This is a genomic window from Bradyrhizobium sp. USDA 3315, assembly GCF_054056795.1.
In genome coordinates this window covers 2,883,872-2,941,542 of the sequence record NZ_JBSRYP010000001.1, presented here as the reverse complement: position 1 = coordinate 2,941,542, position 57,671 = coordinate 2,883,872, and the positions used below count along the sequence as shown (strand labels likewise).

The window sequence follows — 57,671 nt, the reverse complement described above, 5'->3', positions numbered from 1 at the left end:
GCTCTTGCCGGCGCCGGACGGGCCGACGATCGCGACCTTCTCACCTGATCGCACCGCTAGCGACACGCCGTCGACCGCCAGCGCATTGGGCCGGGTCGGATAGGCGAAGCTGACATTGTCGAAGCCGACATCGCCGCGCGCCGGCTGCGGCAGCGCACGCGGCGAAGCGGGCGCCGCGATCTGCGGCCTGACGCGCAAGATCTCGAACAGCCGCTCGGCGGCGCCGGACGCGGCCGAGACCTCGCCCCAGACCTCGCTGAGCTGGCCGAGGCCGCTCGCGGCGAACGCCGTATAGAGCACGAACTGGCCGAGCCGGCCCGGGCTGATGGTTCCGACCAGCACGTCGTGCGAGCCGACCCAGAGGATCACGACGACGCTGGCGAACACGATGAAGATGACGATCAGCGTCAGCACCGCGCGCGCCTTGGTCGAGCTGCGCGCGGCTTGATAGGCCTGCTCGACCTCGCCGGCAAAGCGCGTCCTGGCGAGCCGTTCGCCGGTATAGGCCTGCACGGTGCGGATCGCATTGACCAGCTCGGAGGCATAGGCGCTGGCATCGGCCAGCGTGTCCTGGGCGGTGCGCGACAGCCGCCGTACCCAGCGGCCGAACGCCACCAGCGGAATCACGATGATCGGGATCGCGAGCAGCACGAAGCCGGACAGCCGCGGGCTGGTGATCACCATCATCGCGGCGGCACCGAAGAACAGCATCAGATTGCGCAGCGCAATCGACACCGACGCGCCGACCGCGGACTTGATCTGCGTGGTGTCGGCGGTGAGCCGCGACACCAATTCGCCTGATCGCGCGGAATCGAAGAACGAGGGCGACAGCGAGATCAGATGCGCGAACACGTCGCGCCGGAGATCGGCGACGATTCGTTCGCCGATCGTCATCACGAGGTAATAGCGCGAGGCGCTGGCGCAGGCGAGCACCGCGACGACCGCGATCATCACGCTGAAATAGCTGTTGATCATCGCGATGCCTTCGGGCGTGAAGCCCATATCGATCATCCGCCGCACCGCGACCGGCACGATCAGCGTGGTGATCGCGGCGATCGTCAGCGAGATCAGCGCGAGGATCGCCCGGCCCTTGTAGCGCGCCACGTAGGGCGCGAGCGCAAGCAACGGCCGCAACCGGGCACGGCTCTTCGCCGGCTCCGTGATCTGGCTCTCGATGAAGGCTTCCTCATCGAGCAACGCGTCGCGCGGAGGCTGCGGGGCGCCGCGCGGGGTCTCAAGCTGTTCGGCTACGCTCATCAATCTAGACCGGTTCTATCGCCCCCCACATAGGCCCGCCGACCCCCGGCTGGCAAATCCGGTAAAGTCCCAATCCGGTGATGGGCTTAGGCCCTTTCTTGGCTTGTTTTGGCGGGCTCCATGGGTTATAGACCCGCGCAAATCCCGTATTCCAGACATCTTGAGACGGGCGCCGGCGCGCCGAAGGAACTGTCATGAAAGCCGATATTCATCCGAATTATCATACGATTAAGGTCGTCATGACCGACGGCACCGAGTACCTGACCCGCTCGACCTGGGGCAAGGAAGGCGACACGCTGAACCTTGACATCGACCCCAAGTCGCACCCGGCCTGGACCGGCGGCACCCAGCAGCTGATGGATCGCGGCGGCCGCGTCTCGCGCTTCCAGAAGAAGTTTTCGGGCTTCCTCAAGAAGGACTAAAGTCCGCTTCGGGATCGCCCCGGCGACCACACGCAAAACGCCCCCGTCTCGGGGGCGTTTTTGTTTTTGGGGCCGCTCCGGACCGGCGGGCCGAACAGGCACTATGGGTCCCGGCCTTCGCCGAGACGACGGCGAGTTTGCGGCACGGCCAGTGAGTCACACATCCGCGCTCTCGCGACATGATCTGTCCGAGCTTTGCTGACGCACGCAGCTTCCCGCCGACCGGAGTCATTTCGTGCGCAAGGCAATCGCCTATTCGTGGCTATGGGCCAACCTTGACCACTTGCGGCACTTTCCAGCTTCCGTCGATGATCGAAGGGGCAGTGTCCTTGGGCCAGTACATTCGCAGCATCAGGACAAAATCGCCCTTGGGCGCCGGCAGCCAGTTCGACTCCTTGTCAGTACCCGGCGACTCGTTCTGGAAGTAGAGGGTCAGCGAGCCGTCCGGATTGAACTTCGGATTGTCGCGCATGCTGACGGTGAACCTGTTCAGCGGATTGGGAACGAACCACCAGCCCTGATCGATCATGTACATGGTGAACGACCAGAAGCCGTTGACGGGTGGTGTCGCATCTTTTGCAAACGTCAATGTGTATTTGTTTGCACCGCTCAGCTTCTGTCCTGTCGAGTCCTTCTCGGTATTCGGATAGACCGCATCACGCTCCTGATTTGCGGGCCAACCGAAGGCCGCCACCACTGCGCGCTTCATGTAATCCGAGGGACCGTAGGTGCCGAGACCCTTCGTGATCGACCAGCCGTCGACGATCCCACCCAGGTTGTCCTTGTTGGCCTCGATTTTTTTCAGAGCGATATTGGGGATGTCTTTCAGCGCTTCCTGTACTGCCGGATCGAGCTTGCCCATCTCGAACGGCTTGCCGGGCACGATGCCGATCTTCGCCATGCTTGCGAGCATCGGTGCATCTGCCGCGGCGGCAGGTGCCGTGGAAGCCATGAGCTTGGCCATCAGATTGAAGTACCCCTGCGTTCCCATGGCGAGAATGACCGTCTGCGGCTTGTCGGTCATGCTGAAGCCCGGATTGGGATTCACCGGGGGCGCGACCGGCGTGTATGGCTTGCCCCACGACGAAAGCGGCGTGATCTTGTATTGCGCCTGCAGCGCGTTGACGGTCTTGTAGTCAGCCTCGGTGCCGTCTGCATAGGTGCGACCGAGAATGACCATGTTGCGCGTCGCCATCGGGAAATGCTTCATATCCGCCGGCACCTCGCCCTTCCAGCCCGGGCCGGTGAAGAGGTAGTTGGCGGCCTTGCCGCCGGCCGTCCGCTTGCTCGGCGAGTGCTCGGAATCCGACATCCACAGATCGGTGATCTCAAAGAGATAGAAGCGATCGCCCATATCCGGATGACTGAATACCTGCGGCTCGGTTAGGTCGAGCCAGGCAACGGAATACAGCGTATCGGCATTGGGCGCGGAAATACCACGATAGTCCGCAGGCGGATAGCGAGGAACGTTGACGAACTGACCGGTGGGACTTGTGAAGCCCTCGACCTTGGGCACGTTGCTCATCTGCACGCGGGTTACTTCCGTCGTAATCAACGAATAACCGTAGACGTAAGCATCGACGGCGATTTGCTGGGCTTGCGTGGGCGATACGGATTGGGCGTTTGCCGGTGCGGTCGCTGTGAGGCACGTCGATATGGCGAGGGTAACGGCGAGAAGAGAACGTCGATTGATCACGTTCATGAATTCCACCTCTTTGCTTTTTGTCCGATGCGATGGTCGGCGCCGGTAATCGGCTCCGCTGAGCAGCCGAAGCAAATTCATCCAACATCGCGCAGATGAAAGCCGATTGATTCAGATCAACGACGTCCGATTTGGGTCTTGGTCGTGTAAAAACGCCAGTCCCGAGGCAGTCGGGACTGGATTGGTGTCATGCCGCGATCGCAGCCATCAGCGGCTTGATCCCGACGATGTTCATGACCCGTGTCAGATTGTAGGCCAGGACGGAGAGCGCCATTTCGGCCGCCACTTTCGGAAGCGTTTTGGTGAGGAAGTGTGTCGCTCCCATGCGGGCCTTCATGGTGCCGAACGGATGCTCGACAGTTTCGCGGCGCTGACGCATGGCGTGCGGGCTTGCATCAAGGCGCTGCTGCACAGCCTCGAGCAGATGCTCATGCTCCCATCGCGTAATCCGCCGTTCTGACCCAGGCGTGCATTGGGTCTTGAGCGAACAGCTTTGACAGGCCGTGGTCCAGTAGCGCCGCAGCACCTTGCTGTCTTCTTCATTCGTATAGCGATATGATAGCCGCTCCCCGGCCGGGCAGCGATAGACGTCCTCCTCTGGCAAATAGGCAAAGTCCTGTTTACCGAAGCGTCCGTCTGCCTTAGCGCCGGACGTTAGCGGTTTGGGCAGAGTTACCGTGATGCCCGCTTCGTGGCACGCAAGGATCTCTGGGCTGTTGAAGTAGCCGCGATCGGCTACAGCTTCGAGCGTCTCAGTCTTCAGAACAGCCTTCGCCCGCTTGGCCATATTGGCAAGTTGTGCCCGATCCGAGCCGCTGTTCGTCACCTCGTGCGTCACAATCAGATGGTGTTCGGTGTCTACGGCGACCTGTACGTTGTAGCCGACAACACCAGAGCCGCGCCCGCTCGTCGCCATCGAGCGGCTGTCGGGGTCGGTCAGGGAGATTTGCTGGTCGGGTGACGCAAGCATCTGCTTCTCGTAGACGGCAAGCTTGCCCATTTCCTCCTTCAGTTTCGTCAGCTTCTCGGTAAGCCTCGTCACCTTCGTGGCCAGGGCCTCGGTCGGCTCCTGGCGGTCGGCCGTGTCAAGTTGGCTCAGATAGCGCGCGACGCTCTCCTCCAACTGAGCACGCCGTCGCTCCATCTTCGCGCGCGTGAAGTTCCTGTCCCGGTTGTTCACGGCCTTGAACTTGCTGCCATCGATGGCGACGCTCGCCGTCGCCAGCAGACCCATCTCTCGGCAGAGTTCGACGAAGCGCGCACATACCCTGCGCAGCGCCAGGCCGTTGTCCTTGCGGAAGTCCGCAATCGTCTTGTGATCGGGAGCGAGCCGACCCAGCAGCCACATCACCTCGACGTTGCGCCCGGCCTCTCGTTCCAGCCGCCGGCTCGACTGTACCCGGTTCAGATAACCGTAAATGTAAAGCTTCAGGAGCACCGAGGGATGGTACGACGGCCGACCGGTGGCCGCCGGCTCCACACCCTCAAAGCCCATCTCAGCCAAACCGAGCGCATCGACAAATACGTCGATCACGCGAACAGGGTTGCTCTCGTCAATGAAGTCATCGAGGCATTCGGGCAACAGCGACCGCTGTCCACGATCCGCCTCTTCAACGAAGCGCCTCATCGATTCCCCCAAAGAATCACAGGAGAATCATAACAGCAGCCCAGCGTTTTCACACAGCCAGGGTCAAAGGCGAATATCGGCAAGTTCGAATTGCTTTGGGCCATGAGCGGAGCTTGATTGGCCTTCCGCGTTCTCCGGAAAACGGAGTAGGCTACGCCTGATGCCGTCCGTGTCCGATTGTTGTGGAGGGACTGGCCATGAAACTTCGCCGCCGAAATTTTCTGCATCCCGCCGCGGCGGCCGGCCAGATTGTGCTCCCGCCGCCGCAGAAGCAGGCTCTCATTTCCGCGCGCAAAATTTCGCGTCGACGGACCGAACCAGGACAGGAGAACCAAACATGGCCGCCTTTCAAGAGGTTTTCCGCCGCTCCGGCATCGACGAGCGCCGCAGCCCGCCGGGCATGGTGGTGCCGTTCGGGGGCTCCAATATCGTGGCGCTGATCGACCCCGGAAGAAAGCTCAAAGTCGATCCTAACCCCCATGCGCTCGGGATCAGGGAGATCGATGGCGCCGACACCCTTAGACGCGTCATGCAAGCCAGAGACACCCTCTCCGAACCCGATGTCGATCCGCAGCTCAGGGCGGCGTCACTTCCCGCCACCTTCAATGGCGATGCACGGTTTTTCGAAATCAGTGGCCGGATCAAGCCGATTGGCTTTCCCGGCCTCGAGGTGGTGGCTCGGTCGGCCGGCCGGAAGATCGAAGCCAAGCTCCATGTCGCCGTGCTGCCAGAAATCAAGATCAAGGTGGCGTTCCGCAATGTCATGGTTCCAGGGAGCGGCGGCGCTCCGGCGTTTCACGCCAAGAAGCCTTGCAACGAGCAAGATGAATTGCTGACGATGAACAATATATGGAGGCCGCAGGCCAACATCCGTTTCGAGCGAGTGCCAAGCGACTGGCTGGTCATCGACGACTCGCAGGCTGCCGTCAAACAGGAGCTCGCCAGTGCCACTGGCATGAAGGATGCGAGCTTGGCGACTTTTCCCGATGTGATCGAGGTCGAAAAATTGAAGAGCTTCTTCGTCAAACACAAAGTTCAGGGCGCCCATCTAACCATTTTCTGCGTCGATAAGCTTTTGTCCAATGGCTCCTTCCCCAATGGCTCATTTGCTCGATCGTTGGACCTTGCCTTCATCTGCTCGCAACGCGGGCCTAACACGTCGGCCCATGAAGCCGGGCATTTTCTCGGCTACTACTCGAAGAGCGCGAGCAAACCTTGGGACAGCCAAGGCCACACGCTGGAGACCGATCCGAAAACCGGAAAAGAAAACAGGGCGGAAGACATCAAGATGCTGATGCGGGGCGGAGGCGCCGGGTGGAAAATTCCGTTCAATCTCGTCAAGGAGTTCCGCGACTTTCCCGGCTAGCATCCGACGATCAGACAGAAGCTGGAAATGAATCCAGGCGTTGAATGTCGCCTTTGGGTCTTGGTCGTGTAAAAACGCCAGTCCCGAGGCAGTCGGGACTGGATTGGTGTCATGCCGCGATCGCAGCCATCAGCGGCTTGATCCCGACGATGTTCATGACCCGTGTCAGATTGTAGGCCAGGACGGAGAGCGCCATTTCGGCCGCCACTTTCGGAAGCGTTTTGGTGAGGAAGTGTGTCGCTCCCATGCGGGCCTTCATGGTGCCGAACGGATGCTCGACAGTTTCGCGGCGCTGACGCATGGCGTGCGGGCTTGCATCAAGGCGCTGCTGCACAGCCTCGAGCAGATGCTCATGCTCCCATCGCGTAATCCGCCGTTCTGACCCAGGCGTGCATTGGGTCTTGAGCGAACAGCTTTGACAGGCCGTGGTCCAGTAGCGCCGCAGCACCTTGCTGTCTTCTTCATTCGTATAGCGATATGATAGCCGCTCCCCGGCCGGGCAGCGATAGACGTCCTCCTCTGGCAAATAGGCAAAGTCCTGTTTACCGAAGCGTCCGTCTGCCTTAGCGCCGGACGTTAGCGGTTTGGGCAGAGTTACCGTGATGCCCGCTTCGTGGCACGCAAGGATCTCTGGGCTGTTGAAGTAGCCGCGATCGGCTACAGCTTCGAGCGTCTCAGTCTTCAGAACAGCCTTCGCCCGCTTGGCCATATTGGCAAGTTGTGCCCGATCCGAGCCGCTGTTCGTCACCTCGTGCGTCACAATCAGATGGTGTTCGGTGTCTACGGCGACCTGTACGTTGTAGCCGACAACACCAGAGCCGCGCCCGCTCGTCGCCATCGAGCGGCTGTCGGGGTCGGTCAGGGAGATTTGCTGGTCGGGTGACGCAAGCATCTGCTTCTCGTAGACGGCAAGCTTGCCCATTTCCTCCTTCAGTTTCGTCAGCTTCTCGGTAAGCCTCGTCACCTTCGTGGCCAGGGCCTCGGTCGGCTCCTGGCGGTCGGCCGTGTCAAGTTGGCTCAGATAGCGCGCGACGCTCTCCTCCAACTGAGCACGCCGTCGCTCCATCTTCGCGCGCGTGAAGTTCCTGTCCCGGTTGTTCACGGCCTTGAACTTGCTGCCATCGATGGCGACGCTCGCCGTCGCCAGCAGACCCATCTCTCGGCAGAGTTCGACGAAGCGCGCACATACCCTGCGCAGCGCCAGGCCGTTGTCCTTGCGGAAGTCCGCAATCGTCTTGTGATCGGGAGCGAGCCGACCCAGCAGCCACATCACCTCGACGTTGCGCCCGGCCTCTCGTTCCAGCCGCCGGCTCGACTGTACCCGGTTCAGATAACCGTAAATGTAAAGCTTCAGGAGCACCGAGGGATGGTACGACGGCCGACCGGTGGCCGCCGGCTCCACACCCTCAAAGCCCATCTCAGCCAAACCGAGCGCATCGACAAATACGTCGATCACGCGAACAGGGTTGCTCTCGTCAATGAAGTCATCGAGGCATTCGGGCAACAGCGACCGCTGTCCACGATCCGCCTCTTCAACGAAGCGCCTCATCGATTCCCCCAAAGAATCACAGGAGAATCATAACAGCAGCCCAGCGTTTTCACACAGCCAGGGTCAAACGGAGACATCATGCCGCGCCGTGTTTGGGCCAGGTGACGTCCGCTTAATGTCTTTTGCCGGCCAACGCGATGAGGAATGCCTTTGATGTCGTCAGCGGGATGGGAGGCACTCCGGCAGTGGGGTGAAGACGTAACTCGCATCGAACCGCTCACTGGCGGAGTCGCGAACGACGTGTGGAGCGTGCGCGTCCAGGGGCACCGCGCGGTCGGTCGTCTCGGTACGAGGAGCGACGCTGATCTCGCTTGGGAGACCGCGCTCCTCCAATACCTCGATCGTGAGGGTCTGACCGTGCCGGTACCGATCCCGACGATAGACGGCCGTTTGTTCGCGGACGGTCTGGTGGTGATGACGTATATGGAGGGCGAACCGCCCGAGACTGAGGCCGACTGGCGTCGCGCAGCCGACACGCTCCGCCGGCTGCATCGGTTGACGGCGCGCTGGCCGCAGCGCCCGGGCTGGCGATCGTCGACCGACCTCCTGCACGCCGAAACCGGGACGAAGATCGACCTCGCCGCGATGCCGCCTGAGGGCGTTGCCCGATGCCGGGCCGCGTGGGCGCGGCCCGTCGGACGTCAGACCTGCGTCGTCCACGGCGACCCCAACCCGCGCAACATCCGCGTGACCGCAGATCGGGTCGCGCTGATCGACTGGGACGAGTCGCATGTCGACGTCCCCGATCTTGACCTGGTGCTGCCCCACAACGCCGCCGGTCTCGACGGCGCCGCGCACGACATCGCCGCGCAAGCGTCGGCTGCGTGGGAGGCCGCCGTCTGCTGGGACGACGCGTACGCAATCAAGCGGCTTGCCGACGTTCGAGCGGTCTAGCGCGGACGCTTCGGTCGCTTGAGTTCGGCGACCTTGAACTTCCCCGCGGCCTGCAGGCTGCTGCAAAGCCACCAGGCCCTGTTTCGGTACTCGCCCAGGAACCATTTGGTCTCGACGCAATCGACATAGGACTTGTAGGTGAGGTTGTCTCGGCACGTCGACGAGAACGGTCCGTGGGTTTGTCCGCCCGTCGACTCGCTGCACCCGACCCAAGGGTCCTTGCCATGCGGGAGGCTCGATTCGCAGCCACCGTTGCAATTGCTGGCGACTTTCTCCAGCGCGGCAATCCTGCCCAGCACTGAATCCGGCGCCGGCGCTCGAGCGGTTGACGATGACGTTTGCGTGGTTCTCGATCTCCGGTGAGGTGCCCCCGTGGTCACCACCTGTGTCGGACGATTTGGCCTTGCCACCGGCTTCGGCGCCTCGACCGTGATGGAGGGAAGCGGCTTGGCTGGGTCTGTTTGCGACGCTGCCGGGCCGCACAGCCAGACAGTTGACAACACGGCGACGGCTGAAGGCGCGACAAGGCTCGACGGCAATCTCATGACATAGCCCTCCCAAATCCGGGACGGAAATGCCGTCCCGACGAGGGCACGGTACCATACAGCCCGAGTTTGGCTACCTAGGGTTGAGGATAAATCTCCCGGTGTCTCACGATCGACATCGACATGGCGGCGAGAGAACGCCGACCGCTCGCACCGTTCCGGCGTCTAGCCCAAAGCTGAGCTCGAACGGCTCTTGCCGATATTCGCCTTTGACCCGGAGCGGTTACTTGAACGACACCGACACGCGGCGGGATCGGATCGATTTTGCAGGCCCACGCCGTTAGGTCAGCGGTTCTGCCCCATGGTCTCTTGTTCAGAAGTTGCTGGCGCCCCCTACTCTCGATCCAGCGGCCATGCTTTGGTCAAAACTGCGTTGAGTGTTTGGCAGGGGTCATCGACTTGGAGAAAATACGATCGCCCTCCTTCGGGTGACATGGAACCGGGTGCCAGGTCGTTCCCTACCGCATTCTTGAGGTGCCCACCGCAAAGGCTTGTGATGGAACGGGCAAGGTTCGATAAGGCCGGGATTTTCGCTTTTGGCGATGCTCGGAGCGCTGTGACCTACTCGGTCGAACTTTTTATCGTCACCGCGATCTACGGGAGCCTTGCGGCCTCCGCACATTTCCTTCCCGCTATCAATCCGACCGCGACGCCGCTGTGGCCGCCAACCGGGGTTGCGCTCGCGCTGATGCTGCTGCGTGGCTACCGGATCTGGCCCGCGATCCTGCTGGGCGCCGTCGCGCCTTACCTGATGACCGACCGATCGCTCCTGGAGCTTGTCGCCGCCGGGATCGGCGCCCTCCTTGCTGCATTGGCCGGGACATGGCTGATCGGACGCTGGTCGAACGGTTGCCAGACGTTTGCCACGCCATCCGATGTCGCAAAGTTTGCAGGCATTTCCTTTGCACCGACCGCGATGATCAGTTCATTCACCGCTTTGGCCGGGTTCATCTTCGTCAACGAACCGAGCTTTCCCGATTCCGTCGCCGCCGGGCTGACCTGGTGGCTGGCCGACGCAGCCGCGACTCTGGTGATTGCGCCGGTCATCGTGCTCTGGGCGATGATGCCCTTACGGATTTCCTCCAGGTGGGATTTGTTGGAATCGATCGCAGTTATCGCTCTCGCTGGTCTCATCGGGATCGTCGCCTACAGCCCGCTCATCGGCAGTGACCTCGTCAGCGACGATCTCAACGTACCGTTGCCGCATCGCAGCCTGCTGGGCTTTCTGGCCTTGCTCCCGTTGATCTGGACCGGTCTGCGCGGCAATCGATGCACCGCGGCTACGGCTGCGCTCATTTTCACCGGAATGGCAGTCTGGGGGTTCGCGTTCGGTAATGATCCGTTTCCGAAAACGGATCCGAACGGAGCATTGTTGTCACTGCTCGTGCTTTCGATCAGCGTATCGGCCCCCCCTCTTGCCCTGGCTGCGGCAATCGCCACGCGTCAGACCACGGAAGCCCATCTGCTTTCCGTGCAGGACCAACTGAACGGTCAACTTGAACGGAACGCTTCGGCGCTCGACAGCATCAGACGGCACTTCCAAACCCTTATCGAAGGCGTCGTCGATTATGCGATCTTTGCGCTTGATAGAGAAGGACACGTTACGAGTTGGAATAGCACCGCTCAAAAGATCATCGGCTACACTTCGGAAGAAATCATCGGCAAGCATTTTGGAATATTTTATCGGCCGGATGAACGCCGCGCGGGTTCGCCGACACACGCGCTGGAGACGGCAATTGAAAGAGGCAAGTACGACGTAGAGGGTTGGCGCATCAGAAAGAACGGTACGCCATTCTTCATCACGGGCTCGGTCTCATCGAGCCATGATGACTCAGGAAATCTGATCGGCTTCATCAGTATTCTGCGGGACGCAACCGAGCGACGCGACGCGGAGGAGAAGCTGGTTCAGGCACGCGAACAGCTCGCGATGTCGCAGAAGATGGAGGCAATCGGCAAGCTGACCGGCGGAATTGCACACGACTTCAACAATCTATTGATGATCATCGGAGGCAGTGCCCAGATCTTCACACGCCTGCTTGATCCAAAACTGCCCAAGGCAATTGAAGCCATACAGACCGCGGCCAAACGTGGCGAAAGCCTCACCCGCCAATTGTTGACATTCTCTCGTCATCAGCATCTCAGCCCGACGGTCGTCGATCTGAATGCGTCCATCAAGAACATGCGGACCATGATCGAGAGCTCGCTGCGCGGGAACATCGTGTACAATGAGAACGTCGGCGAGGGCGTCGCGTCGGTCAAGGTAGACCTCGCCGAGCTGGAACTTGCGATCGTCAACATCGCCGTCAATGCGCGCGATGCAATGCCAAGCGGCGGCACGTTCACCTTATCCGTCCATGCGGTGACCGCGAACCAGGAAACCGGCGGCGATCGCCGCGCAAAGGCTTTCTTTGCGATCGCGCTTGGCGATACCGGCACCGGCATTCCGCCAAACCTGCTGTCCAAGATGTTCGACCCGTTCTTCACGACCAAAGAGGTCGGCAAGGGGACCGGGCTCGGCTTGTCCCAAGTCTATGGTTTCGCGCACCAGGCCGGCGGAACGGTGACGGCGGACAGCAAGGTTGGACAGGGAACAACGATTACAATCTACTTGCCGTCCTGCGCGGACGAGCAGATCACCAGTAAAGAGCTGGCTGCTGCCAGAACAAGAGCAAGGCAGCCGCAGCGGCAGACGGTTCTCGTTGTCGACGACAGCCCCGAAGTGGCGGATGTGACTTCCTCGCTGTTCGAGCATCTGGGTTATGACACGATCTATCGAGATTCGGCCGAAGCGGCGCTGAAATTGCTCGACGCCGGTACAAAGATCGATCTCGTCTTCAGCGATATCGTCATGCCCGGGACCATCGATGGCGTCGGGCTCGCGAGAGAAGTCCGGTCGCGATACCCCGGTTTGCCGATCGCCCTTACAACCGGCTACAGCGATGCCGCAAAAGCAGCTCCGCCAAGTCTAAAAATACTCCGCAAGCCGTTCGATACCGACGCACTGAGAGATTTTATCCACGATCTTGCGCCGCCGCGACCACCGCGATCATCCGGCGCGCCCATGACGTCGAACACGACTGAAGCCTCGCGCAGAAATTGACCGGTCGCGCCATTGCAGAAGCAGCTCGTCGCGCAGCTTGGCGAAGCGTTGATCCGCACCATCGCCGCTGATGGACATGACTGCTGCTAGCGATCCTGGAAGGCCAGCCGCGCGCCGAGCGCGACCAGGATGCTGCCGCCGATCCGATGCATGATGCGCTGCGACCTCTTCGAGCGCTGCAGCCTCGACATCACGGCGCTGGCGAAGCACACGCAGACGATATCGACCGCCGAGAAGGTCAGATTGACCGTTGTGCCGAGCAGAAACAGCTGGGCCCAGACCGGCAGGCTGGCCGACGCATCGACGAATTGCGGCAGGAACGCCAGGAAGAAGATCGCCGTCTTCGGATTGAGCACCTCGACGACGATGCTTTGCGCGAAGGCGCGCTCCACGGAGAGCGGCGCAAGTGTGGGGCGCTTTGCATTGTCGCGGTCGCGGAACAGCGACAGCCCGAGCCAGACCAGATAGGCCGCACCGGCAAGCTTCATCGCCATGAACAACGGCGGCACCGCATGAAACAGCAGCGCGAGGCCGGCCGCCGCGGCGACGACATGGACATAGCCGCCGAGATGCAGCCCGAGCGAGGCCATCAGCCCCGCGCGCCGGCCGCCTGCCAGAGTGCGAGCCGCAGCGTAGAGCATGGCGGGACCCGGGATCAGCGCGAAGGTCGCGGTCGTGATCGCGAAGGCGAGGTACAATTCCATGTGTGGGCGTCAATCTCTGAAGGGGTCGAGCGGGCGCAACTTCCTCCGCCGTCATTGCGAGCGAAGCGAAGCAATCCATCTGCCCGCATATGCCGATAGATGGATTGCTTCGTCGCTATCGCTCCTCGCAATGACGGTCTGGAATTTGTTCAAGGCGTCTCAGCTCGCCGGAATCATTGCCGCGACCTCGCGATCAGTCGGATTGTCGCTGGCCTCAAGCCCCGCGATCACGCCGGCGCGATCCTCGAGCTTGCGGTTCTGGCTCATCTTCTTCTTGGCATCGATCCGCGTGATTGGCATTCGGAAGCCGACGATGCCGCGCAGCTGCGCCGTGATGAAATCATCGGGCGCATCGTTGACCTGCCAGGCCTCCTTGCGCGAACTCTCGTGCAACTGAGTCAGCCGGGTCACGATATCGAGCAAACGATCGGCATCCTCGAAGAACTCGGCCGAGCCATAGGCGTGCACGGCGACGTAATTCCAGGTCGGCACCACCTTGCCGTGCTCGGCCTTGGTCACATACCAGGACGGCGTCACGTAGGCGTCGGGCCCCATGAAGATCGCCATCGCCTCGCCGACCGCAGGCAGCTTCCACTGCGGATTGGGCCGCGCGACGTGACCGTACAGCGTGCCGTAGTCGCCCTCGTTCTCATTGAGGATCAGCGGCAGCGGCGTGCCGATCAGGCCGTCGGCGGTTGCGGTGACCAGCGTCGCAAGCTTTGAGGCCCGCATCGCGGCGTGGATCGGACCGAGCTCATCCATCTTGAAATGCGGCGGCAGGTACATTGCGAACCTCTTGGCAGACACTCTGGCAGGCCTGATCAATTGCTGCTCGCACCATAGCGTTGAAGTGGCCTATGATAAGAGCCACTTTCGATCATCTTGATTGGTCCACTATGCCCCGCCTGCGCGCCACGATCAGCATCCCTTCGCTCCGGGCCGTCGACCGCGCCGCCGGACAGGTCGGGCGCCAGATCGCGCAGGCCCTGCGCGCCGCGATTGCGAGCGGCGAGCTGAAGGCCGGGGATTTTCTGCCGTCGACGCGCGCGCTGTCGGCCTCGCTCGGCGTCGCGCGCGGCACGGTGACGGAGGCCTTCGAGCAGTTGCTGGCCGAGGGCTATCTGGAATCGCAGGTCGGCGCCGGCACCCGCGTCGCGCCGACGCTTGCCGAGCAGGCACGGCCCGTCGTGGTCAATCGCAAGCCGAACAAATCAGTGCCGATCCGGTTGCCGCCGCGCGCGGCGCGGCTTGCCAAAGTGGCGGCGGCCTTCACGCCGATGCCGGAAGTCCCGTTTGCGATCGCGGTCCCCGGCGGCGCGGTCGCCCCCGACGACCATTGGCGCCGCCTCGGCAACCGCGTGCGCGCATCGCGCGCCGCGGCGCCGGCGAGCTATGGCAATCCGCGCGGCCTGATCGAGCTGCGGCAAGCGATCGCCGACTATGTGCGCAAATCCCGCGCGGTGCATTGCGAGCCCGAGCAGGTCGTGATCACGGCCGGCACCCAGCAAGGCCTCTATCTCGCCGGCCGCGTGCTGCTGTCGTCAGGCGATCGCGTCTGGGCCGAGGATCCCGCCTACCCCGGCATGACCGCCGTGCTCGACGATCTCGATCTCTTCACCACGCGCGTTGGCGTCGATGCGCAGGGCATCGACGTCGATGCCGCGATCGCCGCGTGCCCGCACGCACGCGCGGCTTTCGTGACGCCGTCGCATCAATATCCGCTGAGCATGCCGATGAGCATGGCCCGCCGCAATGCGCTGGTGGCGTGGGCGCAGCTGCGCAATGCCTGGATCGTCGAGGACGATTACGACAGCGAGCTGCGCTATGCCGGGCATCCCTTCCCGTCGATGCAGGGCCTCGCGCCATCGCGGGTGATTTATCTCGGCACGCTGAGCAAGGTGCTGTTTCCCTCGCTGCGGCTCGGCTATGTCGTGGCGCCGGCGCCGCTGATCGACGCTTTCGCCGGCGCGCGGGCGCTGCTCGACCGGCATTCGCCGACCGCCGACCAGCATGTGTTGGCAGCCTATATGCGCGAGGGCTTGTTCGAAGCACATATCAGGCGCATCCGCGGCGTCTACGCCGCACGGCGTGCGACGCTGATCACGGCGCTGACGCGTCACATGCCTGGTGACGTCACGCTGCAGCCGAGCGACCAGGGCATGCATCTATTGTTGTGGCTGCCCCACGGCGTCGACGATGTGCAACTGGCAAAATCAGCGCTTGCCGCCGGCATCGTCGTGCGGCCGATTTCGCCGATGTACAAGGCCGCACCACGCACCGGCCTGATGCTCGGCTTCGGCGGATTTGAGCCTGAGGTGTTGGAGGCGGCGGCGATCAGCCTACGACGCGTGATCGATCAGCACACGTCGCCGCGGCGGACCAAGCCACGCCGCGCGGACGCGTCACACTGATTTGCTGTCCGGACTACTGCTCGAACGCCGCCTTGAGGCGGTTGAGCTGCGGCACCAGCGGGTTGCCGATCGTCGAGCGATCCGGCGCCGGCGCGTGGATCGTGGTGTCGAGGCGGCGGACGCGCGCCTGCAGATCCATCGACCGGGCGATCAACTGCTGCAATTGCTCGGGCAACTTGGTCACCATGTCGGCCGGACCGGGATCGGCGGCCGACAGCTTCACCTTGGTCTTTTCGCGATTGGCCTGGGTCAGCGTCATCTCGCCTTCCTTGACCGCGCGATGCAGCAGCAGCCAGGAGGCGAGTTGCATCAGCCGCGTGGTCAGGCGCATGCTTTCGGTGGCATAGGTCAGGCTCACGGACCGTTCGAGCGCCTTGGCCTCGGCACGTCCGTCACCGTCGAGATAGGCGGCGGTCTGCTCGACCAGGTCCATGCCTTCCCGGAACAGCACGCCGAATGCCGCAGAATTGGTCAGCCGTTCACTGAACAGCACAAGCCCGGCTTCGCTCTGGGAACGATCGGCCATGGTTAACGCCCTCACACCACCGTAACGCCCGCTGGCATCTGACGCGCCAGCTTATGATGAACAAATCATTGCGCGGGCGCGCCGAAGAGTCCAGCCGCAACCGGATTTATGGTTTCCAGCCGATAGGACGCACAAAAAAGAGCCGCCGTTTCCGGCGGCTTTGAAGTTGATAACAGGGAGGCGTCAAACAGAGTGGACAGGAGCCACTCGGTGTCCAAACGAGGACAATGCAGTCATAATCGAGAAAGCTTAACCGAACGTAAATGAACGGATTTCTTGACACTTTGTTTGCCATGTCGGCCATTGACCTAGTTTGGGACAGGCCTCTTCTCCTTCCCCCTGAAAGGGGGAAGGTCGGGATGGGGGTCAACCGCAGGCGACGGCGTATGTGAAGAGAGCTGATCCCCACCCGCTTTGCTCTGGCGAGCAAAGCGACCTCCCCTTTTCAAGGGGAGGTGGAGCCGCGTAGCCCGGATGGAGCGCAGCGAAATCCGGGAACGGTCCATCCGCGGATAGCGCGGCTCCCGGATTGCGCTTCGCTTCATCCGGGCTACGACAGAAATGATGGCGCCGCGCTACGACTTGAAGAACGCGTTGGCGGCATCCTTCGACGCGCGCTTCTTTGTCATCGCCTCTTTCAGGCGATCGACTTCGGTCGTGAGCAGCGCGATGCGCTCGGTCAATTCCTCGACCGACAGCAGCGAGAGATCCTGTCCGATCTCGTGGCTGATTTTCTTCCGCGGCCGGTCCTCATCCTCAATCGGCATGTGTCCTCCCCGCGATGCTGGTCTGGCGCCGTGCGTCCAGAGCTGGTAGATGTCCTTGTGCAGGAGAATTTTGCAGTGACTTTCGTGTGCGCGCAACAGCTGACGCGAATGCCCCGGCCCGACCGCAAGGAGTCTGACCGGACGGGATAGTTGCGCGCCTGCGCGCGAGGCATGAGCCGACCCCAAGCCCTTCCGATCATGCGGGAGGGCTTTTTGATTTTCCGCTTTGATTGTTGCGGGGTCGGCATCACCGAACGCGAAAGACCCTAACCCATGACCAAGATTCTCATCACCAGCGCGCTGCCCTACGTCAACGGCGTCAAGCATCTCGGCAACCTCGTCGGCTCGCTGCTGCCCGCCGATGTCCACGCCCGCTTCCGCCGGCAGACCGGCTGCGACGTGCTCTTCATCTGCGCGACCGACGAGCACGGCACGCCGGCCGAGCTCGGCGCCATCGAGGCCGGACAGGATGTCCGGGCGTTCTGCGACGCGCAGCACGCCGTCCAGGCCGACATCTACCGGCGTTTCGGTCTGTCGTTCGATCATTTCGGCCGCACCAGCTCGCCGTACAACCATGCGCTGACGCAGCACTTCTATCGCCGGCTCGATGACGCCGGGCTGATCGAAGCACGCACCTCGCAGCAGGTATTCTCGCCGGCCGACCGGCGCTTCCTGCCCGACCGCTACGTGCTCGGCACCTGTCCGCATTGCGGCGACGCCGGCGCGCGCGGCGACCAATGCGACCATTGCGGCACGCTGCTCGACCCGCCGGACCTCATCGATCCCCGCTCGGCGCTGTCAGGCGACCGCGCGCTCGAGATCCGCGACAGCCGTCATCTGTATCTGCGCCAGTCGCAGCTGGTCGACAGCATCGGCGCATGGATCGACAGCCGCACCGGATGGCCGCCCTTCGTGGTGTCGACCGCGAAAGGCTGGCTCAATGCGGAGCTGCGCGACCGCTGCATCACCCGCGATCTCGCCTGGGGCATCGCGGTGCCGCGCGACGGCTTCGACGGCAAGGTGTTCTATGTCTGGTTCGACGCGCCGATCGGCTACATCGCGTCGACGCAGGAATGGGCCGACGCCGCGCCTGGCCGCGACTGGCGGCAATGGTGGTGGCAGGCCGATGACGTCAGCTACATCCAGTTTCTCGGCAAGGACAACATCCCGTTCCACACCGTGAGCTTTCCGGCGACGCTGATCGGCTCCGGCGAACCGTGGAAGACCGCCGATGTGATCAAGGGATTCCACTGGCTGAATTACGAGGGCGGCAAGTTCTCGACCAGCAGGAAGCGCGGCATCTTCACCGATGCGGCGCTGGCGGAATTGCCGGCCGATCTCTGGCGCTGGTGGCTGATCGCCAACGCGCCCGAAAGCGCCGACACCGATTTCAGCGTTACCCGGTTCGTTGCGGATGTGAACAAGGATCTCGCTGACATCTTCGGCAATCTCGCCAACCGCATCATCAGCTTCGCCCATCGTGCCTTCGACGGCCGCATCCCGGATGGTGGCGCTCCCGGCGATGCCGAGCGACAACTCGCGCTTGAACTGGAGCAGCGCATCGCAGCGCTGCACCGCCATCACACCGCGCTGGAATTTCGCGCGGCGGCGGCCGCGACCCGCGCGATCTGGGACACCGCGAACGCTTATCTGCAACACGCAGCACCCTGGACGGCGATCAAGTCCGATCCGGCACGCGCGGCAGTCATCACCCGCACCGGGCTCAATCTTGTCGCGCTCAGCGCCACGCTGGCGTGGAGCATCGTGCCTCACCTCGCGGCGCGCGTGCTCGGCGCGCTCGGTCAGAGCGATGCCGTACCGCGCTGGCCCACTGGCCCACTCGTCCCGCTGCTCGATCGTGGCGCGGGCACGCCGGTCGCAAGGCTCGGCCCGCTGGTCGAGAAAATCACGCCCGAGAGAGCCAGCCAGCTCACGGCGCGGTTCGGGGCTTAATGGCGTTTCGCTTCGGTGGAAAAGGCGGTATGCCATCCGCCGATCCTCTCCACTGACCAGGGACCAGCCATGCCAAATCTGCCCGCGCAAATGACCGTCGTTGCCATCAGCAAGCCGGGTGGCCCTGAGGTGCTGGTGCCGGAGACCCGCGCGGTGCCGGTGCCAAAGGCCGGCGAGATTTTGGTCAAGGTCGCGGCCGCCGGCGTCAATCGTCCCGACGTCGCGCAGCGCTCCGGCTCCTATCCGCCGCCGCCCGGCGCCAGCGACCTGCCCGGCCTCGAAATCGCGGGCGAAGTGGTCGCGCTCGGCGAAGGCGCAAAGCACAAGATCGGCGACAAGGTGATGTCGCTGGTCGCCGGCGGCGGCTACGCGCAATATTGCATCGCGCAGGACGCGCAGGCGATGACCGTGCCGCCCTCGCTGTCGATGCAGGAAGCCGGCGCGATTCCGGAAACGCTGATGACGGTGTGGCACAATGTGTTCGAGCGCGGCGCGCTGCAGCCCGGGGAGACGCTGCTGATCCACGGCGGCTCGTCGGGCATCGGCACGATGGCGATCCAGCTTGCCAAGGCGTTCGGCGCCAAGGTGATCGTCACCGTCGGCTCGCAGGACAAGGCCGATGCCTGCCTCAAGCTCGGCGCCGATCACGCGGTCAATTACAAGACCGAGGATTTCGTCGAGGCGGTGAAGAAGGCCACCGGCGGCAACGGCGCCAATGTCATCCTCGACATGGTGGGCGGCGATTATATCGACCGGAACTATGACGCCGCCGCGGTCGAGGGCCGCATCGTCCAGATCGCGTTCCTGTCGGGAACACCGAAGGCCACGGCCAATTTCGCCAAGCTGATGGTCAAGCGGCTGCACCACACCGGCTCGACCCTGCGCCCCCGTAGTAATGCGGACAAGGCGGCGATGGTCGCGGCGATCGAGGCGAAGGTGCTGCCCTTGCTGCGCGAAGGCCGCGTCAAACCGCTGATGGACAGCACATTCCCGCTGGAAAAGGCCGCCGACGCGCATCGGCGCATGGAGACCAGCGAACATATTGGCAAAATTGTGTTGGCGGTTTAACCCTCGCGACGGAAGCAGGGGCGGAAACCCTTTGATTCCCTTCGCTTTCGTGTCATTTATCGCGCCACCGCCGGGCCGGTCGCCGGGTCCGGTCAGTTTGTCGATCGCGGAGTACTGACATTGCGTCTGATCAGGTGCCTTGCGCTGCTCGCGCTGGGCCTCATGATGTTTGCCGCCGCGCCTGCCGCGTATGCGATCGACGCGGTCAGCGTGCGCAGCGATGCGCCCGCGATCGATCTGACGGCGGTTCTCGACCATCAGCGCAGTGAAGCCGACCGCATCCAGGTCTCCACCGCCCCCGGAACCGACGGCATCGTGCGCCGCATCGAGGTTCGCGCCCGCGAAGGCGGCCAGAACTGGGTGGTGTTCGCGCTCGCCAACAACACCGACGACCAGCTCGACCGCCTGATCGTTGCGCCGCACTACCGCATCGTGTCGTCCGGCTTGCTGTGGCCCGACCTCGGCCTGTCGCGCATCGCCACCATCACGCCGTCGGTCGGCGATCGTCCGGAGCGGCAGGAGAGCCCGACCGCCGACGTCTTCCGCATCACGCTCGATCCCGGCGCCGTCGTCACCTATGTCGCGGAACTGCGCACGGACAAGCTGCCGCAGCTGTATCTGTGGGAACCCGACGCCTACAAGGACAAGGTCAACTCGTTCACGCTGTACCAGGGCATCGTGATCGGCATCTCGGGCCTGCTCGCGCTCGTGCTCACGATCTTGTTTGTGGTCAAGGGCAGTATCATGTTCCCGGCCGCCGCGGCGCTGGCCTGGGCGGTGCTGGTCTATATCGGCGTCGACTTCGGCTTCTGGGGCAAGGTGCTCGACATGTCGAACAACGCCGAGCGCGTCTGGCGCGCGGCGGGCGAGGCGATCCTCGCGGCGACGCTGCTGGTGTTCCTGTTCGCATATCTCAATCTCAGTCGCTGGCACGTCCGCTACTCGCACATCACGATCGGCTGGCTGGTCTTCCTCGGCTCGCTGGTCGCGCTGGCGCTGTTCGACCCCGCGGTCGCCTCCGGCATCGCGCGCATGTCGCTGGTGATGATCGCCTTCGCCGGCTTCGCGCTGATCGTCTATCTCTCGACCCACGGCTTCGACCGCGCGGTGCTGTTGATACCGACCTGGTTCCTGCTGGTGGTCTGGGTGGTCGCGGCCGGCATGACGGTCGCAGGCTCCGTCACCAACGACATCGTCGGCCCGGCGCTGCTGGGCGGCCTGGTGCTGATCGTGATGCTGATCGGATTCACGGTGATGCAGCATGCCTTCGCCGGCGGCGGCGCCACCACCGGCGTCGTCTCCGATGTCGAGCGCCGGGCGCTGGCGCTGACCGGCTCCGGCGATCTGATCTGGGATTGGGACGTGTCCGCCGACAAGGTGTTCACCAGCCCCGAGACCGAGGCCCTGCTCGGCCTCAAGCGCGGCACGCTGGAAGGCCCGGCGGCGAAATGGCTCGAGGTACTGCACCCGCTCGACCAGGACCGCTTCCGCGCTGCGCTCGACAGCGTGCTCGACCAGCGCCGCGGCCGCCTGGTGCAGGATTTCCGGCTCCGCACGCCGGACGGCCACTTCATGTGGTTCGCGCTCAAGGCGCGGCCGGTGGTCGGCTCCGACGGCGAGGTCTCGCGCGTGGTCGGCACCCTCACCGACGTCACCGAGTTCAAGAACTCCGAAGAGCGGATGCTTCATGACTCCGTGCACGACAATCTGACCGGCCTGCCGAACCGTAGGCTGTTCATGGACCGCCTCGGCGCGGTGGCGAATCTCGCCAAGACCATGCCGAACCTGCGGCCGACGTTAATGGTGATCGACCTCGACCGCTTCAAGCAGGTCAACGATTCCGTCGGGATTGCGGTCGGCGATTCCATTTTGCTGACGCTGGCGCGGCGGCTGACCCGCATCCTCAAGCCGCAGGACACGCTGGCGCGCATGGCCGGCGACCAGTTCGGCCTGATCCTGCTGTCGGAGCAGGACCCGGCACGGATCACCAATTTCGCCGAGACCATCCGCAAGACCATCCGCGCGCCGATCGCGTTCAACGACCGCGAGATCTTCCTGACCGCCTCGATCGGCCTTGCGCTGTCCGACCCGGCGGCGCCGCTGACCGACGAGATCATCAAGGACGCCGAGCTTGCGATGTATCATTCCAAGCGGATCGGCGGCGACCGCATCGACGTCTACAAGCCGGCGATGCGGGCGCGCAAGACCGACCGCCTGACGCTGGAGAGCGACCTGCGCCGCGCCATCGAGCGGCAGGAGATCACGATCCTGTACCAGCCGATCGTGCGGCTGGAGGATCGCGCGATCGCCGGCTTCGAGGCGCTGGCGCGCTGGGATCATCCCAAGCTCGGCCGGATGTCGCCGTCGGAGTTCATCAACGTCGCCGAGGAGACCGGCCTGATCGTCGATCTCGGCATGTTCGTGATGGACCAGACCGCGCGGCAGCTCGCGGTGTGGCAGCGCGCGATGCGCGCCCGCGAGCCGATCTTCGCCTCGGTCAACGTGTCGTCGCGGCAGCTGCTGCGCCACGATCTGATCCACGATATCCGCACCGTGCTGTCGCGCTCCTCGGTGGCGCGCGGCACGCTGAAGCTTGAGCTGACGGAATCGCTGGTCATGGAGAACCCGGAGCACGCCGCCCAGATGCTGGCGCGGATCCGCGAGCTCGGCACCGGGCTGTCACTCGACGATTTCGGCACCGGCCACTCCTCGCTGTCCTATCTGCAGCGCTTCCCGTTCGACACCATCAAGATCGACCAGTCGTTCGTCCGCACCACCAGCCGCGGCACCCGCCCGGTGATCCTGAAATCGATCATCGCGCTGGCCCACGATCTCGGGATGGAGGTGGTGGCGGAAGGCGCCGAGACGGATTCGGACGCCGTCGAGCTCTACCAGCTCGGCTGCGAATACGCCCAGGGCTTTGCCTTCGGCGAGCCGATGGACGCCGATGCGGCGACCCGGCTGCTCACCGAGGAACGGCTGGAAGCCGCGAGCTAACTCTTGTCGTCCCGGCCCCGTGCGCAATTGCGCACGGGAGCCGGGACCCATACGCCGCGGCCCATCCATGACGCGCTGGGGCCGGTTGCCTTCCTAACAACAACGCCCTGTGGTTATGGGTCCCGGCGTTCGCCGGGACGACGGTTAGGCATGCGCTTGAACCTGACGCTCTTGCCGTCGGCCTGGCGGGTGGCGATGTAGCCGGCCTCGAGGCAGGCCTCGCGCTGCGGCATCTTCTCCTGCGGGCTGCGCAACGTCTCCCACCACGAGGCCCGGTGCGCGGCGCGCGGCAGCGCCGCATCGATGATCGCCTCGATCTCCTCGAAGGTCAGCACGAATTCCGGCAGATGCTGCTTCTTCAGATAATCCCGCAATGCGTCGTAGTCGTTCACAACGTCCTCGATGACAAAAGTCCGGCAACCACCCGTTAACCCATTCGGCGGCTGCTGTCGCCATTTAAGGCGACAACAAGATTTCCCGTTGCATGACGGCGCATTGGAGCGGGACATGTCATTTCGACGGGGAAACGACGCAAGGCGGCGCTGGCGGCTATCGGCAAAGCTGCTGATCGCGGCGTCGGTTGCGACCGTCCTCGGCTTCTCCGCGGTCTGCGCCGGCGTGATGTTCGACATGCGCCGCGGCGAGGAGGAACTGGCCCGCCGCACCCTGGAGAATCTGGCGTCGGGAATCGAGGCCGACATCAGCCGCAACATCGAGCTCTACGACCTGTCGCTGCGCGCGGTCGCCAGCAATCTCGAGATGCCGGAGATCCGCAATATCAGCAAGGAACTGCGCCAGCTGATCCTGTTCGATCACGCCGCGACCGCAAAACATTTCGGCGCGATCCAGGTGTTCGACACCAAGGGCAATTTGACCATCGACGCGGCGAGCCTCGATCCACGGCCGGAGAACCGCAGCGACGAGGAGTATTTCACGGTCCAGCGCGACAATCCCAATGCCGGGCTTTACATCAGCCGGCCGATGCTGCATCGCGGCGCCTACGCCATCGTGCTGAGCCGGCGCATCGTCGACGACGAGGGCCGCTTCCTTGGCGTCGTGGTCGGCTCGATCCGCTTCAGCTATTTCCACGATCTGTTCGGGCGGCTGAACCTCATGCCGGGCGACACCATCACCGTGCTGCGCAACGACCGCACCATCATCATGCGGACGCCGTTCGATCTCGACGTGATCGGCAAGAGCCTCGCGGAGCAGCTCGACTGGAAGGCCGAGAACCTGAAGGTGGGCGGCGCCTTCTCCGGCAAGGGCCCGGTCGACGACATACCGCGGCTCTATGTCAGGCGCAGCAGCTCCGGGCCGCTTTACGTGGTGGTCGGCAAGCCGCTCGAAGCCGTCTTCAACCTCTGGCGCACCGAGGCCATTCGCATCGGCGCGATCATGGCGTTTCTGATCCTGTTCGTGCTCAGCGCAACGCTGGTGCTCGCCCGCGAGATCGTCCGCCGCGCCGACGCCGAGGACAAGCTCGAGGAGATGGCGACCACCGACGCCCTCACCGGCCTGAAGAACCGGCGCAAGTTCGACGGCGAGATCGAGCGCGAATGGCGCCGGGCCGGCCGCTACGGCCAGCCGGTCGCGCTATTGATGATCGATGCCGATCATTTCAAGGCCTACAACGACACCTATGGGCATCAGGCCGGCGACCAGGTGCTGGTCGGGATCGCGATCTGCATTTCGGACGCGGTGCGCCGGGCCGGCGATTGCCCGGCGCGCTTCGGCGGCGAGGAATTCGCGGTGCTGCTGCCCAACATAACCGCGCTCGAAGCCTTCAACCTGGCCGAGACCATCCGCCACAAGGTCCAGCAATGGTGCGCGGGCGAACTGATCACGACGGTCAGCATCGGCGTCGCCAGCATGCGGCCGACCGCGGGCCAGCAATGGTCCGATCTGATCGAGGCCGCCGACAAGGCGCTCTACGCCGCCAAGGCCAACGGCCGCAACCAGTCGGTGCTCGCAACCGTGCCGAAGATCGCGCTGGTGGCGTGAGGGGCCAAGCGGCTGCAAAATACCGGGCTTCACGGGCAATCAGTTAGACGCGAAGCCCTCTCCGCATCGTCGTCCCGGCGAAGGCCGGGACCCATAACCACAGGCCCTCGTCGTCGAAGCGAGCTGTGGCCCCAGCGTCGCGCAACAATGAGCATTTGGGGTAATGGGTCCCGGCCTTCGCCGGGACGACACTGAGTTTGTTGCGGCGTCGAAACTCAGACATGGGCATTCTGAACGCTGCGGCGCCGCCGGCGCCGCCTCAGCCCCGCCGCTTCTTCGTCGGCTTCTTGCCGAACTTCGGCTTCGCCGACACGTCCGGCCACTGCGTGGGTCCGGCGTGGCTGGACTTGCCCGGGTGCTTCTTTTTCTTTCCGAACCGCGGCTCGTCGCCGGATTTCGGCCTGAAGCCTTTTCCGTCCCGATCGGATCGGAACGAGTCCCTGGATTCCTTCTTTGACGCGTATTCCTGACGCGAACCGCTCGCGCCTTCGCTCGAAAATGCTCTGGCCTCTCGGTCCGGCGTGCCGCGCCGCTTTCCTGCACCCTCGGCGCGCGGCGCGCTGTATCCGCCGTCGCCATCGTCGCGCCAGGGCTTGCGCGCCGGCTTCTCGCGCACCTCTCCCTGCGGCGCGCCCGCCAGCGGCTCGATGCGGATGCTGTCTTCCTTGTCCGGACGCTTGATCTTAACCGCGAAGGAATCCGCGACCCGCGCGGCGATCTCGAATTCGGTGCTCGTATCCATGATCTTGATCGCGCCGATGTCGCGCTTGTCGATGCCGCCACGGCGGCAAATCATCGGCAGCAGCCAGCGGGCTTCGGCGTTCTTCCGGCGTCCGATCGCGGCGCGGAACCAGACGGTCGCCTCCTCCATGCCGTGACGCGCGGAGGACTTGCCGGTCTTCGATCGCGGCCCGGCGGCACGATCATCGCGCCGCGAGGCGCGCTCGCCGCGGTCCCGGCCCCGTCCCTCGCCGGGATCGAGAATGTCTTCGGGCGCAGGCAGCCGCGCGCGGTAGAGCCGGGCGAGCGCTGCGGCAATCGCCTCGGGCGCGCGTTCGGCGAGCAAGGCCTGCGCCAGCGCCAGATCGTCTGATGTCGCCTCTTCGGAGAACACTGCATCCTGCAGCAGGCGATCATGGTCGAGCTTGCGGATCTCCTCCGCCTGCGGCGCGGAGCCCCAGACCACATCGATGCCGGCAAGATCGAGCAGCAATTCGGCGCGCCGCCGCCGTGCCGGCGGCACCAGCAGGATGCTGACGCCCTTGCGGCCGGCGCGGCCGGTACGGCCCGAGCGATGCTGCATGACCTCCGGGTCTTTCGGCAGATCTGCGTGAATGACGAGATCGAGGCTCGGCAGGTCGATGCCGCGCGCCGCGACGTCGGTCGCGACGCAAACCCGCGACCGCCCGTCGCGCAACGCCTGCAGCGCCTGGGTCCGCTCGTTCTGGGTCATTTCGCCCGACAGCGCGGCGACGGAGAACCCGCGCTCGAGCAGCGCCGCCTGCAAATGCCGGACGGCCTCACGGGTGTTGCAAAACACCAGCGCGCTCGGCGCCTCATGGAAACGCAGCACGTTGACGACGGCGTGCTCGACGTCGTCGGCAGCCACCCGGATGGCGCGGTACTCGATATCGGCATGGCCGCCCTCGTCACCCGCGACCTCGATCCGGAACGCCTGCTCTTGATACTGCTTGGCGAGGGCAACGATGCCGCGCGGGAACGTCGCCGAGAACAGCAAGGTGCGGCGGGTGTCCGGCGTGGTCTCGAGGATGAATTCCATATCCTCGCGGAAACCGAGATTGAGCATCTCATCGGCCTCGTCGAGCACGACGACCTTGAGTTCCGAAATGTCGAGACGGCCGCGCCGCAAATGGTCGCACAACCGGCCGGGCGTCCCGACCACGATGTGGGCACCCTCGGCAAGCTCGCGCTGCTCGCGGCGCGGATCCATGCCGCCGACGCAGGAGACGACGCGGCCGTCGGCCTGTTCATAAAGCCAAGCAAGCTCGCGCTGGACCTGCAAGGCGAGCTCGCGGGTCGGCGCGACGATCAGGGCCAGCGGGGCGGCGGCCGGCTCGAACCGCTCGGCGCCGTCGAGCAGGTCCTTTGCCATGGCCAAGCCGTAGGCAACGGTCTTGCCCGAGCCGGTCTGGGCTGAAACCAGGAGATCGCGGTCCACAGCGTCGTCCGCGAGCACGGCGAGCTGGACCGGGGTCGGTTGATCGTAGTTGCGCTCAGCCAAGGCGCGGGCGAGCGGCGAACTTGTGGTCGGAAAGGGCACGAGATGGGAAACCTTGATTGGTCCGGGCGCAGAACGTCGAGCGGGACGACCTGGAGCTGCGTACCCGGCAAGCGGCACAGCCGCATGACGATTTGGGCTGCTTTACGCCAAGAGGCGCCAAATCGCCATGCCCCATCGCAGAAAAGCTGGCGCGCGGATCAGGCGGGCTGCCCGATCGGGGCCGTAGGGCCGGTCAGCGCGATGGCGGGTGGCGGCTTTGCCTGATCCGCAAGACCGTCCGATCGGCGAAAGCCGCCGCTACTTGGCGCCTTGGCGCATCTGAGAGGTCAAGAGGAACGAGAACGGGACCAGCACCGTTGCGGGACTCCCCGGACGCGGCATCACTTCGCCTTGAGTGCCTTCTCGTGGCTCTCGAGCGCCGCTGTCATCAGCTTCGGCAATTGCGCGGCATAGATTTCGATGAAGGTGGCATCGCCGCAGGCCTCCGGATCGCGCGCGGCCTGCTCGGCGATGCGCGCGGCCCTGGCCTCGCATTTCGCGAACATGTGCCAGAACCAGTCGGCATTCTTGCCGAGTGCCGGCTTGTTCTTCTTGATGACGGCGGCGCCGACCGCGCTCATCGCGCTGACGACGCCGGCGCCCAGCGTGCTGATGGCGCGCGCGTTGAGGATGTCCTCGCGCCCTTGCGCGGTGGCGTTGGTCGCGGTCGCTCGTCCCTTGGCCGGCATGCTGTGAGCTCCTTCGATCCCTGCGGCGGATGCAGCATCGGCCGGGGAAGTTGAGGAAAGCTCAAGGGGCATGGTTGAAAACCGCTATGGATTTCATTCCGGTTTTATGCGCTTCCGAGCGATCGGGCCTGGAGGGGAGTTTTGCCCTCTTCTCCGCGCGGGAATCCGTCAGGCGTCGTTACCCTTTGGCGCCGTAGCGGCGGATCAACTGATTGGCGACATCGTCGAGATCATTGCCGACGACCTGCGGCTGCGGGCCGACGCCGAGGACATCGTTGCCGGGACGCTTGATCAGCGCGGCCTCCCAGCCGGCCGCGACCGCGCCCAGCGTGTCCCAGGTGTGGCAGGCGATCAGGCAGAACTCCGAGGGCTTTGCCCCGAGCTCCTTCTCGACATAGCCATAGGCCTGCCGCGACGGCTTGTGATGCTTGACGCCGTCGGCGGAGAAGCGCCGCTCGAACAGATCGACGATGCCGCCATGGGTCAGCTGCCGGGTCTGCACCTCGAGCAGATTGTCGGTTAGCGTGAACAGGCGGAAACCCGCCGCGCGCAGCCTGCGCAGCGCGCCGGGCACCTCGCCGTGCGGCGGCATGGTGGAGAATTTCTCGGTCAGCTCCTGCTTGTCGGCATCGTCGATCCTGATGCCGCGGGTGTCGGCCAGCATCTTCATGACCGCGGCGCCGATATCGGTGAACGGCACGTAACACCCCGCGACGGTGAGCGAGGCCGAGTACATGATGAAGTTGGCGAACCACAGCCGCATCGCGCTCTTGTCGTTGAAGATGCGCGCGAACACTGGCTCCATGGTCTCGAGGTCGAGCAGGGTTTCGTTGACGTCGAACACGATCAAGGGAAGTGCCATTTTTTTCTCCGTTTGGTTGGGTTTGGTTCTCAGCCCCTGTCCTTCATCCGGCTGCGGTGCGCGGCCTGCTTGGCGCGGTTGCCGCAGATCGCCATGCTGCACCATCGGCGCGCCCGCGCCCGCGTGTGGTCGGCGAACATCAGCGTGCAGGCCGGGCCCTCGCACGCCTTGATGTCGGAGAAGCTTTCCTCGCAGACGACCCTGGCCATCGCTTCCCCAATCGGCAGCAGCAATGTTTCGGCCGAGCGCCAGCGCCGCGTCCGCTCCAGCGCGAAACCGTCATGGCCGCCATCGCCGTCCTTGTGGCGATGCGCCACGATCCGGCTGAACGCCTGATCGCTTTCCAGCAGCCGGTTCAGCGGCTCGATCTCCTTGAGCGCGCGAGGCGCCAGCGGCCGGCCCATATGCTTGCGCACGAAGCCGCGGAACCACTCGCGCAAATCGCGGGCCTGACCGGCGACGTCGTCGAGCTCGCCCGGCGTCGCGCGCGCCTTGAGCTCGTCGAGCACATCGGGCGGCACCAGCTGCGCCTGCGCGAGCCAGCGCAGCAGGCCGTCGCCATCGCCGATCCAGTCGACCGGCGTATCGACCGGGGTCGCAATCGAATTGATGAAATCGATGCCCAGGCTGTCTGCGATGAACATCGCGGGCGGATGGGATTGCACGGTGACGCCCTCCTGGCGGCTTTCTGACGGCTTCCTCAGACGCAAAATAGTAACCTGATAAAATCCGTTTGACAAGTTACGCGCATTGGATCATAAGCGCAGTAACCTCTCAAACAGCATTTTAGAGGTTATTCGGAATCGGCCTGAAACGAGGGAGCGGACAATGTCGAACAAGGATGTCAGCGTGGTGCTTGCGCATGGCGCGTGGGCCGATGGCTCGAGCTGGGCGCGGGTGATCACGGCGCTCGATGCCGAGGGCATCAGGGCGGTAGCGGCGCCGCTGCCCCTCACCTCGCTCGCCGACGACGTCGCCGCGCTGAACCGCACCCTGGACCGCGTCGCGGGCCCGGTGGTGCTGGTTGGCCATGCCTATGCCGGCGCCGTGATCGCCGAGACCCGCTCGCCGCGCGTCAAGGCGCTGGTCTATGTCGCGGCGCTGGCGCCGGATGAAGGCGAGACGGTCGCCGACGTATTCTACCGCCTGCCGCCGCATCCGTTCGCGCCGAAGCTCGCGCCCGACGCCAATGGCTTGATCTGGCTGCCGGAGTCCGCTTTCGCGGCGGCCTTCGCGCAAGGCGCGCGCTCCGAGGACCTTGCGGTACTCGCCGCGGTGCAGCGGCCGATCTCGCCAGCCTGCATCACCGTGCCGGTCGGCCGCCCGCTCTGGAAGGACGTCCCGAGCTGGTTCCTGGTTGCCGAGGACGACCGGATGATCGCGCCCGAGACCCAGCGCAGCATGGCGGCGCGGATGCAGGCGACCGTGCGCTCACATCCCGTCGATCATACCCCGATCGTCACCGCGCCGAAGCTCGTCACCGACATCATCCGGGAAGCGGTCGAGAGCGTTACAGAGCACTGACCTCTTCCCACGATTTCGGACAGGAGAGCTGCCATGCAGGAGAAACGTCTCTCGGCCGACCGGCTCGGCGCGTTTTCCGATGCAGTGATCGCCGTCATCATCACGGTGATGGTGCTGGAGCTGAAGGCGCCGGAGGGCTCGCGGTTCGCCGACCTGCTGCCGCTGTGGCCGACCGCGATCAGCTACGCCGCGAGCTATCTGTTCATCGCGGTGATCTGGGTCAATCATCACCATCTGCTGCATCTGGTGCGGCAGCCGACGCCGCGGTTGATCTGGCTGAACTTCGTGCATCTGTTCGCGGTTTCACTGCTGCCGTTTGCCACCGCATGGGTCGCGCGATCGCACATGGCCGCCGCGCCGGTGGTGGTCTATGCAGTCATCTTCCTGCTGATCGATCTCGCCTATCTCGCCTTCGAGCGCACGGTGCTGGCGCAGGCAGACCAGAGCCTGATCTCCGAGCGCGTGCGGACATGGACGCAGCGCCGCACCTTGCTCGCCGTGCTGGTGTTCGCGGCCGGCGCCGCCATCGCCCCGTTCATGCCGCTGCTGGGCTTTGCCACCGTGTGCTGCGCCCTGCTGCTCTATCTGCGTCCCGAAGCGATCAGCGGGCTCGCGAAGCAAATCAAATCCTAAGTCCCGGAACTCACCAACGCACGATCACAAGGAGTGACAGATGTCCCAGGTCAAATACCGCATTGCCGATGTCGACGGCTTTAACATCTTCTATCGCGAAGCCGGTTCGCCCGGCGCGCCAAAGCTGCTGCTGCTGCACGGCTTCCCGAGCGCCGGCCACATGTTCCGCGATCTGATCCCGCAGCTCGCGGACAAATTCCACATCGTGGCGCCGGATTTGCCCGGCTTCGGCCAGACGGACATGCCGCCGCGCGACAAGTTCAACTACACTTTCGACAGCATCGCCGGCGTCATCGATCGCTTTACCGAGGTGATCGGCTTCGATCGCTTCGCGGTCTATGTGTTCGATTATGGCGCGCCGACCGGCTTCCGCCTGGCGGTCAAGCATCCGGAGCGGATCACGGCGATCATCTCCCAGAACGGCAACGCCTATCAGGAAGGCCTCAGCGACGGCTGGACGCCGATCAAGGCCTATTGGCAGGATCCCTCGCCGGCGAACCGCGACGCCTTGCGTGCGTTCCTGACGCCGGAGACCACGCGCTGGCAGTACACCCACGGCACATCAGATCCGGCGGCGGTGTCGCCGGACGGCCAGAACCTCGACAACTACTACATGGCGCGGCCCGGCGCGCACGACGTGCAGCTCGATCTGTTCGGCGACTACAAGAGCAACGTTGCGCTCTACCCCACCTTCCAGACTTACTTCCGCACCCACCAGCCGCCGTTCCTCGCGGTGTGGGGCAAGAACGATCCGTTCTTCCTGCCGCCGGGCGCCGAGGCGTTCAAGCGCGACAATCCGAAGACGGTGGTCAAATTTTTCGACACCGGCCACTTTGCGCTGGAAACGCACGCCGCCGAGATTGCGCAGGCCATCCGCGAGTTCCTGAGCCGCTGAAGGTGGCGGCAGCGACAACTCCATCCGCGTCATTGCGAGCGAAGCGAAGCAATCCATAGCTCCGCACAACGGAAGGATGGATTGCTTCGTCGCTGTCGCTCCTCGCAATGACGGGCTCACATCCACTCAGTCACGCCGACCACTCCAAGGAAATGCACATGACCCAATCCGTCGCCATCGTGACCGGCGCCAGCTCCGGCATCGGACGCGCCGCCGCGCTGCGGCTCGCGCGGGATTTTTCCGCCATCGTCCTCGTCGCGCGCAGCGGCGAGAGGCTGCGCGAGGCCGGTCAGGAGATCGAAAGACGCGGCAGCACGCCGCTGGCGCTCGAGCTCGATCTCGCCGCGCCTGATGCCGCTGATGAAATCGTCAAGGCCACGCTGGATCGCTTCGGCCGCATCGACGCGCTGGTCAATGTCGCAGGCTCAGTGCCCGGGCTCGATCTGTTCGAGCTGACCGACCAGCAATGGGACGCCGGCCTCGCGCTCAAATTCCACGGCGCCAGGCGGCTGACGATCCGCGCCTGGGACGCGCTGAAAGCGTCGCAAGGCGCTGTCATCTTCACGTCAGGCAATGCCGCCGTGCTGCCCCGCGCCGGCGCCGCCGCGGTGGGCACGATCAACGCCGCGATCGAGGCACTTGCAAAAGCCTTCGCCGAGCGCGGCATCGACGACGGCGTGCAGGTGAACTGCGTGTCCCCGGGCGCCGTGATAACCGGACGCCGCCTCGCGATGCTGGAGAAGGCCGCGGCAACCAGGCAAGTCGATGTCGACACCGCCAAGGCCGGCTTCCTCAGGCAGGCCGGCATCAGACGGTTCGGCACGCCGGAGGAGATCGCCGACCTCGTCGCCTATGCCGTGTCGCCGCCGGCGCGCTGGATGACCGGCACCGTGCTGCGCATCGATGGCGGCGAGATAAGGACTGTCTGACATCGCCGCGCTATTGCCGATCCGCGCGCGGTCATGCTTTCGGCCCCTGCGCGGCACGTGCCGCGAACATCGCGAGCAGCCGGCCCCAATCGCCTTCGGTATCGAAGATGCGGCGCATCTCGGCGGCGCGGGCGCCGTAACGGTCGAGCTTGCGGTGCTCGAGCTCGACGCGGGTGGCGTCCTTGCCGTCGGCAATGAAGCGCACCTCGATCTCGGTCTTCAGGTTCGGATCGTATTGCCAGTCCGCGGTGATGTCCCACGACAGCACGAGGCGCGACGGGGGCTCCCAGAGCAGCACGCTGCCCCAGTCGCAGGTACTGCCGTCGTCGCCGCGTTCGTACCAGCGGCCGCCGACGCGCGGCTCCATGATTGCATCGACCGCATTGGTCTTGCCGATCTTGTAATGCGCGAGCGGCCACCACGTGCCCATCTGCTCGGTGAAGACGCGCCAGGCCACCGCCGGCGGCGCCTCGACATTCATCACCTTGCGGACGCTGTAGGGATCGTAATTGTCGGAGGTCGCTTGCATCGTCATCGGGATCTCCTCTCTTTGGCGGCTTCGCGTTCGGCCGCTTGCTTGAAGGCGGTGAGTGTCTTGTCCCAGAATCCGTCGAGCCAGCCGCGCAGGCTCTCCAACCCGCGGGTGTCGATGGCATAGAGCCGCCGCGTGCCTTCGATCCGCACCACGGCAAGGCCGGCGTCCTTCAGCACCCGAAGATGCTGCGACACTGCCGGACGGCTCACCTTGAGGCCGTCGGCGATCTCCTGCACCGATCGATTGCCCTCGCGCAACCGTTTGAACACCATGCGGCGGGTCGGGTCTCCCAGCGCGTCGAGCGCGCGTTCGGCGCTGATCATGATCGTATCGTCCGTTGTCGGATTTAACGTAAGTCAACACTTACGGTAAGTCAAGACTAACGCTCGGTTCCAAATGAAACGGCGCGGCTCCGATCGAAGCCGCGCCGTTCAAGTCGTCTTGCCGCAAGTGCAGGCGCTTACGCCGCCGTCACGCGCCAGATCACGTTGCCAACGTCGTCGGCCACCAGCAGCGAGCCGTCGGGGCCGAGCGCGACGCCCACCGGGCGGCCGTACGACACCTTCTCGTCGGGCGCGAGGAAGCCCGAAAGGATGTCGCGCGGCGGCCCCGCGGGACGGCCGTCCGCGAACGGCACGAACACCACCTTGTAGCCTGACAGCGTCGAGCGATTCCACGAGCCGTGCTGGCCGATCACCATGCCGTCGGGAAAACCCGGCAGCGTGCCCTGCGGCATCCAGCACAGGCCGAGCGAGGCGGTGTGGCCGCCGAGCGCGTAGTCCGGCTGGATCGCCTTGGCGACCATCGCCGGATCCTGCGGCACGCGATCGTCGACCGTCTTGCCCCAGTAGCAATAAGGCCAGCCGTAGAAGCCGCCGTCGCGTACCGAGGTCAGATAGTCCGGCGGCGTCTCGTCGCCGAGGCCGTCGCGCTCATTGACGACGGTCCACAGCACATTGGTGCTCGGCTCCCACGCGATGCCCACCGGATTGCGCAGGCCGCCGGCGAAGATGCGGCTGGTGCCACCTGCGAGATCGAGCTCGTAGATCGCGGCGCGGCCTTCCTCGACCGCAAAACCGTTCTCGGCGATGTTGCTGAGCGAACCGACGCCGGCATAAAGCTTCTTGCCGTCGGCGCTCGGCAGCAGGCTGCGCGTCCAGTGCCCGTCGGGCTTGAAGCTGACGAGCTTGCGTCCCGGCGCGGTGATGCGATCGGCGCCCGCGGTGTAGGGAAACGCCACGACGCCGTCGGTGTTACCGACATAGAAGGTGTCGCCGACCAGGGCCATGCCGAACGGCTGGCTCAAACCCTCCATGAAGGCGCCGCGACTTTCGGCGACGCCGTCGCCGTCACGGTCGCGCAGCAGCGTGATGCGATTGGCGCTGACGCCGAGCGCCGCGGCGCGCCGCATCGTCGCCTGCATCGCGTAGTGGAAGACGCTGCGCGGCTTTCCTGCGATCTGCGTCGCCTCCGCGATCAGCACGTCGCCGTTGGGCAACACGTTGATCCAGCGCGGATGATCGAGCCCGGCCGCAAAGGCGTTGACCTTGAGCCCGGGCGCGGCGACCGGCTTCTGGTCGTTGTCCCAGCCCCGCGCCGTCGGCATCTTGAGCGTCGGGATCGCGCCCTGCGGTTTGGCCTGCGGGATCTCTGGCGCGCTGCCCCAGGCGGGCGCGGGCTGCGCGCCCTGCATCCGCCGCCACGCCAGGGCGCCGGCCCCGATCGCCGCGACGACGCGGGCAAAAACTCCAGACGTGCTCATGAACTTCCCCTGTATTTGCGCCGTGTTAGCGCGCCTTGTCATTCCCTTGCCGACCGGCCGCGGCCCGCAGCAGCATTCGCATAATGCCGGCCCTGATGACAGTAGTTATACGATCTTCGCAGCCGCGCACGAATCGGGGAGACTGGCCGCACGCTCCCTTGTCAGGGCGCTTTCCTCCCTGAGACCTTGCCCGCCGCAGTGGCGGGCTTCCTTTTACGAACCGCCCCGGTTTTTCGAGGCGCCGCTCGCGCATCCGCCGTTATAGCCATATAAGCATAACGGGTCGGCGACGGATGCATCCTGCCGGGCGGAGCCCGGCAGTGCCCTCCCGGAGCACAAGCCCCTTCACAAGAACCTGATCCCACGCTCGCGCAGATTTGCCTTTGCGAGATGCATGGCAGATCAGGAACGCCGCTCCATGGCGGTCGTTGGTCGGGACACCAGCAAGGAGAGTGTGAATGCAACGAAAGACCAAGATATTGTCCCTCGCCGCGGCGTCCCTGATCGCAACAACGGCAGGCGCGTTCGCACAAGGCTACTACCCTTATGGGAACCCTGGTCCGAGATATTACGGCGGCCCCCGCTATCAAGCCGTGCAGCCTGACGTGATGTACTCTCCAGCGGAGCCGGGCTGGTACGGTTCGTTCAACGGCACCAACCACCCGACGCCGAGCTCGACCCAGGGTGACGTGGGTCCTGAAGGGAACAACAACGGTACGCTGACCGGCGTCTACAGGCGCTGGTAGCCACGCAAGATTTAAGGTCCGTCGCTCAGCTTGAGCGACGGACCTTTTTGCTGTTCCACGTTCCACATATGCAAAACGTGGGAACGTAAGGTTCGACTTTTCTGCTGAGGCGTTACTTCACCATCGCGCCGTAGACGATGTCCTGCACATTCTCGCGATAATATTTACGCAGCTCGCCCGGCGCTGCGGTTCCCACAACGACGACAAGGCGCTCCTTCGGATCGCAGAAAAACTGCGTGCCGTAAGCGCCGTTCCAGGTGAACTCGCCGGGATTGCCCGGCACCGACGACAGCCCCTCGCTGGTCCGCACCGCGACCGACAGCCCGAAGCCGAAACCGCCGCGATGCGGTTCGACCGCCGCGACGTTGTTCTTGATCTCGGGCCCGAGATGGTTCGACGTCATGTGATGCACCGTCTTGGGGCTGAGGATGCGCCTGCCGTCGAGCTCGCCGCCGTTGAGCAGCATCTGCCCGAACCGCAGATAGTCGCCGACGGTCGCGAACGAGCAGGCGCCGGCGCAATCGAACCTGGTCGGCGTATCGAGCAGCTTGATGGCTTGCGGCTTGCCGGTGAGCGGATCGTTCGGGAATGGACGCGCCAGCCGCGCGCGCTGCGCATCGGCCGGGTGGAACGTCGCATCCTTCATGCCGAGCGGCTTCCAGACATTGGCCGCGAGATAATCGCCAAGCCGCTGGCCGGAGACCTTCTCGACCACGGCGCCGAGCACGTCGATCGAGAAGCCGTACTCGAACTCGGTGCCGGGCTGATGCACCAGAGGCAGCTGGGTGATGCGGTCGATGAAGGCCTGGGTATCGCCCTCGACCGCCGGCGCGGTGCCGTCGGGATAGAGCCGCGCCAGCGCGCTCGAACTGTCGGGCCGGCCGCCATACATCAGGCCGGAGGTGTGGCGATAGAGATCGTGGATGAAGATCGGCTGCGCCTGCGGCTCCATCTTCAGCGAGCCGTCGGCCTGCCGCACGCCGACCTTCATGTCGGCGAACGCCGGATAGAACTCGGCGACTTTGGCCTGCAGCGGCAGCTTGCCCTGCTCCATCAGCGTTAGGCCGGCAACCGCCGCCATCGGCTTGGTCATCGACGCCAGCGCGAACACCGCATCGATCGGCATCGGCGTGCCCCTCACCGGATCGAGCTGACCATACGCCTTGTAATGCACCAGCTTGCCGTCGCGCGCGATCGCCACCACGGCGCCGGGCACGCGCTTGGCCGCTATCTCGCGCGCGAAGAAGTCGTCGAGCCGCGCCAGCCCCTGCTCCGAGAAACCGGCCTGGCGCGCCGACGTTTCCGGAAGCGGCGCGGCGTGGGCGATGCTGACAGCAAGGCTAGTGGCGGCGGCAGCCGCGGCAATAACGGTTCTTCTCATTGTTTCCTCACCGGGGACCGCGGGCGATTTGTTATGGCGTTCGTTGCCCGCAGCTCGCAGGATTAGATCACGCCGGCAAGGGCGACAAGACTTCGCGGCGCGCGGCCGCGTCACGCCGGTGCATGCCTTGCTGCGCGAAGAACGGCTCGACCTCGTGCTCGAACGTCTTCAGCGCCGCGCCGATCGCCTGGTGCATGTCGAGATATTTGTAGGAGCCGAGCCGGCCGCCGAAAATGACATTCGGATGCGACGCCGTCATGGCGTGATAGGACGCGAGCATCGCGCGGTCGGCGGCGGTGTTGATCGGATAATACGGCTCGTCGCTGCGGCCCGCGAAGCGGGAATATTCGCGGTAGATCGTCGTCCGCGCTTCGGCATGCGCGCGCTCCGGATGCAGATGCCTGAACTCGTGGATCCGGGTGTACGGCACCTCCGCGTCGGCATAGTTGATGACCGCGGCGCCCTGGTAGTCGGCGACGTCGCGCACCTCGCGCGCGAAGTCGACGGTGCGCCAGCCGAGATGGCCGCAGGCATAGCCGAAGAAGCGGTCGATTGGACCGGTATAGACCACGAGCTGCCGCAGATTGATGCGGTCGGCGACGTCGAAATAGTCGACACCGAGGTGGACCGCGATCCTGGGATGATCGAGCATCCGGCGGAAGATCGCGGTGTAGCCGCCTGCCGGCATGCCCTCATAGCGATCAGCGAAGTAGCGATCGTCGAAGCTGAAGCGGACCGGCAGGCGGCCGATGATGTCGGCCGAAAGCTTACGCGGATCGGTCTGCCACTGCTTCTGCGTATAGCCGCGGATCAAGAGATCGTAGAGCGTTCGGCCGACCGAGGCGATTGCCTTGTCCTCGAGATTGCCGATCCCCGCGGCGCCGTGCGCGGCCGCCTCCGCCGCGATCACGGCGCGGGCCTCGTCCGGCGTCATGGCGCGCCCGAACGCCGCGCACACGGTCGCAAGGTTGATCGGCATCGGATAGACGCGGCCCTTCGCCACCGTGAAGACGCGGTGACGGTAGCCGGTGAACTCGGTGAAGCGGTGCAGATAGCGCCAGACGGTCTCGGAATTGGTGTGGAAGATATGCGTGCCGTAGCGATGCACCTCGACGCCGCTGTCGGGGTCGAGCTCCGAATAGGCGTTGCCGCCGATATGCGGACGGCGGTCGAGCACGCAGACGGAGCGGCCGAGCCTGCTCGCCACCTGCTCGGCGATCACAGCGCCGAAGAAGCCCGCCCCCACCACGACGACGTCGAAGCCATCAAGCTGCATGCGCTCTCGCCCTCATGTCGGATCGCGACGGCGCCCGACGCAGCTTCAACGTGCCGGCACGACCGTTTCCGGCGAAATAAATCCGCCCATCAGGATAAATCCGAGCCCGGAACTTCCGGCTCGGCCGTTCAACTGACAGCAAGCAAGGCGACGGAAATGCCCGCGCGAGCAGCAACACCATCAAGCGCGGAGGTCCCCATGTCCGTGATCTGCGTCCTGTACTCCAGCAACACCACCTATGATTCGCTGCGCGGCATCCTGGCGATGGCTGCCGCCGAGCTCGACCGGCTCGGGCACGAGGTCAAGATGCTCGATCTGCTGGCGCCGGATTTCTCGGCCCGGCTCAACGCCCTGCTGCCGCGGCGTGCCGAGACCATGGCGCTCGGCTTTTCCGGCATCGGGCTCGATATCCATACCAAGGACGGCAGGCTGTTCTGGGACGTCGCCCAGATTCCCGTCTTCACCTGGTTCTGCGATCATCCCTGCTATTTCGCGATGCGTCACGGGCTCGAGAGCCGCTACACCGCGCATGGCTACGTGTTTCCGGACCATGCCGCATTCAACCGCGATCATCTGGGGGCCAACGGCGCCGTGTTCGCGACTCATATGGGCATTCCCGATCCTGGCTTCTTCGGCGGCCTGCCGCCCGAGCAGCGCAACGGCCGGCTGATCTTCGCCAAGTCCGGCTGGAATCCGCTGGCGCTCGAGCGCGGCTGGCGCAAGACGATGCCGCCAAAACTGTTCGCGCTGCTGTTCGATGCGATCGCCGAGGCGCGCGGCAAGACCTGCGGCGCATTTCCGAAGATCATCGTCGACGTCGCCGAGCAGCATCTGGTCTATCTGAAGCCCGGCGGCGACCTGTTCAACGTGATCCTGACCCGGCTCGACAACTACACACGAGGCGTGCGCACCCGCGAGGTGGGCACCGTACTCGCCGACTATCCGGTCGACTTCATCGGCGGCGGCTGGAGCGATCTCGACGTCAGCGGACGCCCGGCCCGCGTGCTCGGCGCGATGACCTTCGATGCGATGCGCGAAGGCCTCGGCAGTTACGTCGCCGCGGTCTCGCTCAATCCCAATATCGACCTGTCGGTGCATGACCGGGTGTTCTTCGCGCTCGGCGCCGGCACCGTGCCGGTGTTCGACGCCAACCGCTTCTCGGCCGCGGAGATGCCGCATCTCGCCCGCTTCAGCTTCGGCCAGGACACCATGAGCATCGCCGCCGCCGTCGAGGCCGTGCTGGCCGATCCCTCGGCGGCGCAGGCAGCGGCCGCGACCACCTTGCGCGAGCTTTATCCGCGCTTCTCGATGCAGCGGTCGGTGCAGGACATCCACGAGATCACGATGTCGATCGCGGGCGCCGCCGGCGCCAGTTTGTTGCCGGCCGAGCCGGTGCCGGCCGGCGTCTGGACGCCGAAGCAGGCGGCCTGATCGCGCGCCATTTCCGTGGCTGGCTCGCTCCGGCTGCGATACCATGCACCCGTCACCTCCGATCGGGGCCAGCATGAACCGCCGCGCGTTTGTCTCGGGACTGGCCGTTGCCGCGGCGCTCGCGGGCTTCGCCACGCCGGCTGCGGCCGACGGCAAACGGGTGGCGCTGGTGATCGGCAACAGCGCCTACAAAAGCGTGCCGGCGCTTTCCAATCCCCCGACCGACGCCAGTGATATCGCCGCCGCGCTGCAGCGCCTCGGCTTTGCCGTGACGCTGATCACCAATGCCGGCTTCGACGAGATGCGGCGCGGCCTGATCGCCTTCGGACGCAATGCCGCCGGTTCCGATATGGCGGCAGTGTACTTCGCCGGCCACGGCATGGAGATCAACGGCGACAACTGGCTTATCCCGGTCGATGCCGAGCTGAAGCGCGATACCGACGCCGCCAATGAAGCGATCAGCCTGCAAAGCGTGATGCTGCAGGTCTCCAACACCACAAGCCTCGGCCTCGTCATCCTCGATGCCTGTCGCAACAATCCGTTCGCGGCGAAGATGAGCCGCTCGCTCGCCACCCGCGCCGCCGCCGGCAGCGGGCTCGGCCGCATCGAGCCGGTCGGCAATGTGCTGGTCGCCTATGCCGCGCGCGACGGCACCACCGCGCTCGACGGTGACGACCGCAACAGCCCGTTCGCCGCGGCGCTGCTCCGCAACATCGAGACGCCGGGCGTCGAGGTCACCTTCATGTTCCGCAACGTCCGCGACGACGTGATGGAGGCGACGCGCAACGCGCAGCAGCCGTTTGTGTACGGCTCGCTGTCACGCAAGGCGATCTACCTCGTGGCCGCTCCGCCCGCCGACGCCGCCGCCACGAAACAGGCGAACGCTGCGCCGGCAGCCGCCGCATTGTCAGCGCCATCGGCGACAGCAGCCGGCGCGATCGATCCCGCGCTGGTCGGCACCTGGGAGATCATGGTGCCGGGTGGCCGCGGCCAGTCGCGCTGGATCTGGAAGATCATGGCCGACGGCACCTATCAATTCCACGCCGAGCCCTCCCGCGCCGCGCGCCCGCACGAAGGCACCGTCAGCTTCGCCAACGGCCGCTGGACGCTGCATGCGCTGAGAGGACTGAGGAACTACAGCGACGGCGGCTCCTACGAGATCCGCGACGCCATTGCCGTGATCACCGGCAAGCTCGGCACCGGCTATTGGAAGCGCAGTGTGGAGTGAGTGGGCGCGGCGCGACGGTGCAGCCGCAAGCCTCACTCCTTTCATAAATCCAGTTCACCCGTAGCCGGATAGACCACCGTGCCGTCGCCCTGGACGACGGCGCCTTCGGTAAGACGGGCGGGCTCGAGGCGCCCCTCCCCCATGATGTGGACGACCGTCTCGCCGGACGCGATGAGGTAGTCGGCGACGATGCGGCGGTGGCAGCGCCACCACACGGCTTCCGAGCACATCATCGCACAGCGTTGCCGGCGCCCCTCGTCGCGCAGATGCTGGAGCGCCGCATGAAACTGCGGCGACAGCGCATAGTCGGCGTAGTTGTGAAAACTCTCGTTGCTCCAGAACCCGTTGACGGACGGCGCCACGCTTCGCGCCTTGCCGCGGAGCCCGCCGAGATCGGCCAGATGCTCATACGAGATGCCCGCGGCCTTAAGCGGCTTGGGCAGCGTATCCTTGTTGAACTGCGGATTGGTTCGCGACCGCGGCACCGTTCGGATGTCAACGATACGCTCGATCGTGGCCGCGCCGAGGAGAGCGATGAAATCCTCGAGGCTGCGGGTGGAATGACCGATCGTGAAGAACGGAAGCGCCACGTCTTTGCTAGGCATGATGCAGCGCGCTACCCTTGTGGGCCGCGACATGATCGGTCTTGTCGCTCTTGATCTCGTACTGCGGATCGGCCTCCGAGGCGCGGTGGGTGTGCCCCTTGTAGTCGAAATCGCTGGTGTGAACCGCGATGATGGTGCCCGAGACGCGGCCGGCCTCGGAATTCCAGCTGACGTGATCGCCGACCTTGAATTTCCTGGCCATCGTTGCAGGCTCCTTCAGACGCGAAATTGATCGTACGATACGCCGCCAATCGACGGCACGGGACTAAAAAAGCCCGCCGGAGCAAACGAGCTCACAGCCGGCCAAGTTCCTGCCTCGCATTGGGGGTTCACCCGCAAATTGATGGTCTGGTTGCGGCATCCCGGAAGCTTGCCGCCGCCGTCCCGAATTCGATAGCGGGATTGATTGACGAAGCGATACCGGCAACGGATACAGCAAGTTACAAGTTATATGGCTCAACGCGCAAGCCTGACAGAAAGCTCGGTCAGATTCCCTCGTCACTTACGTGGATCCGCGGAATCAAGTTGCTGCCCTGCTCAGATCTTCTCCTTTGAGGGCCGCCGCGGATCCAATGCCGACATTGGTCACGATTGCCCTCGCCTGCAACATCGACATGCTCAGAGGACGAATGCGATCGACCGAGCAATATCTGACAATGCCGACCAACGGCGTCGGCGCCTGCGGGACGAAGACAGCCACCCAGTCGTTCTCGAGTGTCTCGAGGAGATATCCGAGCTGCCAGCCACCCTCGACGTTCACCAGCACTGGCTTGAACTCATCGCTCGCGCCTTCGGCCTGAGCAAGGCCTTGAGCCATACTCTTCACCATCTGGTACTGCGGAAGGCTGCCAAGAAATGATTTTTCGACCCACGCGCTAATCCGAGAGCCGGTTTTGGTTCGCGCGACGATGCCGGCGAGGAACGACACCAGGATCAATAAAGCCACTGCCACGACTGTAACAATTCCAATGCCTGCGACCTTTCCGATCTGGTCGAAATGAAGGGCATGAGACACCGGAAGCGCGGCCTTCACCGCCAGACGCATCGCGTGGCTGAGAATCGCCAGTACAAGAGCGACGGGCAGGAGAAACAGTGCGCCTCCGATTAAGGTCGTTTTCAAAAACTCCTTCATTGCCGCGGCCTCTCCATTTGCACACGCCGTTTGAAACCGGGCCTTTCGCCAACAGCCGAAAGAACTCGCCCGGATCGACAAGAACGGCCATGGCGCATCGAGCGTCAACAGACCGCCCACGTCGCCACAACCATCGCGTCCTGATGCGGATCATTGCGATGTTGGCGAGTGAACGGGCAGTGCAGCGAGACATCCCGGTCTCGCCGCACCGGTTGCCTCGGGGAGCCGCCGATCATTTCTCGTTCTTGAAGAGAACGTCGATGGCCTGGATCACCTTGAGTTCCGGGTGGGCCTTGCAATACACAATGACTTCGTGCTCGCCGGATTTGGTCCGCGTAATATGGGCAAAATGCTTCTTCGCGAGGCCGTTGTACCAGCCACTGTACCAAATCGCGAGAAAGTCGGCGTCCTCCTGATAAGTGTTGGCGAGTTGCGCGCAGGTCAAAGCCTGAACATCAATGAACCCTTTCGAGTCCATGTAGGTCGAGAGCGGGACCTGGGCATGAACAGAAGCAATCGAGATGACGAGCGCGCCAAGGCTGAGCCCAATCTGGTTCACGATGGATTTGCGTTTCACGATCTAGTCTCCTCTTGATTTTGGTTCGCCACCCAAGCCAGCGAACACTTTGAACAAACCGATCATTTCTGCGATGGGTCGGCCGTTGCGCTCGCCGGAGCGGGCGAACGAAGCGACTCATAGGAGATCTAGTACTTGTAGATCTTGCCGACGTACTGAACCGTCTCCTGCCCGACGATCGCAGCCGCGCCGTTCTCGACATTGTCGAACCAGACGGTCGAGTCGAAGCCGTGCTTGCTCGCATGGTCCCGGAAACGCTTCAGGTTTCCCGGGCCTGCATTGTACGTCGCCAGGGCCATGAACACGCGCTCGCGCGGATCGGTGACCGAAGCGTCGACATAGGTATCCGCCAGGTAGCGCAGGTATTTGGAGCCGGCGTGGATATTGGTGTCGGCGCTGGCCGCGACGCCGGTGATCTCGATCGGCTTCCCCTTCGCGGTACTGGGCTTGATCTGCATGATGCCGGTGGCGCCGGAGGCATTGTGGCAGGCCTGGTCGAGCTCTGACTCCTGATAGCCCTGTGCAGCGAGCAGGACGGGGTCGATGGAGTATTGCACCCCGTACTTTTCGAAAGATCCGCGCAGCGCCTTGAACTTCTCCGCCTCGGTGTGCGCGAGGGCGTTCTTCAGCGGCTTCGCCGTCTTGAAATAGCGTGCACGCAGGTCGTTGCCGAATTCAGTTCCGACTTTGTGAGTACTGACGAATTCAGCGAGCTCCTTCCTGAGCGCCGGACTGTCCTTCCGGATCGCCCAGGCGATGTCGCCGCCTTCGTTGATCGCAATATCGTCGCGCACCGTTAGCCCCTTCAGGAGGCCCGCCCACGCCTGCGCCTTGAAGCGGTCAACGACGGCCCAAGGCAACAGGCCGGTGCTCACCATCTCCAGCAAGTCCTCGTCCTCGAGGTTCTTGTCGGCTGGCTTGACGAGGATGCGTTCCAGCCCCTTGGCTGCCCGGTCCGCATTGAGCGCGTTCAGGTGCTCGAAATAGCTGCTGGCTTCCCGGACAGAAATCGTCTTTCCACCGAGGTCGTTCAGCGAGCCGATGCTCGGCGCCGCAGATCCCGTCACGAGCACTTCGCGAACGCCGGATGCCCAAGCATCAGCGAAGTCGACCAGCTTGCTCCGATCCGGCGTGACCGTGAGCAGGCCGGCGGCGATATCGCCCTTTCCGGCGATCAAGTCACCCAGCAGTCTGTCGCGCCTGGTGGGTACGAAGCCGACATAGATCCTCTGCTTCTTCTTGCCGTACCGCTTGTTCAGCCAGCTTTCGAACTCGGCGCCGAGCTCGGCTTCGAAGCCGAGTGTCTCGCCCTTGTCGATGAAGAACGATGTCCTGTCGGTCGGCACGAGAATGCGCACGAGTTTGCGCTTCAGCATGCCATCGAAGTCGCCCTCCCAGACCTTCAGGGACGGCAGCGCCAGGACCTGTGGATCGGCCCTGGCGGATTTTTCTGCCACGACGACGGCGGCGGCGGTTGCGAAGGCCATGGCGAATAACCTGGGACTTGCGTAGGTCGATGAAAAAATCATTGATCCAACCCAATCATTTGAAACGTGCCGCTGAAATCTGCCTGGACGTTACCTCTCTTCGTGCAAGATGTATTGTAATTATGCAGCAACCTGGGCTCGCAGATGTCGACGCGCGAGCCCAGGCACTCTGATCAGCGCCGCCGGCCACCTCCATGGAAACCGCCACCTCCGCGGAAACCGCCCACGCGGCCGCCTCCGTGGAAGCCGCCGGCCCGCATGCCGCCGCGGATCGCGGCCGGCCGGCCGCCTGCGTGAACACGCCCACTGACGCGCGAGCGCGTGACGCTCCTGTGCGAGACCGCCGCGCGATTGCCGGCACCCGTGCGCGCACGCGTGACACTCCTGCTGCTGGTGCGGCGCGATACCGAGGCACCGCGATTGCCGGCGCGTTGCGAGACCGCGGTCCTCGCCCGGCCTGCACCCGCATTCGAGACCCTGCCGTCGGGACCACCGGTGCGATTGCGCAGCGCCTCGCGCGTGGCGGGGGTATTGCCGCTGCCGAACCGCCTCGCCACGCCGGCATCGCGATAGGCGACACCGCCGCGATGCGCCGGATTGTGGGCCCAATTGGTGTTTCTGATGTTGGTGCGGTTGAACTGGTTATAGCGGTTGACGTTGACATAGACGTTGCGGCCCCACCAGTTGCAGCCGCCCCAGATCGCAGCGCCGACGGCCACGCTGGCGGTGAAGCCGATCACGCCCGCGGCGACATAGCCTGGCGGAGACCAATAGAACGGCTGGTAGTCGGGATAATCCCAGGCCCCGTAGACGACACCGGGATCGTAGACCGGGACGTAATACTGGTCGGGATCGACCGGCTCGATCGAGATCGCCTGCTGCATGCCGGAGGGCGCGGTCACACCGGCGGGAGGCGCGCTCTTTATCACCTTCTGCTGCGGCGTCGACTTGAGATTGCCCGCGGCCTCGGCGCGCTGGCGCAAGGTCTGCACGGCGCTCATCACGTCCCGCTCCCGCGCGAGGAAGGCATCGCCAAGCTGCTGGGTCCAGTCGAGCTTGTCGTTCATCATCTGAAGAACCTGCGGCACCGCCGTGAGGGCCTTGACGCTCGGATCCCACGACTGCTTCTGCATGGCGTCTTCGAGCGCCTTGCCGGTGACGGTCTTGTTGTCTTGCGACCAGCGCGCCGCCTCGACGACTTCCAACGGATAGGTCGACGCCATCAGGATCTGCGACAGCAGCGCGTCCGGATAGAGCGCGATCGGCGCCACCAGTTGCTCGATCTGTCCGTTCGGAAGCTTGCTGGCTGTCGGGGCCGGCGCCGGCGCGGCGGCCTGGTCCTGGGCTGGCTTCTGGTCCGCGGGTGTCTGCGCATATGCCGGGCCCCCCAGCATCAGACCAACCGCCAGCGCCGCGCTCGCGAAGGTAATCCGACGCATTCCCGGAAGAAGTTTTGTCATGATGCCTCCTCGTTCTTCGTCTCGCTTGCATCACCGGCGGCGCCGGCGTGCTCCGCGGCGCCGGGCGTCAGCGATGCCTACGCAATCGTTCGGCCTCTATTCAAAGCGGAACATGCGTTTCCAGTCGTCTTTCATGCTGACCACGATCCAGCCATTGGAGTTCGCTGCGTCGAGCGCCTTGTCGAGTTTGCCGAATGAGGACTTCCGATCGTATGCATATTCTCGTTCGGCATCGGTGTGATGCACGATCAGGCCGAAGCGTTTCCCCGATGATTGCGTCGCCCATTGCAGCATCTGGAAGTCGCCGTCCGAATTGCCGAAGGCCGCGATCGGCCGGCGGCCGATATGCGAGTTGATGCCGACCGGCTTACCGGGTCCGTCGTCGACGAGATCGATCGCCGGCAGCCGGATCAGTGTCGGTTTCCCCTTGTCGATCTCGAACTTCGTCTTGATGCTCGATCCGACGACCTGCTCCGGCGGGATGCCATAGACCCGCTCGCTCCATGGCCGCATGAACTCGATGCCGCCGCCCGAGACAATGAAGGTCTTGAAGCCATTGGCCCGCAGACAGGCGAGCAGTTCCAGCATCGGCTGGTAGACGAGGTCGGTATAGGGCCGGTTGAACTTCGGGTGACGCGCCGACTTGATCCAGTCGCCGGCGATCTGCGCGAACTCGGCCGTTGTCATGCCGGCATGGGTCGCCATGATCAGTTCGACCAGGCCCTTCTCGCCGGCCTTGGCCAGCGCTGCGATGTCGTTGTCGAGAATCGCCCTGAACGGCTGCTTCTGCTTCCACTCCGGATGTTTGGGGGCGAGGGCCTTCACCCGGTCGAGCGCAAACGCAAGCTGCACATACATCGGCTGCTCGCACCACAGCGTGCCGTCATTGTCGAATGTCGCGACGCGTTCCGGCGCCGGCACGAAATCCGGCGCTCCTTCCTTGGTCACTGCGGCGACGAAGTCCAGGATCGACTGCTTCGCCCGGCCGTCATTCCAGGAGGGAAGAGGATCTTCCTGCGCAAGCGCATGACCGCCAGAGGTCGCTGTCGCAGCCGATATCAGAAGACCTGCAAGGACCGAACGACGACCGACCGGATTCCCCGTCATGAGTCCCCTTTCCTGTTCTCACATGAAGCAAGTCAGAACGGCCCCGCGTTCCGGGGCCGCTCTGTTCGCGTGTCTAGTTGCCTGTGGGCAAGCCGATCTGGAAGCCGTCCTTGGCGAGTTGATCCCTGAAGAACGCGAAGCGCTCATACTGTTGGATTGTGATCGGTCCCGCGTAGGTCTCGCTCTGTATCTTGCGAGGGGGATACTTCACATAGGTCTGCATCAGATCCTTGATCGCGGCATTGATGGAAACCAAGGACCAGGTGTGCTCGGTGTAGTTGTTCATGAAGATGTCGTAGCGCTCCTGCGGGTCCTGCCAGAGATCGAAGACCTGCGGAACGGTCGCCACGTAGGACTCCGGTCCCTTCCAGCCGAGGTTGCTGTCGACCGCCAGACCGCCGGTCTTTGCGCCGTTGTCGCCGCGCAGATTGAACACCGCCTTGTAATTGCCGACACGGGCTGCGCCAGGCGAGAGCTCGGATTCCGTGAAATAGAACCAGTTCTTGCGCTCGGACTTACCGGTTCCGAACAGGATCGGCGACATGTCGATGCTGTCGAAGATGATGGGCTTACCCTCGCGATCGTTCTCCGGCAGCTTCACGCCGGCAAGCTTCGCGAACGTCGCCATGTAATCGAGGCCGCCGACGATGTCCGAATTCTTCGAACCGGCCTTGATGCCTGGGCCCCACGCAAGCGACGGGACGCGGTTGCCGCCCTCGCGAACCGTGCCCTTGGTGCCGCGGAACGGTGTGTAGCCGGCGTCCGGATAGACGTCCTGCCAGGCGCCGTTGTCGGTCGTCCAGAACACATATGTGTTCTTGTCGAGGCCGAGGGACCGCACCTTGTCCATGATCCGGCCGATACGCGTGTCGTTCTCGACCACGGAGTCGGCGTACTTGCTCTTGGACATCGACTTGCCCTGGAATTCGGGCGCCGGCATGTTGGGCTGGTGCACCTTCATGAAGTTGGTGCTCATGAAGAACGGGCCCGACGACTTGTTGCGGTCCAGATACTCGAGCGAGGCCTTCTCGACATAGTCGTCGAAGAAGGGAATGCCGACCACGCCCTTGTCCGGCGTGTTGACGTACTGGCCGTTGATCTTGAAATCCTCCTTCGCCGGCTGCCCGGCATTTCCGGAGAGCGCGCCTTTTGTGACCTTCTCGAACATCGCCCGGAGTTCGGGATCCATGTCGGGAAACCACGTTGGGTCGGCGTAGGTGTAGGCATTGAGATGATAAAGGCCGGCATACTTCATCTCGTCGTAGCCTTGCGCGCTCGGCAGCGCATAGTCGGCCTCGCCGAGGTGCCATTTGCCCGTGAAGAATGTTTTGTAACCGCCGGTCTTCAAAACCGAGGCAAGCGTCCATTCCGCCGCCGGCATGCCGTCGCCCTGGCCCTGGAACGCGACGGTCGTCATGCCGCTGCGATTTGGAATCCGGCCGGTTTGCACCGCGGCACGTCCAGGCGTGCAGCTCGGCTGCGCATAGAAGGACATGAACTGCAGTCCTTCATTCGCGAGGCGATCGATGTTCGGTGTTGGCATGCCGCGATTTTCGCCGCCGCCATAGGGCCCGGAGTCACCATAACCAAAATCATCCGACAGGATCAGGATGATGTTCGGTTTTGCTCCGCCGGCCGCGCTCGAGGGCTGCGTGGTCCCTTGCGCCTGGGCTGTCTGGATGGGCGCCATTGCCGAGAACGCGGCGATGGTGGCGAGCGAACTGGAGGCCGCGAGCAGGTTGCGGCGGCTGAAGGTCTCTGTCGTTGTCTTCTCAGTCATCACTTTCTCCCTGAACGTGTAATGCAGCGAAATCCGAGATGGCTGGTCGACGTATCGATCGGCTCGGCATGGCGCGCCGCCGGTCGATAGCGCCGGCAATAGTTCGGCGCGCAGAGATGCGAGCCGCCCTTGATCACCTTGCGCGGTATCCTGCTGAGCGGCAGCGCCGGATCGTGGCTGTCATGCTCGCAGCCGCCTCGCGGGTTCTGGAGAATGCAGCAGGCCTTCTTTGCATCGGCGCGGTGTTTCGGAGCCCACCAGTCGCTGGTCCACTCCCAGACATTGCCGATCATGTCGAACACGCCATAGCCGTTCGGCGGATAGGTCATCACCGGCGAAGTGCGCGCATGGCCGTCCTCGCACCGGTTCTCGAACGGAAAGTGACCTTGCCACGTATTGGCTTGATGCACGCCGCCCGGCACGAATTCATCGCCCCAGGCATATTCAGCACCATCGAGGCCGCCGCGTGCGGCAAACTCCCACTCTGCCTCCGTCGGCAAATCCTTGCCGGCCCATCGCGCATAGGCGAGCGCGTCGGCGTGGGCGACGTGCACGACAGGATGGTCGTCCAGCGACTTGATGTTGCTCTTCGGGCCATAGGGATGGCGCCAATTCGCGCCCTTGAGCAGCGTCCACCATTGGCTGTAGTCGCGCAGATCGACCGGATAATCCGGAGGCGTGAAGACCAGCGATCCGGTGAAGAGCATGTGCGGGAGCGCATCCGGATAGTCCTTGGGATCCGGAGCGACCTCGGCGAAGGTGACGTGGCCCGTGGCACGCACGAACTGCTTGAATTGCCGGTTCGTCACCGGCGTGCGGTCCATCCAGAACCCGTCGACGCTCACCATGTGGGACGGCGCTTCTTCCGGATAATGCCGATCCGATCCCATGCGAAACGTGCCGCCGGGAATGAAGATGCTGTCTGACGCGCCGGTTTCGTCCACGTTCGCGACCGGTCTCTCGGCAATATTCAAGAAGGTTGCCTCCAGTTACTCGTTGCGGCCGATTGCGTGCTTGGTCGGTTCGGCGGCCTCGCTGCGCAGGTTCCGCGTCTGACCGATCGCACCACGCATCATGTCCGCGGCAAGCACGCCTGATATCGAAAGGTTGATAAGAATCGTATTGTTCACGCACTGCTCCAGTTGTGCGAACGCCCCTCGATCACGGCCGGTTCAGGTGAACCAGAGCCTCGGCTTCCAGTTCGGCAACGAGCCGTTCGTAATCCGCGGCCTTCCGACTTCCTTCGCGGTCTCCTTGCTTTGCCGCTTGTTGCCAACGACGAAGCGCTTTCACAGCTTCGTCATAATCTGCGCAAATGGCTCTAAACTGCGCGTCGCGATTGAAGCAGCGCCGAATGTCAAGTTCGCGCAGCGGAAAGCGGGTCACAATCGCGCGGAACTCCTCCATGATGAACTCGCTTGTGGCCAACGTGACCTTTGCTGCTGGTTCATCGAGGCTTCAAGGTACGAACATGTTCGTACACGGCGCGACGCTCGTTGAGCGCGTCGTCTCAGGCGCGACGGCTTCAAGGCCGATGCGACCAGCTGTCGCTGCAGTCGGGAACTCGTTGTTCCGATGATTGAAAGCTGTCGCGTCAGCGCCGGCTGCTTGTTTCGCTTACGAGTTGCAACATGTATTGGGAAGGCCTACCGTCGACCGACGATTGGGGTTGCCGGTTGATGCCTGATGTACCCTTCGCTCACGATGCCGTCAGCGGCTCATCCGATATCCCGCGTTGTGATGATTCCGCGGTGCCGCCGGAGCATGTAGCGAAAGAGCTGGACCGCATCCTCTCGAGTCCGCATTTCCAGGCGAGCGAACGGCGGCAAGCTTTCCTTCGTTTCATTGTCGACGAGACGCTTGCAGGTCGCGCTGAAAGCCTGAAAGGCTACACAATTGCCTTGGCCGTGTTTCGGCGCGACCATTCTTTCGATCCCCAGGCTGACCCTGTCGTCCGTCTTGAAGCTCGACGATTGCGCCGCGACCTCGATAGCTACTACGTGGATTCGGGCCGGGATGATCCGGTACGCATCACAATTCCAAAAGGCTCCTATGTGCCTCATTTTGAGTGGCACAAAATGCATATTGCCGACGCTTCCCCTCGCGAACCTGCCCTCGAACTGCACGATCGTTCGACAACTGCTGCTGCTACACGTGCGAATTGGACGACCAAGCCTGGCATCAGGCGCTATGCGCCCGTCGCTGCCGCGCTGGCAGCCGGCGTGGTGGCTTGGATATGGCTTGCAGCAAGACCGCCTCCGTCCCCAATGACGCCACGCGAACCCGCGGTCCTGGTGATGCCATTCGAGCCGCTAACTCCTGGGGAGAACACGCGGCTCTTCGCCATCGGCATGGGACAGGAACTGACCAGCAATCTGTTTCGATTCGGAGGATTGCGGCTCTACACGTCGCCCCCGAACGGGTCCTCCGCAAAAGGCGACGAAGCGCCCCAACCCGGTCGCCCTCTCGGTGCTTCCTATGTCGTCCGTGGAAGCGTTCAAACGAGTGCCGAAGAAGTGCAAGTCACAACGACTGTCTTCAACGCCGAGAACGACGAGATCGTATGGATGCGGACATATGCTCGACCGTTCGATCCTCAGTCGCTCATGAATGTCCAGCGCGAGCTCGCAAGCGAAATCGCAACCGTCGTCGGCCAATCCTACGGCGTGGTCAGAAACGACATTCGCGCGGATCCACCGAGGAATATGGAAAGCTATCTCTGCGTCCTGCGCGCTCAGGCCTATCGCAGCACTTTCCGGCGCGTCGACTTCGATCCGGCCATGCAGTGTCTTCAGCAAACCGTTCAGCGGGATCCGCAGTATAGCGATTCATGGGCCATGCTTGGATGGCTGCATCTCGACGCCGGACGGTTGGGCTATTCAGCCGACGGCAATCCGCAAACGGAGTATGACAAGGCCCTTGAGGCAACGTCGCGCGCCATCGCCCTGCAGCCGAACAGTCCCCTGGCGCTGAAGGCCCTGGCTGCGGCCTACCATTTCACGGGACGTTACGCCGATAGTGATCGCATCAGCCATCTGGCGATCGACCTCAACCCCAACGATCCCGACATTCTTGCCCAATTCGGCTGGCGTCTCGCCATCCGCGGGAACTTCTCGGAAGGCGTGCCGATGCTCAAGCGCGCGATCGAGCGCACGTTGCATCCGCCAGCCTGGTATCTTCATTTCATCGCGGTCGACCTTTACTTGAAGGGTGAATACAAGCAGATGCTCGACGTGGCCGAGACGGCATCGTTGCGCGATTCCGGATTCAGCCAACTGTTGATTGCGATAGCGAATACAGAGCTGGGGCGCCGCGATGCGACCCAAACGGCCTTGAAAGGAATGTCGCGGTACAAAGCGTTGGCCGATGATCCGGCCGGCTTCTTGCGCCGCAACGGAGCGGCGGATCAGGTTGTCGACACTCTCGTGGCCGGATTGCGCAAAGCCCAGGCTCTCGTCGCAAGCTGACCTTCCCTGCAGTTTTGGCGCCGCTCAGCCGGCATCTTCGGCTTTCGACGGCCATGCCGCCGTCGCCGTTTTTCACTGCGCATGGAATAGACCGCCCGAAGGCGGCCTTCCATGGGTTAGCGGAAACCAAAGCGATGCTTACGGGCGAATGCCGTTCTTTCGCGCGCAATCCCGATAGGCGGAATAGCCCGCCGAGTTTCGGGCGGCAGTCGCCCCGCTTGTCATGTTCGCACCGCCGGCGGCAGCGGCTTCATTCGCCTGCCTGAAGCATTCAGCACGAATTGAATCGACATTCTTGCCACTATTCTTCGGAGCCGCATTTGCCGGAACCGCGACGAGTAAAACCAGCGCGCCAAGCACTCCTGTCTTCCACATGGTCGTCTCCCTGTAGTGGACCAGCTGCCGTACCGGCCCGCCAATCCTGCTGCGCCGGCACGTGAGCATCAGCATCGTTTCACGCGGGGAGGTCATCAAGGTACGAACACGTTCGTACCTGCCTTGCGTACCTGCCTTGCGCAGCCGAGGTCCGAAGGATCGAGCTCGGCATTACCGCTCGCTGCGCTTGCCCCCCAAGCCGCGACGCGCTGCTTTGGACGTGCATTCGGTTCTGAACATGCAGTTTGTGCCAGCGTGACACGTAGTTGAACCAACGGAACGAAGCTCGTGCGGCGGGATTGATCGGGACACCCTTGCAAGGAGTCCGGATATGCGACCAACCAAGGCTTTGCTGGTTCTCAGCTTCATCGCATCTGCAGCAATGATACTTCCTTATGACGCCCAAGCCCGGCGCGGAGGAGCCGGCGCTCGATCGGCTCACTTCCACGGCGGAGGAATGCGGCCTGGTTGGCACGGCGGCGGCACGCGATGGCATGCCGGCGGTTGGCACGGCGGCCGCGCACGTTGGGCCGGCGGCGGCTATTACCGCGGTGGCGGTTACTATCGAGGCGGTTGGGGCGCCGGAGCTGCCGCAGCCGGTTTGGCGACTGGCGCAGCCATCGGAGCCGCGACGGCCTACAACTCCTGCTATCAGACGCGAAACGTGTGGAACGGTTACGCGTATGTTCAGCAAAGCGTGAGGGTCTGTTAGGCACTTCCTCGTCCGCTATGCCTGCGCGAGGGCGTTTCGCCGACCCCGTCTGGGCCGGCGTCGCGCCCTCGCGCGCTACCAGTTGACGCGCAGTCCGGCTTTCCCGCTGTAGGAGAAGCCGCCACCGTCGAACCGGCTTTGATAGGAAGCGTTGGCATAAAGCGACGTGGTCGACGTGACCTGTCCGCTGATGCCGGCATTGATCTCGCCCCACAGGTCGCCAAGGCTGGCCTGGAATGGAACGAAGCCGGTGTCCGACGAGAACAACGTTTTCGGGTTGCCGAGGAATTCGTTCCACAGGCTCGGACGGATCCAGGCCGTCAGCGTACGCGGACTGTCATCGACTGCCCATGTTCGGCCAAATCGGGCACCGATCCGGGTTGCGAGCGAATCCACGTCCGCAAAGCGGATTTGCGCCGCGATGTCGCTGGCGTCGTTGATGTGGATGTTCTGATACACCAGTTGCGCCTGCGGCTCGATGAAGAAGCCGCCGGCGAACTTGAAGGGATAGCCGCCCTCCACCGACGCAGCACCACCCTGAGCGCCGGTCTTCAGCGCCGGAATGCCGCGATTTGCGCTGCTCGTGATGTCGTAGAACGTGCCTTGCAGGATCGAGTCGATGTACCAGCCGGTCGGCCCGAAATGCGTCCAGTAGCCACCGAGCGTGTAGGCGGAGAAGGTGTTGTCACCCTGGCTGCCATCGAAATGGGTGACCCGCCCGCGCGCGCCGCCGATCGCGAAATACGCCCCTGCCTGGTCGCGCGAACCGTCGGGACCGTCGTGTCGATAGACATCCATGCCCGCCTGCAGCGCCAGGAAATCATAGCTGAAGTGCGGTCCGGCTTCGCCGCCCAGCACGCCGAAGCTGTCGCCCTGATGCACGCCGTTGACCCCAAGCACGCGACCCCATCCGACCCTGGCGTTCTCGGGATTGGCGCGAAAGCGTTCGTCCTCCTCCTCGCCCACGCGTTCATGCAGCGTGTCGAGCAGGCTGCGTCCGTACAACAGCGTCATCGACTGAATTGCCGCGTAGAGCGAAGTCTCCTCGCGGTAGTCGGGGATACCGCCGCCGCCACCGTCGGCTCCGCCTCCACCTCCACCGCCTCCTCCACCGCCACCGCCGCCTCCGCCGCCGCCGCCTCCACCGCCTCCACCTCCGCCGCCGCACCTAGGCACGTTGGGCAGATTGGAGCAGTTGATGAGACCGCCACCGCCGCAGGCGCGCAGATTGGGATGAGCGACACAGTCAAGGGTGTCGCGCAAATACCAGGCTTGCGGGTTGCCGAGTAGGCGGGGATGTTGCCATCCCCGCCCCTCACAGACCCGGACGAGCGGATTACCCGCATCCGGTTCTTCACGCGTAAGCTTCGCTCACGAGACGGCATATTGGTGGACGATCTTGGCTGTCGGCAGAGGGTGTCGCGCGAGCATGGCTCGGAAGCGCGACCACGGCAGATTGCTGTGGCGACCACGCCGCGCGAGCCATTTCTTCCATATCCGCGTGAGCTGGTGGTGATACCATCTGATCCGTCGGCCGTTGCCGGAGATGCCGTAGTAGGCGCAGTGCCCCCGGATAACCCGCGACAAGTGCGCGTGCTGTTCCCGGAACGGGCGATGCAGGTTGAGCCGACACCATTCCGTCACGGAAGCCAGCGCGCGGGCATAACGGTCTTTTGCCGTTATCTGTCGGACGACATTCTTACCCTTCCTCGATTGACCCCATACATGGGTGAAGCCAAGGAAGTTGAATGTGGTCCCCGCCGTCGCGGGATGACGCCCACCGGGGCGTTTGAACCGGAAGTCTACGAAGCGGGTCTTGGTCGGATGGAGTTGAAGCCCGTACCGACCGAGCCGCTTACCCAGCACATTCAGCAATCGCTTGCCGGACAGATGGTCCTCGAAGGCGATCACCGCGTCATCAGCGTATCGGACCAGTTGGCATCGCCCCTTGAGCCGCGGTCGCGCCCCCTGCTCGAACCATTCATCCAGCACATAATGCAGGTAGATGTTTGCAAGCAGTGGCGAGATCACGCCGCCTTGGGGCGTTCCACCAGTCGTGCGGCGCAGGACGCCCTTTTCGAGCACCCCCGCCTTCAGCCATTTATCAATCATCCTCCGGACGATGCCGTCCGCGACTCGCTGATCGAGGAATCGGCGCAGGTGCGTGTGGTCGATGGTGTCGAAGTATTTCGAGATATCGACGTCCACCACCCAACGCAGCCCTTGCTCCATGAACCCATTGCGCAGAGCGTGTAGGGCATCATGGGCCGATCGTCCCGGTCGGAAGCCATACGAGCACGACAAGAAGTCGGTCTCGTAGATCGGCTCCAGCAGCAGGAGAATCGCCCGCTGTGCCACCTTGTCTTCCAATGTCGGGATGCCGAGTGGCCGTTCGGTCCCATCCGCCTTCGGGATGTAGTGCCGTCGCACCGGCGGCGCGATGTAACGTCCGGATTTGATGCGCGCCAGGAGATCACAAAGATTCGCCTCCAGGTTCGCTTCATAGTCCGTCGCCATCATGCCGTCGATACCGGGCGCGCCATCTTTGCGCGTCAGGCGATAGGCCTCGAGCATCCATTCACGGTCGATCAGGTGATGCAGCGAGGTCAGCACCCGCTTGGGATTCTTCCTCGCCAGATCGGCTATCCATTGTCGTTTCGTGGACAGGTTCGTGGGACTCAGCGTTCCCTCCCGTGTTTCTCGTCAATGGGTCTTAACGCGTGGCGGCTCCCTTCCCTCGAGCGGGTCCCGGTGAGCCCAGTTCCCCGCCTTCCTCGGTACTACGAAGCCGCTACGACTTCCCGCCGCGCGCGTCCGTCGGCTTATGTCTTCACCTCGGGATTCCACATGCCTTGGTGTTTTCGTGTTCGCGTGCGCGCTCCCGATGCTCGCCAAGTCGGTCATCAGGCCTGGAGCGTTGCTATGGCCGGTGCTCCGTGCCGGCTTTTCCCATGTGGGCACAACCGGGACCTCTCAGGTTTCCTGGTGTCCCATCCCGTACCTTTGCCCTGCTCAGAGACCCCGGCCGAACCGGTCAGCCTGGCCATAGCGGCTTTCCCAGTGCTGCCCCCGGATCCAACACGACGAAGGCTTCAGCACGACCGTGATTTCGAGGCTGGTCACAGGGCTTCAGTACCCGCTGTCTACGCTTCACGAGTGACGTTGCCGTCACCCATGCAAGACTCGCTTCCGGCTGGCGGGCTCCGCCTTTGCCGGGAGGGCGTCGAACCCTCTGGGTCACGTTGAAAGGTTTCAGATTACATTCTTCCTCCTTTCCAGGACTTGTCCTGACGCAAGCTGGAGTCGACGCTCGAACGGAACAGCGAATATTGGTAAGGGCCGGCCAAGACCGGGTGAGACAGGCTGAAGGCACCAGCCGTCGTCGTCGCACCATTGATCGCGTCGACGACGAGGATGCCGTTGCCGGTGGTGAGCGCGCCGCCGCCCGTGGTGTTGCTGATCTTCAGGAACGTGTTGCCGCCTGCCGTGCCGCCATTGATGACGAGCTTGTCCGACGGCGAACCGTCCGTGCCGAGATATGTATTGAGCCCGATGGTGCCGCCCTGGCCGACATAGTTCACTGCCGTCAGCGTCTTGTAGCTCGACAGCTGCGTCGGATCGCCGACAGGAGACGTGAACTGGATCATGCTCGAAGCGTTGATCAAATTGGTGACGTTCGAGTTGCCGGTCATGGTCCAGAGCGAATTGTTTCTCAGCGCGACGCTGGAGGTGCTGCCGGAGTCGGTGAGCGCAACGCCCTGCAGGCTCGAACTGTCCGCGACGAGGTTGAGCGTGGAGCCGCCGCTGACGTTCAGCCACTGATTGTTGTTCACGACCGCAGTCACGCCGGTCAGGTTGACGCTGCTGGTGCCGCCCGGGGCGGCGATCGACGCACCGTTCGGACTGGT

50 protein-coding genes and 1 pseudogene (2 of these 51 running past the window's edge) are annotated in these 57,671 nt (G+C 63.9%); 17 read left to right on the top strand and 34 right to left on the bottom strand.

Annotation, left to right across the window (positions count from 1 at the left end; all coding sequences use genetic code 11):
• Positions 1–1,257, bottom strand: partial view of an ABC transporter ATP-binding protein/permease gene (locus ACVIYL_RS13465; protein WP_456778799.1) — the 5' portion only. It extends 600 nt beyond the left edge of the window; 1,257 of the gene's 1,857 nt are visible here — the first part of the coding sequence; the start codon lies at positions 1,255–1,257; the stop codon falls past the left edge of the window.
• Between the two features lie 194 nt (positions 1,258–1,451).
• Here ACVIYL_RS13465 and rpmE point away from each other — a divergent pair, with 194 nt between their 5' ends.
• Positions 1,452–1,679: a 50S ribosomal protein L31 gene (rpmE, locus tag ACVIYL_RS13460; protein WP_016845230.1), complete on the top strand. Its 228-nt coding sequence runs from the start codon at positions 1,452–1,454 to the stop codon at positions 1,677–1,679.
• Positions 1,680–1,941: 262 nt separating this feature from the next.
• Here rpmE and ACVIYL_RS13455 read toward each other — a convergent pair whose 3' ends face one another.
• Both ACVIYL_RS13455 and ACVIYL_RS13450 read right to left on the bottom strand, forming a co-directional pair.
• Positions 1,942–3,381 (bottom strand): DUF1254 domain-containing protein, encoded by a 1,440-nt coding sequence (locus ACVIYL_RS13455; protein ID WP_253606566.1) that lies wholly within the window; start codon positions 3,379–3,381, stop codon positions 1,942–1,944.
• A gap of 187 nt (positions 3,382–3,568) precedes the next feature.
• Entirely contained in the window at positions 3,569–5,008 is a 1,440-nt protein-coding gene (locus ACVIYL_RS13450) for an IS1182 family transposase (RefSeq protein WP_253607763.1), read from the bottom strand.
• A 337-nt stretch (positions 5,009–5,345) separates the two neighbouring features.
• Between ACVIYL_RS13450 and ACVIYL_RS13445 the strand changes: the two genes are divergently transcribed.
• On the top strand, positions 5,346–6,374 hold the full coding sequence (locus ACVIYL_RS13445; RefSeq protein ID WP_253606564.1) for a hypothetical protein: 1,029 nt from the start codon (positions 5,346–5,348) through the stop codon (positions 6,372–6,374).
• 109 nt (positions 6,375–6,483) lie between these two features.
• Here the strand turns inward: ACVIYL_RS13445 and ACVIYL_RS13440 are convergent, their stop codons facing one another.
• Positions 6,484–7,923, bottom strand: a complete 1,440-nt coding sequence (locus ACVIYL_RS13440) for an IS1182 family transposase (RefSeq protein WP_253607763.1) — start codon at positions 7,921–7,923, stop codon at positions 6,484–6,486.
• A gap of 153 nt (positions 7,924–8,076) precedes the next feature.
• Here ACVIYL_RS13440 and ACVIYL_RS13435 point away from each other — a divergent pair, with 153 nt between their 5' ends.
• Complete coding sequence (locus tag ACVIYL_RS13435) at positions 8,077–8,817, top strand: phosphotransferase enzyme family protein (RefSeq protein ID WP_456778798.1); 741 nt, start codon at positions 8,077–8,079, stop codon at positions 8,815–8,817.
• On the opposite strand, the gene ACVIYL_RS13430 is transcribed toward ACVIYL_RS13435, so the two are convergent.
• Entirely contained in the window at positions 8,814–9,116 is a 303-nt protein-coding gene (locus tag ACVIYL_RS13430; protein WP_225646586.1) for a hypothetical protein, read from the bottom strand. The two genes, ACVIYL_RS13435 and ACVIYL_RS13430, sit on opposite strands and share 4 nt — an antisense overlap.
• Before the next feature lie 742 nt (positions 9,117–9,858).
• On the opposite strand from ACVIYL_RS13430, the gene ACVIYL_RS13425 reads away from it, so the two are divergent.
• A complete protein-coding gene (locus ACVIYL_RS13425; protein WP_456778797.1) occupies positions 9,859–12,462 on the top strand; it encodes an MASE1 domain-containing protein in 2,604 nt (867 codons plus the stop codon).
• An 86-nt stretch (positions 12,463–12,548) separates the two neighbouring features.
• Here the strand turns inward: ACVIYL_RS13425 and ACVIYL_RS13420 are convergent, their stop codons facing one another.
• Positions 12,549–13,166 (bottom strand): LysE family translocator, encoded by a 618-nt coding sequence (locus ACVIYL_RS13420; RefSeq protein WP_456778796.1) that lies wholly within the window; start codon positions 13,164–13,166, stop codon positions 12,549–12,551.
• 159 nt (positions 13,167–13,325) lie between these two features.
• A complete protein-coding gene (locus ACVIYL_RS13415) occupies positions 13,326–13,952 on the bottom strand; it encodes an FMN-binding negative transcriptional regulator (protein ID WP_456778795.1) in 627 nt (208 codons plus the stop codon).
• Positions 13,953–14,062: 110 nt separating this feature from the next.
• Here ACVIYL_RS13415 and pdxR point away from each other — a divergent pair, with 110 nt between their 5' ends.
• Positions 14,063–15,577: a MocR-like pyridoxine biosynthesis transcription factor PdxR gene (gene pdxR / locus ACVIYL_RS13410; RefSeq protein ID WP_456778794.1), complete on the top strand. Its 1,515-nt coding sequence runs from the start codon at positions 14,063–14,065 to the stop codon at positions 15,575–15,577.
• 13 nt (positions 15,578–15,590) lie between these two features.
• Here the strand turns inward: pdxR and rcdA are convergent, their stop codons facing one another.
• Entirely contained in the window at positions 15,591–16,103 is a 513-nt protein-coding gene (gene rcdA / locus ACVIYL_RS13405; RefSeq protein WP_028333674.1) for a protease adaptor protein RcdA, read from the bottom strand.
• A gap of 575 nt (positions 16,104–16,678) precedes the next feature.
• Complete coding sequence (locus ACVIYL_RS13400) at positions 16,679–16,870, bottom strand: DUF1192 domain-containing protein (protein WP_028340278.1); 192 nt, start codon at positions 16,868–16,870, stop codon at positions 16,679–16,681.
• Positions 16,871–17,143: 273 nt separating this feature from the next.
• On the opposite strand from ACVIYL_RS13400, the gene metG reads away from it, so the two are divergent.
• The 3 genes from metG (at position 17,144) to ACVIYL_RS13385 (ending at position 22,888) form a co-directional block, all read left to right on the top strand.
• Complete coding sequence (metG, locus tag ACVIYL_RS13395) at positions 17,144–18,823, top strand: methionine--tRNA ligase (RefSeq protein ID WP_456778793.1); 1,680 nt, start codon at positions 17,144–17,146, stop codon at positions 18,821–18,823.
• A 69-nt stretch (positions 18,824–18,892) separates the two neighbouring features.
• A complete protein-coding gene (locus tag ACVIYL_RS13390; RefSeq protein WP_456778792.1) occupies positions 18,893–19,891 on the top strand; it encodes an NAD(P)H-quinone oxidoreductase in 999 nt (332 codons plus the stop codon).
• Positions 19,892–20,011: 120 nt separating this feature from the next.
• On the top strand, positions 20,012–22,888 hold the full coding sequence (locus ACVIYL_RS13385; protein WP_076827342.1) for an EAL domain-containing protein: 2,877 nt from the start codon (positions 20,012–20,014) through the stop codon (positions 22,886–22,888).
• A 113-nt stretch (positions 22,889–23,001) separates the two neighbouring features.
• On the opposite strand, the gene ACVIYL_RS13380 is transcribed toward ACVIYL_RS13385, so the two are convergent.
• Positions 23,002–23,280 carry a DUF7662 domain-containing protein gene (locus ACVIYL_RS13380; RefSeq protein WP_057017704.1) on the bottom strand — a complete coding sequence of 93 codons (279 nt, stop codon included), beginning with the start codon at positions 23,278–23,280 and terminating at the stop codon, positions 23,002–23,004.
• 115 nt (positions 23,281–23,395) lie between these two features.
• On the opposite strand from ACVIYL_RS13380, the gene ACVIYL_RS13375 reads away from it, so the two are divergent.
• On the top strand, positions 23,396–24,889 hold the full coding sequence (locus ACVIYL_RS13375; RefSeq protein ID WP_456778791.1) for a sensor domain-containing diguanylate cyclase: 1,494 nt from the start codon (positions 23,396–23,398) through the stop codon (positions 24,887–24,889).
• A gap of 259 nt (positions 24,890–25,148) precedes the next feature.
• Here the strand turns inward: ACVIYL_RS13375 and ACVIYL_RS13370 are convergent, their stop codons facing one another.
• The 4 genes from ACVIYL_RS13370 to ACVIYL_RS13355 form a co-directional block, all read right to left on the bottom strand.
• A complete protein-coding gene (locus ACVIYL_RS13370; RefSeq protein WP_456778790.1) occupies positions 25,149–27,170 on the bottom strand; it encodes a DEAD/DEAH box helicase in 2,022 nt (673 codons plus the stop codon).
• Positions 27,171–27,511: 341 nt separating this feature from the next.
• The gene (locus tag ACVIYL_RS13365) at positions 27,512–27,859 is read right to left on the bottom strand and encodes a hypothetical protein (protein WP_456778789.1); all 348 of its coding nucleotides are present in this window, start codon (positions 27,857–27,859) and stop codon (positions 27,512–27,514) included.
• Between the two features lie 178 nt (positions 27,860–28,037).
• A complete protein-coding gene (locus ACVIYL_RS13360) occupies positions 28,038–28,721 on the bottom strand; it encodes a haloacid dehalogenase type II (protein WP_456778788.1) in 684 nt (227 codons plus the stop codon).
• A 29-nt stretch (positions 28,722–28,750) separates the two neighbouring features.
• Positions 28,751–29,365 (bottom strand): CGNR zinc finger domain-containing protein, encoded by a 615-nt coding sequence (locus ACVIYL_RS13355; protein WP_456781817.1) that lies wholly within the window; start codon positions 29,363–29,365, stop codon positions 28,751–28,753.
• 184 nt (positions 29,366–29,549) lie between these two features.
• Between ACVIYL_RS13355 and ACVIYL_RS13350 the strand changes: the two genes are divergently transcribed.
• The 4 genes from ACVIYL_RS13350 (at position 29,550) to ACVIYL_RS13335 (ending at position 32,702) form a co-directional block, all read left to right on the top strand.
• A complete protein-coding gene (locus ACVIYL_RS13350; RefSeq protein WP_456778787.1) occupies positions 29,550–30,245 on the top strand; it encodes an alpha/beta fold hydrolase in 696 nt (231 codons plus the stop codon).
• Between the two features lie 33 nt (positions 30,246–30,278).
• Positions 30,279–30,878, top strand: coding sequence for a TMEM175 family protein (locus ACVIYL_RS13345; RefSeq protein WP_310882903.1), 600 nt, complete (start codon positions 30,279–30,281; stop codon positions 30,876–30,878).
• Positions 30,879–30,918: 40 nt separating this feature from the next.
• Positions 30,919–31,773: an alpha/beta fold hydrolase gene (locus ACVIYL_RS13340; RefSeq protein WP_456778786.1), complete on the top strand. Its 855-nt coding sequence runs from the start codon at positions 30,919–30,921 to the stop codon at positions 31,771–31,773.
• Positions 31,774–31,931: 158 nt separating this feature from the next.
• Positions 31,932–32,702, top strand: a complete 771-nt coding sequence (locus tag ACVIYL_RS13335) for an SDR family oxidoreductase (RefSeq protein ID WP_456778785.1) — start codon at positions 31,932–31,934, stop codon at positions 32,700–32,702.
• 31 nt (positions 32,703–32,733) lie between these two features.
• Here ACVIYL_RS13335 and ACVIYL_RS13330 read toward each other — a convergent pair whose 3' ends face one another.
• The 3 genes from ACVIYL_RS13330 to ACVIYL_RS13320 form a co-directional block, all read right to left on the bottom strand.
• Positions 32,734–33,237: an SRPBCC family protein gene (locus ACVIYL_RS13330; protein WP_225646597.1), complete on the bottom strand. Its 504-nt coding sequence runs from the start codon at positions 33,235–33,237 to the stop codon at positions 32,734–32,736.
• Positions 33,234–33,560 (bottom strand): ArsR/SmtB family transcription factor, encoded by a 327-nt coding sequence (locus ACVIYL_RS13325; protein WP_092080338.1) that lies wholly within the window; start codon positions 33,558–33,560, stop codon positions 33,234–33,236. Before ACVIYL_RS13325 ends, ACVIYL_RS13330 begins: the two co-directional genes overlap by 4 nt.
• A 137-nt stretch (positions 33,561–33,697) precedes the next feature.
• A complete protein-coding gene (locus tag ACVIYL_RS13320) occupies positions 33,698–34,999 on the bottom strand; it encodes a PQQ-dependent sugar dehydrogenase (RefSeq protein WP_456778784.1) in 1,302 nt (433 codons plus the stop codon).
• A 458-nt stretch (positions 35,000–35,457) separates the two neighbouring features.
• Here ACVIYL_RS13320 and ACVIYL_RS13315 point away from each other — a divergent pair, with 458 nt between their 5' ends.
• Positions 35,458–35,745 (top strand): hypothetical protein, encoded by a 288-nt coding sequence (locus ACVIYL_RS13315; RefSeq protein WP_075969423.1) that lies wholly within the window; start codon positions 35,458–35,460, stop codon positions 35,743–35,745.
• A gap of 112 nt (positions 35,746–35,857) precedes the next feature.
• Here ACVIYL_RS13315 and ACVIYL_RS13310 read toward each other — a convergent pair whose 3' ends face one another.
• On the bottom strand, positions 35,858–37,126 hold the full coding sequence (locus ACVIYL_RS13310; protein ID WP_456778783.1) for a serine hydrolase domain-containing protein: 1,269 nt from the start codon (positions 37,124–37,126) through the stop codon (positions 35,858–35,860).
• Positions 37,127–37,193: 67 nt separating this feature from the next.
• Positions 37,194–38,402, bottom strand: a complete 1,209-nt coding sequence (gene glf / locus ACVIYL_RS13305; protein ID WP_456778782.1) for a UDP-galactopyranose mutase — start codon at positions 38,400–38,402, stop codon at positions 37,194–37,196.
• 198 nt (positions 38,403–38,600) lie between these two features.
• On the opposite strand from glf, the gene ACVIYL_RS13300 reads away from it, so the two are divergent.
• Together ACVIYL_RS13300 and ACVIYL_RS13295 are read left to right on the top strand one after the other, a co-directional pair.
• Positions 38,601–39,833: a hypothetical protein gene (locus tag ACVIYL_RS13300; RefSeq protein WP_456778781.1), complete on the top strand. Its 1,233-nt coding sequence runs from the start codon at positions 38,601–38,603 to the stop codon at positions 39,831–39,833.
• A 73-nt stretch (positions 39,834–39,906) separates the two neighbouring features.
• Entirely contained in the window at positions 39,907–41,061 is a 1,155-nt protein-coding gene (locus ACVIYL_RS13295) for a caspase family protein (protein WP_456778780.1), read from the top strand.
• Positions 41,062–41,102: 41 nt separating this feature from the next.
• On the opposite strand, the gene ACVIYL_RS13290 is transcribed toward ACVIYL_RS13295, so the two are convergent.
• From ACVIYL_RS13290 to ACVIYL_RS13240, 11 genes are all read right to left on the bottom strand, one after another.
• Positions 41,103–41,666, bottom strand: a complete 564-nt coding sequence (locus ACVIYL_RS13290; RefSeq protein WP_168857746.1) for a DUF488 domain-containing protein — start codon at positions 41,664–41,666, stop codon at positions 41,103–41,105.
• Positions 41,659–41,868 (bottom strand): hypervirulence associated TUDOR domain-containing protein, encoded by a 210-nt coding sequence (locus ACVIYL_RS13285; RefSeq protein WP_028338922.1) that lies wholly within the window; start codon positions 41,866–41,868, stop codon positions 41,659–41,661. The genes ACVIYL_RS13290 and ACVIYL_RS13285 overlap by 8 nt, the downstream gene beginning before the upstream one ends.
• 318 nt (positions 41,869–42,186) lie before the next feature.
• Entirely contained in the window at positions 42,187–42,798 is a 612-nt protein-coding gene (locus ACVIYL_RS13280) for a DUF502 domain-containing protein (RefSeq protein WP_253606523.1), read from the bottom strand.
• Between the two features lie 232 nt (positions 42,799–43,030).
• Entirely contained in the window at positions 43,031–43,348 is a 318-nt protein-coding gene (locus ACVIYL_RS13275) for an HdeA/HdeB family chaperone (RefSeq protein WP_283805964.1), read from the bottom strand.
• A gap of 155 nt (positions 43,349–43,503) precedes the next feature.
• Positions 43,504–44,862 (bottom strand): transglycosylase SLT domain-containing protein, encoded by a 1,359-nt coding sequence (locus tag ACVIYL_RS13270; protein WP_456778779.1) that lies wholly within the window; start codon positions 44,860–44,862, stop codon positions 43,504–43,506.
• Between the two features lie 173 nt (positions 44,863–45,035).
• Positions 45,036–46,322 (bottom strand): DUF3300 domain-containing protein, encoded by a 1,287-nt coding sequence (locus tag ACVIYL_RS13265; RefSeq protein ID WP_456778778.1) that lies wholly within the window; start codon positions 46,320–46,322, stop codon positions 45,036–45,038.
• A gap of 96 nt (positions 46,323–46,418) precedes the next feature.
• The gene (locus ACVIYL_RS13260) at positions 46,419–47,429 is read right to left on the bottom strand and encodes an HAD family hydrolase (RefSeq protein ID WP_456778777.1); all 1,011 of its coding nucleotides are present in this window, start codon (positions 47,427–47,429) and stop codon (positions 46,419–46,421) included.
• A 73-nt stretch (positions 47,430–47,502) separates the two neighbouring features.
• A complete protein-coding gene (locus tag ACVIYL_RS13255) occupies positions 47,503–49,209 on the bottom strand; it encodes an arylsulfatase (protein ID WP_456778776.1) in 1,707 nt (568 codons plus the stop codon).
• Complete coding sequence (locus ACVIYL_RS13250; RefSeq protein WP_456778775.1) at positions 49,209–50,183, bottom strand: formylglycine-generating enzyme family protein; 975 nt, start codon at positions 50,181–50,183, stop codon at positions 49,209–49,211. The genes ACVIYL_RS13255 and ACVIYL_RS13250 overlap by 1 nt, the downstream gene beginning before the upstream one ends.
• Before the next feature lie 15 nt (positions 50,184–50,198).
• Positions 50,199–50,339, bottom strand: coding sequence for a hypothetical protein (locus tag ACVIYL_RS13245; protein ID WP_456778774.1), 141 nt, complete (start codon positions 50,337–50,339; stop codon positions 50,199–50,201).
• Between the two features lie 31 nt (positions 50,340–50,370).
• Positions 50,371–50,616, bottom strand: coding sequence for a hypothetical protein (locus tag ACVIYL_RS13240; RefSeq protein ID WP_229192917.1), 246 nt, complete (start codon positions 50,614–50,616; stop codon positions 50,371–50,373).
• A 224-nt stretch (positions 50,617–50,840) separates the two neighbouring features.
• Between ACVIYL_RS13240 and ACVIYL_RS13235 the strand changes: the two genes are divergently transcribed.
• Positions 50,841–52,676, top strand: coding sequence for a tetratricopeptide repeat protein (locus ACVIYL_RS13235; protein WP_456778773.1), 1,836 nt, complete (start codon positions 50,841–50,843; stop codon positions 52,674–52,676).
• A 138-nt stretch (positions 52,677–52,814) separates the two neighbouring features.
• On the opposite strand, the gene ACVIYL_RS13230 is transcribed toward ACVIYL_RS13235, so the two are convergent.
• The 4 genes and pseudogenes from ACVIYL_RS13230 to ACVIYL_RS13215 all read right to left on the bottom strand — a co-directional run.
• Complete coding sequence (locus ACVIYL_RS13230) at positions 52,815–53,126, bottom strand: hypothetical protein (RefSeq protein ID WP_456778772.1); 312 nt, start codon at positions 53,124–53,126, stop codon at positions 52,815–52,817.
• Positions 53,127–53,838: 712 nt separating this feature from the next.
• Positions 53,839–55,032 (bottom strand): annotated as a pseudogene (locus tag ACVIYL_RS13225) (autotransporter family protein); the annotation flags it as partial.
• A 102-nt stretch (positions 55,033–55,134) separates the two neighbouring features.
• Positions 55,135–56,376 (bottom strand): group II intron reverse transcriptase/maturase, encoded by a 1,242-nt coding sequence (gene ltrA / locus ACVIYL_RS13220; RefSeq protein ID WP_253588744.1) that lies wholly within the window; start codon positions 56,374–56,376, stop codon positions 55,135–55,137.
• A gap of 644 nt (positions 56,377–57,020) precedes the next feature.
• On the bottom strand, positions 57,021–57,671 hold the 3' portion of the coding sequence (locus ACVIYL_RS13215; RefSeq protein ID WP_456778771.1) for a hypothetical protein. It continues 1,014 nt past the right edge of the window; the window shows 651 of its 1,665 coding nt (coding positions 1,015–1,665); the start codon falls outside the window, past its right edge — the gene reads right to left on this strand; it ends in the stop codon at positions 57,021–57,023.

Coding starts and splice junctions, on each gene's coding strand:
- rpmE (WP_016845230.1), top strand. CDS start 1,452: ATGAAAGCCGATATTCATCCGAATTATCATACGATTAAGGTCGTCATG.
- ACVIYL_RS13455 (WP_253606566.1), bottom strand. CDS start 3,381: ATGAACGTGATCAATCGACGTTCTCTTCTCGCCGTTACCCTCGCCATA.
- ACVIYL_RS13450 (WP_253607763.1), bottom strand. CDS start 5,008: ATGAGGCGCTTCGTTGAAGAGGCGGATCGTGGACAGCGGTCGCTGTTG.
- ACVIYL_RS13445 (WP_253606564.1), top strand. CDS start 5,346: ATGGCCGCCTTTCAAGAGGTTTTCCGCCGCTCCGGCATCGACGAGCGC.
- ACVIYL_RS13440 (WP_253607763.1), bottom strand. CDS start 7,923: ATGAGGCGCTTCGTTGAAGAGGCGGATCGTGGACAGCGGTCGCTGTTG.
- ACVIYL_RS13435 (WP_456778798.1), top strand. CDS start 8,077: ATGTCGTCAGCGGGATGGGAGGCACTCCGGCAGTGGGGTGAAGACGTA.
- ACVIYL_RS13425 (WP_456778797.1), top strand. CDS start 9,859: ATGGAACGGGCAAGGTTCGATAAGGCCGGGATTTTCGCTTTTGGCGAT.
- ACVIYL_RS13420 (WP_456778796.1), bottom strand. CDS start 13,166: ATGGAATTGTACCTCGCCTTCGCGATCACGACCGCGACCTTCGCGCTG.
- ACVIYL_RS13415 (WP_456778795.1), bottom strand. CDS start 13,952: ATGTACCTGCCGCCGCATTTCAAGATGGATGAGCTCGGTCCGATCCAC.
- pdxR (WP_456778794.1), top strand. CDS start 14,063: ATGCCCCGCCTGCGCGCCACGATCAGCATCCCTTCGCTCCGGGCCGTC.
- rcdA (WP_028333674.1), bottom strand. CDS start 16,103: ATGGCCGATCGTTCCCAGAGCGAAGCCGGGCTTGTGCTGTTCAGTGAA.
- ACVIYL_RS13400 (WP_028340278.1), bottom strand. CDS start 16,870: ATGCCGATTGAGGATGAGGACCGGCCGCGGAAGAAAATCAGCCACGAG.
- metG (WP_456778793.1), top strand. CDS start 17,144: ATGACCAAGATTCTCATCACCAGCGCGCTGCCCTACGTCAACGGCGTC.
- ACVIYL_RS13390 (WP_456778792.1), top strand. CDS start 18,893: ATGCCAAATCTGCCCGCGCAAATGACCGTCGTTGCCATCAGCAAGCCG.
- ACVIYL_RS13375 (WP_456778791.1), top strand. CDS start 23,396: ATGTCATTTCGACGGGGAAACGACGCAAGGCGGCGCTGGCGGCTATCG.
- ACVIYL_RS13365 (WP_456778789.1), bottom strand. CDS start 27,859: ATGCCGGCCAAGGGACGAGCGACCGCGACCAACGCCACCGCGCAAGGG.
- ACVIYL_RS13360 (WP_456778788.1), bottom strand. CDS start 28,721: ATGGCACTTCCCTTGATCGTGTTCGACGTCAACGAAACCCTGCTCGAC.
- ACVIYL_RS13355 (WP_456781817.1), bottom strand. CDS start 29,365: ATGTTCATCGCAGACAGCCTGGGCATCGATTTCATCAATTCGATTGCG.
- ACVIYL_RS13350 (WP_456778787.1), top strand. CDS start 29,550: ATGTCGAACAAGGATGTCAGCGTGGTGCTTGCGCATGGCGCGTGGGCC.
- ACVIYL_RS13345 (WP_310882903.1), top strand. CDS start 30,279: ATGCAGGAGAAACGTCTCTCGGCCGACCGGCTCGGCGCGTTTTCCGAT.
- ACVIYL_RS13340 (WP_456778786.1), top strand. CDS start 30,919: ATGTCCCAGGTCAAATACCGCATTGCCGATGTCGACGGCTTTAACATC.
- ACVIYL_RS13335 (WP_456778785.1), top strand. CDS start 31,932: ATGACCCAATCCGTCGCCATCGTGACCGGCGCCAGCTCCGGCATCGGA.
- ACVIYL_RS13330 (WP_225646597.1), bottom strand. CDS start 33,237: ATGACGATGCAAGCGACCTCCGACAATTACGATCCCTACAGCGTCCGC.
- ACVIYL_RS13325 (WP_092080338.1), bottom strand. CDS start 33,560: ATGATCAGCGCCGAACGCGCGCTCGACGCGCTGGGAGACCCGACCCGC.
- ACVIYL_RS13320 (WP_456778784.1), bottom strand. CDS start 34,999: ATGAGCACGTCTGGAGTTTTTGCCCGCGTCGTCGCGGCGATCGGGGCC.
- ACVIYL_RS13315 (WP_075969423.1), top strand. CDS start 35,458: ATGCAACGAAAGACCAAGATATTGTCCCTCGCCGCGGCGTCCCTGATC.
- ACVIYL_RS13310 (WP_456778783.1), bottom strand. CDS start 37,126: ATGAGAAGAACCGTTATTGCCGCGGCTGCCGCCGCCACTAGCCTTGCT.
- glf (WP_456778782.1), bottom strand. CDS start 38,402: ATGCAGCTTGATGGCTTCGACGTCGTCGTGGTGGGGGCGGGCTTCTTC.
- ACVIYL_RS13300 (WP_456778781.1), top strand. CDS start 38,601: ATGTCCGTGATCTGCGTCCTGTACTCCAGCAACACCACCTATGATTCG.
- ACVIYL_RS13295 (WP_456778780.1), top strand. CDS start 39,907: ATGAACCGCCGCGCGTTTGTCTCGGGACTGGCCGTTGCCGCGGCGCTC.
- ACVIYL_RS13290 (WP_168857746.1), bottom strand. CDS start 41,666: ATGCCTAGCAAAGACGTGGCGCTTCCGTTCTTCACGATCGGTCATTCC.
- ACVIYL_RS13285 (WP_028338922.1), bottom strand. CDS start 41,868: ATGGCCAGGAAATTCAAGGTCGGCGATCACGTCAGCTGGAATTCCGAG.
- ACVIYL_RS13280 (WP_253606523.1), bottom strand. CDS start 42,798: ATGAAGGAGTTTTTGAAAACGACCTTAATCGGAGGCGCACTGTTTCTC.
- ACVIYL_RS13270 (WP_456778779.1), bottom strand. CDS start 44,862: ATGGCCTTCGCAACCGCCGCCGCCGTCGTCGTGGCAGAAAAATCCGCC.
- ACVIYL_RS13265 (WP_456778778.1), bottom strand. CDS start 46,322: ATGACAAAACTTCTTCCGGGAATGCGTCGGATTACCTTCGCGAGCGCG.
- ACVIYL_RS13260 (WP_456778777.1), bottom strand. CDS start 47,429: ATGACGGGGAATCCGGTCGGTCGTCGTTCGGTCCTTGCAGGTCTTCTG.
- ACVIYL_RS13255 (WP_456778776.1), bottom strand. CDS start 49,209: ATGACTGAGAAGACAACGACAGAGACCTTCAGCCGCCGCAACCTGCTC.
- ACVIYL_RS13240 (WP_229192917.1), bottom strand. CDS start 50,616: ATGGAGGAGTTCCGCGCGATTGTGACCCGCTTTCCGCTGCGCGAACTT.
- ACVIYL_RS13235 (WP_456778773.1), top strand. CDS start 50,841: ATGTATTGGGAAGGCCTACCGTCGACCGACGATTGGGGTTGCCGGTTG.
- ACVIYL_RS13230 (WP_456778772.1), bottom strand. CDS start 53,126: ATGCTGATGCTCACGTGCCGGCGCAGCAGGATTGGCGGGCCGGTACGG.